This window comes from Hymenobacter glacialis, assembly GCF_001816165.1.
GTDB lineage: Bacteria > Bacteroidota > Bacteroidia > Cytophagales > Hymenobacteraceae > Hymenobacter > Hymenobacter glacialis.
This window is the reverse complement of the sequence record NZ_MDZC01000058.1, coordinates 1-42,653: the sequence shown is the minus strand read 5'-3', so window position 1 is coordinate 42,653 and position 42,653 is coordinate 1. Positions and strand designations below refer to the sequence as shown.

The 42,653-nt window shown below is 61.7% G+C and carries 34 protein-coding genes, 1 pseudogene and 1 riboswitch; of the genes and pseudogenes, 13 read left to right on the top strand and 22 right to left on the bottom strand.

Annotated features, from left to right (window positions below):
- Positions 1-154: 154 nt before the first annotated feature.
- The 13 genes from BEN48_RS09065 to BEN48_RS09010 all read right to left on the bottom strand — a co-directional run bounded on the left by BEN48_RS09065 (position 155) and on the right by BEN48_RS09010 (position 15,682).
- Positions 155-1,678 carry a M20/M25/M40 family metallo-hydrolase gene (locus BEN48_RS09065; protein WP_070734270.1) on the bottom strand — a complete coding sequence of 508 codons (1,524 nt, stop codon included), beginning with the start codon at positions 1,676-1,678 and terminating at the stop codon, positions 155-157.
- A 134-nt stretch (positions 1,679-1,812) separates the two neighbouring features.
- Complete coding sequence (locus tag BEN48_RS19300) at positions 1,813-1,959, bottom strand: MFS transporter small subunit (RefSeq protein WP_193408668.1); 147 nt, start codon at positions 1,957-1,959, stop codon at positions 1,813-1,815.
- A 34-nt stretch (positions 1,960-1,993) separates the two neighbouring features.
- Positions 1,994-3,403 carry an L-lactate MFS transporter gene (locus BEN48_RS09060; protein WP_070734269.1) on the bottom strand — a complete coding sequence of 470 codons (1,410 nt, stop codon included), beginning with the start codon at positions 3,401-3,403 and terminating at the stop codon, positions 1,994-1,996.
- Positions 3,404-3,629: 226 nt separating this feature from the next.
- Positions 3,630-4,487, bottom strand: a complete 858-nt coding sequence (locus BEN48_RS09055; protein ID WP_070734274.1) for an SDR family oxidoreductase — start codon at positions 4,485-4,487, stop codon at positions 3,630-3,632.
- A 187-nt stretch (positions 4,488-4,674) separates the two neighbouring features.
- A complete protein-coding gene (locus tag BEN48_RS09050; protein ID WP_083320915.1) occupies positions 4,675-5,853 on the bottom strand; it encodes a PA14 domain-containing protein in 1,179 nt (392 codons plus the stop codon).
- An 89-nt stretch (positions 5,854-5,942) separates the two neighbouring features.
- Positions 5,943-6,383, bottom strand: a complete 441-nt coding sequence (locus BEN48_RS09045; protein ID WP_070734267.1) for a putative signal transducing protein — start codon at positions 6,381-6,383, stop codon at positions 5,943-5,945.
- Between the two features lie 90 nt (positions 6,384-6,473).
- Entirely contained in the window at positions 6,474-7,037 is a 564-nt protein-coding gene (locus BEN48_RS09040; protein ID WP_070734266.1) for a hypothetical protein, read from the bottom strand.
- Between the two features lie 48 nt (positions 7,038-7,085).
- A complete protein-coding gene (locus tag BEN48_RS09035; protein ID WP_158010134.1) occupies positions 7,086-7,622 on the bottom strand; it encodes an energy transducer TonB in 537 nt (178 codons plus the stop codon).
- A 148-nt stretch (positions 7,623-7,770) separates the two neighbouring features.
- Complete coding sequence (locus tag BEN48_RS09030) at positions 7,771-7,980, bottom strand: hypothetical protein (RefSeq protein ID WP_070734264.1); 210 nt, start codon at positions 7,978-7,980, stop codon at positions 7,771-7,773.
- Positions 7,981-8,346: 366 nt separating this feature from the next.
- Positions 8,347-9,303 carry a methylenetetrahydrofolate reductase [NAD(P)H] gene (metF, locus tag BEN48_RS09025; protein WP_070734263.1) on the bottom strand — a complete coding sequence of 319 codons (957 nt, stop codon included), beginning with the start codon at positions 9,301-9,303 and terminating at the stop codon, positions 8,347-8,349.
- A 93-nt stretch (positions 9,304-9,396) separates the two neighbouring features.
- A complete protein-coding gene (metH, locus tag BEN48_RS09020) occupies positions 9,397-13,089 on the bottom strand; it encodes a methionine synthase (protein ID WP_070734262.1) in 3,693 nt (1,230 codons plus the stop codon).
- A 72-nt stretch (positions 13,090-13,161) separates the two neighbouring features.
- Positions 13,162-13,269, bottom strand: a riboswitch (SAM riboswitch).
- A gap of 83 nt (positions 13,270-13,352) precedes the next feature.
- Complete coding sequence (locus BEN48_RS09015; RefSeq protein WP_070734261.1) at positions 13,353-14,570, bottom strand: molybdopterin molybdotransferase MoeA; 1,218 nt, start codon at positions 14,568-14,570, stop codon at positions 13,353-13,355.
- Positions 14,571-14,614: 44 nt separating this feature from the next.
- Positions 14,615-15,682, bottom strand: coding sequence for an SDR family oxidoreductase (locus BEN48_RS09010; protein WP_070734260.1), 1,068 nt, complete (start codon positions 15,680-15,682; stop codon positions 14,615-14,617).
- Between the two features lie 245 nt (positions 15,683-15,927).
- On the opposite strand from BEN48_RS09010, the gene moaC reads away from it, so the two are divergent.
- The 3 genes from moaC (at position 15,928) to BEN48_RS08995 (ending at position 18,479) form a co-directional block, all read left to right on the top strand.
- Complete coding sequence (gene moaC, locus BEN48_RS09005; protein WP_070734259.1) at positions 15,928-16,419, top strand: cyclic pyranopterin monophosphate synthase MoaC; 492 nt, start codon at positions 15,928-15,930, stop codon at positions 16,417-16,419.
- Between the two features lie 8 nt (positions 16,420-16,427).
- Positions 16,428-17,627: an NTP transferase domain-containing protein gene (locus BEN48_RS19735; RefSeq protein ID WP_083320914.1), complete on the top strand. Its 1,200-nt coding sequence runs from the start codon at positions 16,428-16,430 to the stop codon at positions 17,625-17,627.
- 162 nt (positions 17,628-17,789) lie between these two features.
- Positions 17,790-18,479 (top strand): porin family protein, encoded by a 690-nt coding sequence (locus tag BEN48_RS08995; protein ID WP_070734258.1) that lies wholly within the window; start codon positions 17,790-17,792, stop codon positions 18,477-18,479.
- 168 nt (positions 18,480-18,647) lie between these two features.
- Here the strand turns inward: BEN48_RS08995 and BEN48_RS08990 are convergent, their stop codons facing one another.
- Together BEN48_RS08990 and BEN48_RS08985 are read right to left on the bottom strand one after the other, a co-directional pair.
- Positions 18,648-19,070, bottom strand: a complete 423-nt coding sequence (locus BEN48_RS08990; protein WP_070734257.1) for a molybdenum cofactor biosynthesis protein MoaE — start codon at positions 19,068-19,070, stop codon at positions 18,648-18,650.
- Positions 19,071-19,089: 19 nt separating this feature from the next.
- Positions 19,090-19,332 (bottom strand): MoaD/ThiS family protein, encoded by a 243-nt coding sequence (locus tag BEN48_RS08985; protein ID WP_070734256.1) that lies wholly within the window; start codon positions 19,330-19,332, stop codon positions 19,090-19,092.
- Between the two features lie 180 nt (positions 19,333-19,512).
- On the opposite strand from BEN48_RS08985, the gene moaA reads away from it, so the two are divergent.
- From moaA to BEN48_RS08955, 7 genes and pseudogenes are all read left to right on the top strand, one after another.
- A complete protein-coding gene (moaA, locus tag BEN48_RS08980) occupies positions 19,513-20,517 on the top strand; it encodes a GTP 3',8-cyclase MoaA (protein WP_070734255.1) in 1,005 nt (334 codons plus the stop codon).
- Positions 20,518-20,976: 459 nt separating this feature from the next.
- Positions 20,977-23,490 carry a response regulator gene (locus BEN48_RS08975; RefSeq protein WP_083320913.1) on the top strand — a complete coding sequence of 838 codons (2,514 nt, stop codon included), beginning with the start codon at positions 20,977-20,979 and terminating at the stop codon, positions 23,488-23,490.
- 246 nt (positions 23,491-23,736) lie between these two features.
- Positions 23,737-24,897 (top strand): MFS transporter, encoded by a 1,161-nt coding sequence (locus BEN48_RS08970; RefSeq protein ID WP_070734253.1) that lies wholly within the window; start codon positions 23,737-23,739, stop codon positions 24,895-24,897.
- 203 nt (positions 24,898-25,100) lie between these two features.
- Positions 25,101-25,478 carry a cupin domain-containing protein gene (locus BEN48_RS08965; RefSeq protein WP_070734252.1) on the top strand — a complete coding sequence of 126 codons (378 nt, stop codon included), beginning with the start codon at positions 25,101-25,103 and terminating at the stop codon, positions 25,476-25,478.
- A gap of 4 nt (positions 25,479-25,482) precedes the next feature.
- Positions 25,483-26,085 (top strand): annotated as a pseudogene (locus BEN48_RS08960) (SDR family NAD(P)-dependent oxidoreductase); the annotation flags it as partial.
- 62 nt (positions 26,086-26,147) lie between these two features.
- Entirely contained in the window at positions 26,148-26,273 is a 126-nt protein-coding gene (locus BEN48_RS20175; RefSeq protein WP_394330929.1) for an SDR family oxidoreductase, read from the top strand.
- Positions 26,274-26,405: 132 nt separating this feature from the next.
- Positions 26,406-27,986 (top strand): MDR family MFS transporter, encoded by a 1,581-nt coding sequence (locus BEN48_RS08955; protein ID WP_241502224.1) that lies wholly within the window; start codon positions 26,406-26,408, stop codon positions 27,984-27,986.
- Positions 27,987-28,006: 20 nt separating this feature from the next.
- Here BEN48_RS08955 and BEN48_RS08950 read toward each other — a convergent pair whose 3' ends face one another.
- The 7 genes from BEN48_RS08950 to BEN48_RS08920 form a co-directional block, all read right to left on the bottom strand.
- Positions 28,007-29,299: a MutS-related protein gene (locus BEN48_RS08950; protein WP_070734251.1), complete on the bottom strand. Its 1,293-nt coding sequence runs from the start codon at positions 29,297-29,299 to the stop codon at positions 28,007-28,009.
- A 95-nt stretch (positions 29,300-29,394) separates the two neighbouring features.
- Positions 29,395-30,579: a putative sulfate/molybdate transporter gene (locus BEN48_RS08945; protein ID WP_070734250.1), complete on the bottom strand. Its 1,185-nt coding sequence runs from the start codon at positions 30,577-30,579 to the stop codon at positions 29,395-29,397.
- 64 nt (positions 30,580-30,643) lie between these two features.
- A complete protein-coding gene (locus BEN48_RS08940; RefSeq protein ID WP_083320912.1) occupies positions 30,644-31,969 on the bottom strand; it encodes a cation:dicarboxylate symporter family transporter in 1,326 nt (441 codons plus the stop codon).
- A 55-nt stretch (positions 31,970-32,024) separates the two neighbouring features.
- On the bottom strand, positions 32,025-32,936 hold the full coding sequence (locus tag BEN48_RS08935) for an AEC family transporter (RefSeq protein WP_070734249.1): 912 nt from the start codon (positions 32,934-32,936) through the stop codon (positions 32,025-32,027).
- 145 nt (positions 32,937-33,081) lie between these two features.
- The gene (locus BEN48_RS08930) at positions 33,082-36,177 is read right to left on the bottom strand and encodes a TonB-dependent receptor (protein ID WP_158010133.1); all 3,096 of its coding nucleotides are present in this window, start codon (positions 36,175-36,177) and stop codon (positions 33,082-33,084) included.
- A gap of 52 nt (positions 36,178-36,229) precedes the next feature.
- Positions 36,230-37,261, bottom strand: coding sequence for a FecR family protein (locus tag BEN48_RS08925; RefSeq protein ID WP_070734247.1), 1,032 nt, complete (start codon positions 37,259-37,261; stop codon positions 36,230-36,232).
- A 214-nt stretch (positions 37,262-37,475) separates the two neighbouring features.
- Entirely contained in the window at positions 37,476-38,090 is a 615-nt protein-coding gene (locus BEN48_RS08920; RefSeq protein WP_083320910.1) for an RNA polymerase sigma factor, read from the bottom strand.
- Positions 38,091-38,374: 284 nt separating this feature from the next.
- Between BEN48_RS08920 and fdhD the strand changes: the two genes are divergently transcribed.
- From fdhD to BEN48_RS08905, 3 genes are all read left to right on the top strand, one after another.
- Positions 38,375-39,253, top strand: a complete 879-nt coding sequence (gene fdhD, locus BEN48_RS08915; protein WP_070734246.1) for a formate dehydrogenase accessory sulfurtransferase FdhD — start codon at positions 38,375-38,377, stop codon at positions 39,251-39,253.
- A gap of 98 nt (positions 39,254-39,351) precedes the next feature.
- Complete coding sequence (locus tag BEN48_RS08910; RefSeq protein WP_070734245.1) at positions 39,352-39,699, top strand: DUF7009 family protein; 348 nt, start codon at positions 39,352-39,354, stop codon at positions 39,697-39,699.
- Positions 39,700-39,822: 123 nt separating this feature from the next.
- Positions 39,823-42,378: an FdhF/YdeP family oxidoreductase gene (locus BEN48_RS08905; protein WP_070734244.1), complete on the top strand. Its 2,556-nt coding sequence runs from the start codon at positions 39,823-39,825 to the stop codon at positions 42,376-42,378.
- The last annotated feature ends 275 nt before the right edge of the window (positions 42,379-42,653 follow it).

The following is a 42,653-nucleotide window of genomic DNA, read 5'->3' as shown; positions in this document are numbered from 1 at the left end:
TTGCAGCTTACTTCAGCTGAAATCAATGCGGTGCGTTCGCCGTTTACTCTGATTTCAAATGAGTTGTCGTAAGTAACCTTATCAAGTACTTCAACCAACCGGAGGACGACCCAACTGAACAGTTCTAGGGTAAGCCAAATGCAAGGACAACCGCCTACTTCAGCAGCATAATAGCCGCCATGGTCTCAATCCCATCCCATAGATTACCAAGGCGAATATTCTCGTTTTCAGCGTGCTGGTTGTTGTCATAGTTGGCCACGGGCACCGTGATGGTCTGGGCTTGCAGCTGCTGCTCAAACACGTATAGCGGCAGGCTGCCGCCCATGGTGGGCAGCACCACCACGCGGTCGGGGGTAGTGGTTTGCACGGCGGCAATAATCTGGCGGGCAATGGGCAGGTCGAGGCGGGTGCGCTGGGCATTGTAGCCGGTTTCGGGCTGCACGCGGGCCAGCAGCGGGTACTGGGCGCGCTCGGCGTCGGTGGGTTCGGCGGTGGTTACGTGGTAGCCCTGCCGCTCAATGTGGCGGATTACCTTCTGCACCTGGCGCTGGGCGTCGTTGCCGGGCACCAGGCGCAGGTCCAGCACGGCCGAGGCCACCGTGGGAATGACGTTGGCCGCCTGCGCGCCCACGTTGGCGCTCTGCATGCCGTTGATGTTGAGCGAAGGCTGGTTGAGCAGCTCCACCAGCGACTGGCCGGTGCCGTACGGCCGGGCAAAGCCCAGCTCCTGCTGAATGGTCTTGTCCAGATTCGGCACCTGCGCCAGGGCTGTTTTCTCGGCCTGAGTAAGCGGCGTCACGTCATCATAGAAGCCCGCCACGCGCACCCGGCCGGTGCTGTCGGTCATGGAAGCCAGCAGGCGCGACAGGGCCAGGGCCGGGTTGGGCACCCAGTTGCCGTAGTGCCCGCTGTGCAGGGGGCGGCGCGGGCCGTACACTTTCAGGCTCATGTTTACGTCGCCGCGCGCGCCAAACACCACCTGCTTGCGGCCCGACTGGTGCACCGGCCCGTCGCAAATCACCCATACGTCCGACGCGAGCAGCGTTTTGTGGCGGGCCAGAATTTCGGCCAGGTGCGGCGAGCCCCGCTCTTCCTCGCCTTCAAAAAAGAACTTGATGTTGACCTTGGGCTTGAGCTTGCTGGCCATCAGCGCCTGGTAGCCAGTCAGGATGGTCATCACGCCGGCTTTGTCGTCGGAGGCGCTGCGGGCATACAGGCGCCAGTCGGGGCTGAAGGGCTGGCCGGGCGCGGGCCGGGCTGCCAGCTGACCGCCGCGGTCGAGCGGGCCCGTGGCCAGCGCAGGGGTGAAGGGGCTGAGGCCTTCGCGCCACTGGGCGGGGTTCACGGGCTGGCCGTCGTAGTGCGCGTAGAAAATGACGGTGCGGGTGGCGCCCGGCGTGCGTACTTCGCCGAAAACCACCGGCGGCACGCCCGCCGTGGGCGCCGCCAGCAGCTGCGTCTTAATGCCGCGGCGGCGCATCATGTCCTGTATAAACAGGGCCGTGCGGCGCAGGTTGGCCGTGTCGGCGGCTACGTTCGGGATGGCTACCAGTTGCTCAAACTCAGTCAGCAACTCGTGTTCGTGAGCCTGCCGGAACTGACGGATTTTTTGCAGTGGGTCGTTGGCCGATACCGACCCCAACAGGGCCAAAAGGGCCAGCGCGAATAGCTTTTTCATAACCGTAAAGTAAAGCCAATTTCGAGCGGTAAAAAGCTGCTCAGCTTTATACTGAAAATAGTACTAGCCAACCCAAAAAAAAGCAGCCGACACAAGGCCGGCTGCTTCTCAGTCTGCATTAACAAAAAGCAGGACTACTTGAACAGAGTCAGAGCTTTAATGAACGTTTGCGAAACGCCCCACATCAGGGGGACGCCCACAAACAGCCAGGCCAATGCCACCGACATGGTGGAGCTGGGCTCTTCGCTGTTGCTGGGGTGCGAATTCGGTTGCGGATTCATATCGGGAATGAATAAGGAAGTGAAAAACTGAAACCTAGTGGCCCGCCGAGGCAGAGGTCACGGTGCCTTTGAAAGCGTACCGCTCGTTCACGGCCGTCACCATCAGGTTGGCAATGAAACCCACCACCAGCAAGCCGGCCATGGTGTAAAACACGGTCTGGTAGGCGGCAGCGCCGGTCAGGCCCTTGGCCTTCTGGCTGTCGTGCAGGTAGTTTACCAGCAGCGGCCCCAGGATGCCGGCCGTAGACCAGGCCGTGAGCAGGCGGCCGTGAATGGCCCCCACTTGCATGGTGCCAAACAAGTCGCGCAGGTAAGCCGGGATGGTGGCAAAACCACCGCCGTACATGCTCAGAATCACGCAGCACACAATCACAAACATCGTGAGCGAGGCGCTTGCTGCCAGCGAGGGCACCAGGGCATACAGGGCAATGCCCAGGCCGAAGTAAATCATGTAGGTAGGCTTGCGTCCCATCTTGTCGGAGGCCGACGACCAGAAGAAGCGGCCCAGCAGGTTGAACAAGCTGAGCAGGCCCACGAAGCCCGCCGCAGCTGCCGCGGTCACGCCCCGGCCATCGCCCATGTTTTTGTCTGAGAACGTTTCCTGAATGAGGGGCGAAGCCGTTTCGAGCACGCCAATACCGGCCGTCACGTTGCAGAGCAGCACCACCCACAGCAACCAGAACTGGGGCGTCTTAATGGCATTGTCGGCATCCACGTTCGAAGACGTGATGAGGGCGTTGGTTTGGGTGCTGGGCACGTAGCCAGCAGGCTTCCAGCCGTCGGCCGGTACGCGAATGGTGAACACGCCGAACATCATGAAAGCCAGGTAAATGAGGCCCATTACAATGAACGTGGGGGCCACGCCCAGGGGCGCAACGCCTTTAAACTGCGCCATGAGCGCCACGGCCAGCGGCGAGCCAATCATGGCGCCGCCACCAAAGCCCATAATGGCCATGCCGGTAGCCACGCCCGGCCGGTCCGGAAACCACTTAATCAGGGTGCTCACCGGCGAAATGTAACCGATGCCCAGCCCAATGCCGCCCACGAAGCCGTAGCCGAAGTACACCACCCAGATGTTGTGCATGCTGATGCCCAGCGCAGCAATCAGAAAACCGCCGCCGAAGCACAGCGCCGAGGCCATCATGGCCTTGCGCGGGCCCACGCGCTCCAGCCATTTGCCAAACACGGCGGCCGAGAGGCCCAGCAGCACAATGGCAATGGAGAAGATAACGGCTAGCTGCCCGGCCGTCCAGTCGGTGGGTGCGGGAGCGTCCACGTTGCCACTGATGAGGGCACCCATGGGCTTCTTAAACACGCTAAAAGCGTAGGCTTGGCCAATGGCTAAGTGAATGGCCAACGCCGCCGGTGGAATCAGCCAGCGGTTGTAACCGGGACCCGCCACGGTGCGGCTGCGGTCAAGCAGAGATGCGGAATTTTCAGCCATATAAGGAATGGGAATGGGAGTGAAAGAAAGTGTGAATAGGTGGCAGCCACTATGCCATTGGCATGGCTGATAGGGCCGTTAGCGAAAGGTAACCGGCTTTTAAATAGATTGATTGTTTAACGCTTGAAAAGTTTGCTAAACAGCTATAGCTGGGTGGCTATAAAAAAGGAGGCGGCCGATATCATCTGATAATTCGGCCGCCTCCGGGGCCACGTTATTCGGGGCCTTATTCGTCGCTGCTGAGCTTGCCGCCCGTCACGTGCACCAGGCTGCCGGTCATAAACGAGCCGTCCTGGCTGGCCAGCAACACGTAGGCGGGCGCTATTTCCTCGGGCTGGCCGGGGCGCTTGAGCGCCACTTCGTGGCCGAACTTCTTGATTTCTTCCATGGGCATGGTGGCCGGGATATTGGGCGTCCAGACCGGGCCGGGCACCACGCAGTTTACGCGGATGCCGCGCTCGCCCAAGTACAGAGCCAGCGACTTGGTGAGGGCGTGGATGCCGGCCTTGCTGGCCGCGTAGTCCACCAAAATCGGAATGCCCGTGATGCCCACAATGCTGCCCGTGTTGATAATGCAGTCGTCTTTTTTGAGGTGTGGCAGGGCCGCCTGCGCCATCCAGATGTAGCCGAGAATGTTGGTGTCAAACGTGCGCCGGATTTGCTCCTCGCTGATGTCCTCAAATTTCTCCTGGCTCATCTGAAAAGCGGCGTTGTTCACCAGAATGTTGAGCCCGCCCAACTCGTCCAGGGTACGGCGCACGGCCTGCCGGCACTGCTCCGGGTCGCGCACGTCGAGCTGCAGCAACAGGCACTTGCGCTTTTCTTTCTCGACCATTTGCTTGGTCTTTTCGGCATCCTTTACGTTTTCATTGAAGAGGATGGCCACGTGGGCACCTTCTTTGGCAAAGGCAATGGCCACGGCCCGCCCAATGCCCGAATCGCCCCCGGTAATGAGGGCTACTTTGTTCTGGAGCTTGCCGGCGGCGCGGTAGTTGGCCAGGTCTGAATCGGGCTGCAGCTTCATATCGGCCTGGCTGGCGGGGTAGGGCAGCTTTTGGGCCGCCTCCTTAAAATCGGTGGCCATGGGGCGGCGTTCGGCTTTAGCAGGGGCAGCTTTGGGTGCGGCCTTGGCGGCCGTAGCGGGCTCCTTAGGGGTAGGTTTGGCGGCGGCAGTTTTTTTCGTAGTCATGCAAATGGGCGAAAATGTGGACCCTTGCTTACGCGAAAAAGGGCAGAATGGTCACATCAAGTCACGCCGGCCGGACTGGTTTTTACAGCCGCCGCAACACCACCCGACGGTTCAGCGGCCGTTGGGCGGGGTCTGTATTATCGGCCACCGGCTGGGTGCCGCCGTAGCCCACGGGGCGCAGCTGGGGCTTGGGCACGCCGTGCGCCGTGAGGTAGAGGCACACAGCGGCGGCCCGCTGCTGCGAGAGCTGCCGGTTCAGCTCGGCGTTGCCCACGTTGTCGGTGTGGCCCTGCACTTCGAAGCGCAGCTCGGGCCGGGCCCGTAGCGTAGCAGCCAACTCGTCGAGCGCGGTGCGCACGGCGGGCAACAGCTGGGCCTGGCCCTGGTCGAAATACAGCTCGGGCAAGGTCACCGTTTCGCCCACCGTCAAGCGTGACAGCTGCGCTGTGCGGCCCGAATCGGCTACTGGTCGCGCTGGCTCGGGCAGTGGGCCGGGCGCTATGACAACAGCTGGAACGACCTTCCGAACCCGCCTGGCCGTACCAACCGAGGGCTTTTGGGTGCGGCGCGGCCGTGCCGCCGCCTGCTGAGGCTGGGGCCGGACGGGCACCTTGGCCTGTACTGTCACCGGTTGCGGCTGCACAGCCAGCGGCGGCATTGGCCTGGGGTTGCGCGTGTATAGAAATTGGGTAGGGATAGGCTGCGGGGTTGGGGTCTCGGCGTTCAGGCCCCACAGGTTGCGCCACGTGGCCGGGGGCGGCGTGGTCAACGGCTGGTCGGGCCGCTCCCAGGTCACCACCGCCCGGGTGTCCATGCTGTACTGGCAATAGTCCACGCGCAAGCGGCAGGGTTCGTTGGCCCTCAGGTTGATGGCCGCGGTGTAGCTGCTCACGGCCTGGCCCCGCCATTCGTTGAGAATGAGCTTGTCGTTGACCCAGATGCGGATGCCGTCGTCTACGGTCACGTGAAAGACGTAGCGCCCGCTGGCCGGCGGCACCAGCCAACCCGTCCATCGCACCGAAAAAGTCTCAGCCGGCATGCCGTCCGCCGGCGGCTGGTGTCCCCAGTTGAAATTGATGCTGGCATCGCGGCGGCTCAGCACGAACTTTTCAAAGTCGGTGCCCTCGTAATAATCACCTTTGATGCCGTTGCCGGCCCCTTGTGCCTGGCCCCGAGCCGATAGCCCCAGCAGGCACACCCCCAGCAGCAGCCCCATAAGCAACACAGGGCCCCGTCGCCCCCGGTAAGTAACCCAAGCCATGCCGCAATAACGGTAATTTGGGAAAATACAGTATGGATTTTGAACCGGTTTTGGTCTACTACTTATTAACCCCCGAATCCCCGGAGCCGCTACTTAAATTCGTGGCCGCAGTGGAAGCAGTGGTGCCGCTTGCCGCGCAAGGGGTAGCGCAGCAGCACCGACAGCACCCCCGACCAGAAGCTGTAGGTATTGCGCGTGGCCGCCCCGTAAGCCACATCCGAAGAGCCGCAGTTGGGGCAGCGCGGGGCCACGGGGTCGGGCGCATCGGCCGCAAAAGAAGCTACATCGGGCGTGGTAGCCAGGGGCACCGGTACTTCGCTGAGCACGGCAATGGCCGCTTCGGCGTCGCGCTGGCGCACGTGCAGCCGTACCCCGCCCGTGATGGGGCTGTAGAGCGGCATGATGGACACCAGATTCTCGTTGCTCAGAAAGCACGGAATGCCCGCCGCTTCCAACCGCGTACGGGCCAGGTTGGCCGCAATGGGTTCGTAGTACGACTCAAGAAAAATGACGGAATCCGGACTGGCCATGCTCAAAAGTATTGAGTGCTGAATGTTAAGTTGTGAATCTATGAGCAAGTTCTTCGACCAATCCACAACGCAACATTCAACACTCAAAGCTTATTTTGCCTGCTGCCGGGTGGCATCCTTGATGTCTTCGGCCGTGCGGCTGGCCTGCAGGGCCACAAATTCGGCCTGCCGGGCCCGGATGCGCACTTCCTCGCGCGCCGGCAGGTCCATGCGAATCTGCTTCACCTGGTCGTTGAGGCGGCGGTACACGGCGCGGGCGTAGTCCCAGTCGCGGTCGGTCCAGGTGTCGCGCTGCTCGCGGGCCGCGCGAATGAGCTGGGCATAGGCATTGGGCAGGTCGGCGGGCGTGAGGTTGTCGAGCTGGCCGGAGTACGGGCCCATCAGCTTGGTTTCCATGGCAATTTCCTGGCGCGGGTCCAGGGGCTGGTTGCGGCGGGCGCGGTTGGCAGCGTCGTAGCTGGCGGTGGCTTTGCCCAGGCGGGCTACCTTTTGGGCAGCGGTACGGGCCAGGGTGTCCAGCTCGCGTACGCCTTCGCGGGCTACTTCCTGCCGCTCGCGGGGCGTGGAGTCGCAGCCGGTGAGCAGCAGGGCGGCCAGCAACGAGCCGCACGTGGCCCGCAGCGCAGTGCTTGTTTTTTCGAACCGTATTTCCATAGCAAAAGGGAGCCGCAAGTAGTGGTGAGATGGTTGCGATGGTGCCTTCTACGGCTGCGCCAGCCGAAAGGTCAACGTCAACTCATACTCGGCGGCCACGGCCGCGGGCCCTATCTGCGCCGGTATCCATTCGTCGGGAATGGTGCGGGCCACCCGCAGGGCCTCTTGGTCGCAGCCGCTTCCAATGCTGCGCAGCACCCGGTGGCTGGTGGCGTGGCCCAGCGTATCTACCACGAAGCCAATGGTGACCGGCCCCTGAATGCGGCGTTCCTGCGCCAGCTGCGGGTATTGCAGCTGGGTGGTGTACACCGCCAGGGCTGCATCGCCGCCAATAAACAGCGGGGGGCGGTCTACCACGCGGTGCGCCCATTGGCCGGGGCTGGTTTGGGTCCGGTAGCGCATCTCGCCGTTGGGCCGGAAGTAAACCAGTTGCTTGGTCGAGTGGTCGTAGCGTTGCACCACCACCTTTTCCTTAGAAGGCGTAATGCCGTAGTACTCCCACACACCTACTTTGGTGCGGTGGTCCAGCAAGCCACTTTCCCACTTGGTAGTCCGCACCTTCTGGGCGTCGGCAGTGCCGGCCATTCCCACAAGCAGCAATAGCCAGCAGTATGGCAAAATGGTATTTTTCACGGTATAACAGCGTGCGGATTTGCGAATTAGTAAATATTTCCTGTCCCCAAACGTTTGGGGACAGGAAAGGTACTATAAACTCCCAAGCTCCGCAATGGTGCTATTCCGATAAGCCGCCTCCCTCCAAGTCCTCCCGCAGGCTGAGCTGCTGTTCCTGCAGGCCGGGCAAGTGCGGGCAAATGGCGGCCAGCCGTGCCAGAATGCGCAGGGCGCGGCGGTACTCGCCCAGCTGGCGCAGCATGGTGGCCTGCCCCCACAACGCGCCGAAATGGCGCGGCTCCCGGCGCAGCGTTTCCCGGATGTCGGCCAACGACGCCCGGTACTCACCCCGCAGGTAGTAGGCCGTGGCCCGTTTGTTCCAGCCTCGGCAAATTCGGGTTTGGCTTCAATGATGCGGGTGAAGTGCGCAATGGCCAGGGCGTGCTCGCCCGCCTGCATGGCGCGCATGCCCGCCTCCAGCTCCTTGTCGAGGGCTACTTCGCCGGTGGCTAACCACACCTGCCAGATGCCGTTTTGCAGCACCTCAATCTCGGCCGGCGCCGCCGCCAGCCGCAAGCGGGCAAAAAGCTCGTCTAGCATAGACAGTTAGCAGTGAACAGTTGGCAGTGAACAATAACACAAGTTACTCCAGTAGAATAAACGACGCTGGAAGGAACCGAATGATTGCGCACTAATTTCAAAACAGCTCGGCCGCGATGCGCCGGATGCTCTCCGACTTGCCCATGGAATAGTAGTGCAGGCAGGGCACGCCGTGGGCCATCAGCTCGCGGCTCTGGTTGATGCACCACTCAATGCCGATGCGCCGTGCATCCTCGTTGTCGCGGCATTGGCTGATGGCTTCCACCAGCGGCTCGGGCAGGTTGAGGTAAAACGTGCGCGGCAGCATGGTGAGCTGCGACTTGGAGGTGAGCGGCTTGAGGCCCGGGATGATGGGCACCATAATGCCAGCCTCGCGGCACAGGCGCTCGAACCGGAAGAATTCTTCGTTGTCGAAAAACATCTGGGTCACCACGTAGTCGGCGCCGCGGTCCACTTTGTGGCGCAGGTAGCGGATGTCGGACTGGTAGTTAGGCGCTTCGAAGTGCTTTTCGGGGTAGCCGGCCGTGCCAATGCAGAAGCCGGTGGCCCAGCTGTCGTCCTGCTCCTGGTCGAGGTATTCGCCCTTGTTCAGGTCGGCCACCTGCCCGATGAGGTCGGCGGCGTAGGCGTGCCCGTCGGGCTCGGGCTTGAAGATGCCCTCGCTCTTGATGGGGTCGCCGCGCAGGGCCAGCACCGAGTCAATGCCCAGAAAATGGAGGTCAATCAGCGCATTTTCCGTTTCTTCCTTGCTGAAGCCGCCGCAGATGAGGTGGGGCACGGTGTCCACGTCGAAGCGGTTTTTGATGGCCGCGCAAATGCCCACGGTGCCCGGCCGGCGGCGCACGGTTTTCTTCTCCAGCAGCCCGTTGGGGTGGTGGCGGTACACGTACTCCTCGCGGTGATACGTCACGTCGATAAACGGTGGCTTGAACTCCATCAGCGGCTCAATATTCGAGAACAGCGTGTGGATGTTTTCGCCCTTTTTCGGCGGCAGCACTTCAAAGGAAAACAGCGTTTTGCCGTTGGCGCGGTCCAGGTGGTCGGTAACTTTCATCGGTTAGCTGTTGGCCTTTAGCTAAGAGCTTTTGGCAATAGTAATTTTATAGGAGGAGAGCTAATGGCTAGCAGCTAAAAGCTAACGGCTTAATTATTTGGGTTCGTAGTTCAGGTTCGGCATCAGCCAGCGTTCCAGCTCTGCCAACGGCATATTCTTGCGCTGCGCGATGTCGGCCACCTGGTCCCTGCCAATCCGGCCCAGGCCGAAGTAGCGCGAATCAGGGTGCGCGTAGTACATGCCGCTCACGGACGAGGCCGGGTACATGGCCAGGTTTTCGGTGAGGGTGATGCCAGTAGTGGCGCCCGCGTCCAGCAGCCGGAACAGGGTGATTTTCTCGGTGTGGTCGGGGCAGCCGGGGTAGCCGGGGGCCGGGCGCACGCCGCGGTATTTTTCCTGCACCAACTCTTCGCCGCTCAGGTGCTCGTCGGGGGCATAGGCCCAGAACTCGCGGCGCACCCGCTCGTGCAGGCGCTCGGCGAAAGCCTCGGCCAAGCGGTCGGCCAGGGCCTTCACCATGATGCTGGAATAGTCGTCGTGGTCGGCCGCAAACTGTTCCAGTAGCGCCTCAATGCCGATGCCGGCCGTGACGGCAAAGCCGCCCATGTAGTCGGCCCGGCCCGAGTCTTTGGGCGCCAGGTAGTCGGAAAAGGCCACGTTGCGAATGCCCGGGCCCTTCTCGCCCTGCTGCCGCAGCGTGAAAAACTCCGTGGCCACCGTGTCGCGCGAGTCGTCGGCGTAGATTTCGATGGTGTCGTGGCCCACGGTATTGGCCGGCCAGAAGCCCAGTACGGCGCGGGCCGTGAGCAGCTTTTCTTCAATAATCTTCCTGAGCAGCGCCTGCGCATCTTCAAAGAGCTTGGTGGCGGCTTCGCCCAATGTCTCATCGGTGAGGATGCGCGGGTAGCGACCTTTCAGCTCCCAGGTGTGGAAGAATGGTGTCCAGTCGATGTACTCGGCTAGCTCGGCCAGGTCATAGTCTTCCAGCACCTTCGTGCCCAGGAAAGTTGGTTTGGTGATGGGCGTAGTGGCCCAATCAGCTTTGAAGCCGTTTTCGCGGGCCGCAGCTATGGTCAGGTAGTTTTTGTCGCGTTGGCGGCTGGCGTAGTCGGCGCGCAGGGCGGCGTAGTCGTCGGCCACGGTTTGGGCATAGGCCGCCTCGCCCGAGCCCAGCAGGCCCGCCGCCACACCCACCGAGCGCGAAGCGTCGTTGACGTGCACCACCGCGCCGCTGTAGGCGGGCGCGATTTTTACGGCCGTGTGCAGGCGCGAAGTCGTAGCGCCGCCGATGAGCAGCGGCACCTTCATACCGCGCTTCTGCATGGCCTGGGCCACGTACACCATCTCATCGAGCGAGGGCGTGATAAGGCCGGACAGGCCAATGACGTCCACTTGCTGGCGCTGGGCCTCGTCGAGAATCTTCTCTAGCGGCACCATCACACCCAGGTCGATGATGTCGAAGTTGTTGCAGGCCAGCACCACGCCCACAATGTTTTTGCCGATGTCGTGCACATCGCCCTTCACGGTGGCCATCAGGATTTTGCCGGCCGTCTGGCGGTCCTGCCCGCGCTTATCGGCCAGCAGGTAGGGCTCCAGGTAGGCCACGGCCTTTTTCATCACGCGGGCCGATTTCACCACCTGCGGCAAAAACATTTTGCCGGCGCCAAACAGGTCGCCCACCACGTTCATGCCAGCCATCAGCGGGCCCTCAATCACGTCGAGCGGGCGGGGCAACTCCTGGCGGGCGGCCTCGGTGTCTTCGTCAATGAATTCGGTGATACCCTTCACCAGCGCGTGCGAGAGGCGCTCCTGCACCGGCAGGCTCCGCCAGGCATCGGCCACCACTTCCACTTTTCCTTTTTGCTTCACCGTGTCGGCAAATTCCAGCAGGCGCTCGGTGGCGTCGGCGCGGCGGTTGAGCAGCACGTCTTCCACCAGCTCCAGCAGGTCCTTGGGCACTTCGTCGTACACCGCCAGCTGGTTGGGGTTCACAATGCCCATGTCCAACCCCGCCTGAATGGCGTGGTAGAGGAAGGCCGCGTGCATGGCCTCGCGCACCACGTCGTTGCCGCGGAACGAGAACGAAATGTTCGACACGCCGCCGCTGGTGAGGGCACCCGGCAGGTTGGCTTTTATCCAGCGCACCGACTCAATGAAGTCGATGGCGTAGTTGCGGTGCTCCTCCATGCCGGTGCCAACGATGAGGATATTGGGGTCGAAAATGATGTCCGCGGCCGGAAAATTGATGCCCATCAGCAGGTCGTAGCTGCGCTGGCAGATTTCCTTGCGACGCTCCAAGGTGTCGGCCTGGCCATCCTCGTCAAAAGCCATCACCACCATGGCGGCGCCATACTGGCGCACGGTGTGGGCACGCTGCAAAAACACTTCGGGACCTTCTTTCAGCGAGATTGAATTCACGATGCTCTTGCCCTGCACGCACTTCAAGCCAGCTTCCAACACGCTCCATTTCGAGGAGTCTATCATCACAGGTACCCGCGAAATATCAGGCTCCGAGGCAATGAGGTGCAGGAAAGTGGTCATGGCTTGCTCCGAGTCAAGCATGCCTTCATCCATATTAATGTCGAGCACCTGGGCGCCCTCTTCCACCTGTACGCGGGCCACGGCCAGGGCCTCTTCATAAGCCCCCGTACGGATGAGGCGGGCGAAAGCCCGTGAGCCGGTCACGTTGCAGCGCTCGCCCACGTTCACAAACAGACTTTCGGACTTGATGGCGAACGGTTCCAGCCCGCTCAAGTGGGTGGCTGGGGGAATTTCAGTGGGCAATGCCCGGGGCTTGTACCGTTCCGCCAGCTTGCTCAGCTCGGCAATGTGCTGGGGCGTGGTGCCGCAGCAGCCGCCCACCACCGTCACGATTCCTTCCTTCAGATATTCTTCCACCAGCGCCGCAAATTCTTCGGCCGACTCATCGTAGCCGCCAAAAGCGTTGGGCAGGCCGGCGTTGGGGTAGGCCGAAATGTGCACGTCGGAAATGCGGCTCAGCTCCTGCACGTACTGGCGGAGCTGGTCGGCGCCGAGGGCGCAATTAAGGCCCACGCTCAGCAGCGGCAGGTGGCTGATGGAGTTCCAGAACGCGCCTACCGTCTGGCCGCTCAGCGTGCGGCCCGAGGCGTCGGTAATCGTGCCCGAAATCATGATGGGAACCACCCGGCCGCCTTCGTCAAAGAATTTCTGCACGGCGTAGAGGGCCGCTTTGGCATTCAGCGTGTCGAAAATGGTTTCGATGAGTAGGGTGTCCACGCCGCCGTCCACGAGGCCGCGTACCTGCTCCAGGTAGGCCGTGGCCAGCTCGTCAAAGGTCACGGCGCGGAAGCCGGGCCGGTTCACGTCGGGCGAGAGGGAAGCGGTGCGGTTGGTGGGTCCCACGGCACCGGCTACAAAGCGCGGCTTTTCGGGCGTGGAGTATTCATCGGCCGCCTCGCGGGCCAAGCGCGCCGACTCGTAGTTCAGCTCGTACACCACGTGCTCCAGGCCGTAGTCGGCCTGGGCAATGGTGGTGCCCGAAAACGTGTTGGTTTCCACCATATCAGCCCCCGCGGCGAAGTACTCGGCGTGGATGGTCTTGATGATGTCGGGCCGCGTGAGGCTCAGCAGGTCGTTGTTGCCGCGCAGGGGCCGGTCGTGGTCAGCAAATCGGGCGCCGCGGAAGTCCTCTTCCGTCAGCGGGTAGCGCTGAATCATGGTGCCCATCGCGCCGTCGAGAATCAGCAGGCGCTGGCGGAGCAGTTCGGGAAGGGGAGAGGCGGCGGCGAGGGTGGCGGTGGGCATTTCTTTCGGATTGAGTAACGGGCAAAAAGCGCGTATCCAGAAAGAAACCCAGGCGGTGAGGCTCGGTTCCGGCTGTCATCTTCTTCCACCAAAAACGCGGTGAAACGGGAGTTGGCACCTACTCGTGGTAGGTTGCCAAGACGTCATCGGGCCCGGTCCCTCGGTCTTTCTGGATAGCAGCGTAGTACAAAGATACAACTTGTGGCACATGCTTTCGCTTGGGCCTCCTCTACTGTCCCACTACGCACAAGCGAAAGCATGTGCTACAGCCCCCACGCCGGCCACACGCTGCCGGCCGCAAATACCACTGGCTCTGGCGGCAGTTCCAGAAAAGCGTTGGCTCCCACCAGCCCGGTGAGGTCGCCGGAGCCACCCACGCGCAGCGGTGTGGCCAGCCGCCGCCCTTCGGCGTCCACGGTCAGGCGCACGGGCACGAAATGCGCCAGCTGGGGCTTGAAATTTATTTCCACAGTCAGCATGGCGGGTGCGGGCACTTCATCTGCTGCTTCTGCTGTGCCAAGTGGCTGCTGCACGGCGCGCAGCCAGGGCCGCACGTACCGGCAGGCGGTGAGAAAGGTGGATACCGGGTTGCCGGGCAGCCCAAACACCACCGGGCCTTCGCTCTTAGCCCCAAACCACATGGGCTTGCCGGGGCGCTGGTTCACTTCGTGGAAAATCTCAACTACCTCCAACTCGCGCAACAGGCCCGGCAGGTGGTCGGCGCGGCCCTTGCTCACGGCCCCGCTCAGCACCACAGCATCGAAGCCGGCATTGATGATGTTGGTGAGCCCCAGGCGCAGCGCCGTGAGCTCGTCGGTGAGGTGAAAAAGCGACACCTCGGCGCCCGTTTGGATAAACAAACCCTGGAGGGCGTAGGCATTGGAACGCCTGATTTGGTGCGGCAGCGGCGTTTCGCTGATGCCCACCAGCTCGTCGCCGGTGCTCACCACGGCCACGCGCGGGCGGCGCGTCACGCGGATTTCGGCGGCGCCCACGGTGGCGGCCACGGCCAGCTCGGCCGGCCCCAGGCGGGTGCCGGGGGCTAGCAGCGCATCGCCCCGGCGGCGGTCGGCGGCTTGGCGGTGCACGTTGACGCCGGGTGCGGCGGGGGGAGCAATCTGAATGGTGGCGCGGTTATTTTCCAGCACCGTGTCCTCGTAGCGCACCACCACGTCTGTGCCGGGGGGCAGCACGGCGCCCGTCATCACTTCCACAGCGGCTAGCGGGTTTTGCAGCGGCTGGGGCGGCGCACCGGCATACTGCGTGTGCTCAATGGCGAACTCCGTCTGGCCCGCCGCCCAGGCGGCGTGCACCACCGCAATGCCGTCCATCGCCACTCGGTTGAAGGGCGGAAAGTCGCGGTCGGCCGTGAGCGTTTCGGCCAGCACGCGAGCCAGCGCCTCGGGTAGGGGCACGGTTTCGGCAGGCAGCGGGCGGGCAGTGGCTAATACACGAGTAAAGGCTTCGGAAACAGAGAGCATGGGGTAATGAAATAGTGTTCAGGGGTGAGCCGGCTGCCGCGAACCTACGGAATCAATCGGTCCTCGTGCAGTTGGGCAAACAAGTCGAAAAACGAGTCTTCGGTGCGCTGGTACACGGCGAAGCCGCGCTGGCGGCTGTTGGCCATGTCGGTCATCACCTCAATGGGACGGCCCAAATCCAGGTCGGTGTGCCAAGGCGAGGCGAGGCGGCTCAGGTCCGGCTCGGCCAGGCCGTGCCGCGTGGCGATGTCGCGCCAGAGGTCGGCATCGCCAGCCATTTCGACTTCCAGCGGATGCATGGTACCATCGAATCCCACCGGCTCCACGCCGAACCATTCGGCCAGGCGCCCCCACAGCCAGCTCCAACGGAAAATATCCCCGTTCACAATGTTGTAGGCTTCGTTGCGAGCCGCCTCTGTAGTCGCGGCCCACACCAGTTGCTTGGCGATAACGCGGGCATCGGTCACATCAGACAGGCCGTCCCACTGCGCCTGCGAGCCGGGCCAGCGAAACGGCCGGCCGGTTTCTTTGCAGATGCTGGCGTACACGGCCAGCGTGGTGCCCAGGTTCATCAGGTTGCCCACCGCCTTGCCGATGATGGTGTGCGGGCGGTGAATGCTCCACATGAAGCCGTCGCGGGCCGCCGCGGCATACACTTCGTCTTCCTGGGCGTAATAAAAATTGTCGAGCGCCAGCCGGGGCTGCGACTCACGCAGCGGCGTAGGGGGCGGCAGGCCGCCGTTTACGTACGCCTCAAACGGCCCCAGGTAATGCTTTAGGCCCGTGACCAGAGCGACATGCTGCACAGAACCTTTCTTTCCAAGCACGGCCAGCAGGTTGCGTACCATGGCGCCGTTCACGCGAATGTTCTCGGCCTCGGTGTCGTTACGCATCCAGCTGGTGATGAATACGTGCGTGGGCACCAAGTCGGCCAGGGCCGTTTCCAGGCTGGCCACGTCGAGCAAGTCGGCGGCCACGGGCTGCAGGCCGGCAACATCGGTGCTGGGCCGGCGGGCCAGGCCGTAGGTTATCCAGTTATTAGCCAGCAGCTCCCGGGCCAGGTTGCTGCCGATAATGCCGCTGGCACCCACTACTAAAGCGGTATTGGTCATGATGGGTATTTATGTCGAATAGAAAGCACGAGCAGGCCTAACGCGCCCGGCCTGTAGAACTGCCAACGTATTTTCGGCCAGTCGCGGCCAGGAAACAGGCATCGGTATTCCTATTGTGCGACTAAACAATCGGCCGCCATTTTTGGCTGTTAGCATTGCCAAAGTGGCCGCTTGCCTGGAGCTGCGCCCTCGCTTTTCTTTTTAACTACCAACGATTAGACGCAATTACGCGTCTATACTATCTTATGCTAACCAAGAATTTTACCCACGTCAACGCCGCCAACCAGCCCACTATGGTGGACGTGGGCGCCAAAATGCCCACCCGCCGCGTGGCCCGCGCTCACTGCCGCGTGGTGCTGGGCTCCGAGTTGCTGGGCCGCGTGCAGGCCGGCGAGATGCCCTTGCACAAGGGCCCCGTCATTCACACGGCCATTCTGGCGGGCATCATGGGGGCCAAGCGCACCGCTGAGCTCATTCCGCTCTGCCACCCGCTGGGGCTGGACGACTGCCAGGTCACCATCGTGCCCGACGGCCCCGCCGCCCTGCGCGTGGAGTGCACCGCCGTGGTCACGGGCCGCACCGGCGTAGAAATGGAGGCCCTGACCGGTGCCACCATCGCGGCCCTCACCATTTATGACATGTGCAAGGCCTTCTCGCACGACATCACCATCGACGCGGTGCAGTTGGTGGAAAAAACCGGCGGTAAAAGCGACTTTCATCGGTCCGAAAATTTGTAAATTTCTTCATGGACAGTTCTTCAACCCCCGCTGCAAAACGCTCGAAACACGCCGCCCTGGCCCGCCCCGATTTGGGGGAGTTTGGCCGGCACGAGCTGGCGATACTGGGCGCCCCCTGCGGCGACATTCAGGCGCTGGTGGCGCACCTGCTGCCGCACCTGGCCCCCGCGTTGCGCGTGGCCTACGTCGACGCCGACCACGCGGCCGGCGATGCGGCCTCCGAAGCCCAGGATTTGCTGGCCACAGAACCGCGCCCCGCCCCTCAGGTAGCCGAAAAGGGCCTCTCGGCCGAATTGGTTGATAAAATTACCCATCGCCAGCTCAACTTAGTGCGAGCACTGGACAAGTTCTCGCAGCCCGAATTGCTGGCTCACGAAAGCGTGGTGCTGGTGAACGGCAACCACTTCCGTGCCCGCCAGCAGGTGGTGATTGTGGACCCGCGCAAGCCGTTGGATAAGAAGCTCGACCGCCTCACCGATGTGCGCCTGATACTGCTGGCTGATGGCCAAACCGAACTGCCCGCCGTGCTGGCCCAGCACCTGAGCACCGCCCCGCTGCCACCCGTGCTGCGCCTTACCGACCCGGCCGGCATTGCCGCGTTCATCCGCCAGTGGTACCTGCTGGCGGCGCCCGTGTTGCGCGGCCTGGTGCTGGCGGGTGGCCGCAGCGAGCGAATGCAAACCGACAAAGGCGCGCTGCACTACCACACCCTCGACCAGCGCCAGCACACCGCTGCCCTGCTCGGCGAGTTTTGCCCCGACGTGCGCGTGTCCGTGCGGCCCGACCAGGCTGCCGCCCTGCCCGCCGGCCTGAAGCCCTTGCCCGATACCTTCCTCAACCTGGGCCCACTGGGCGGCTTGCTTTCCGCATTTCAAGCCGACCCCAACGCGGCGTGGCTGGTGCTGGCCTGCGACTTGCCATTCCTAACCCGCACCACGCTGGATTTTCTGGTGACAAACCGGCAAGCCAGTCGCGCCGCCACGGCCCTGCGCAGCCCGTGGAATGATTTCCCGGAGCCGCTGGTCACCATCTGGGAGCCGCGCAGCTACGGGCAGCTGCTGCGGTTTTTGAGCCTGGGGTATTCGTGTCCCCGCAAGGCGCTAATTAATTCTGATATTGAGCTGCTGGCACCACCCGTGCCCGAGGAGCTGCGCAACGTGAACACGCCCGAAGAGCGAGCCGCTGCAGAGCGCGAGCTGATAGGCTAATTGATTGGCAATTAATTGCTGTGGCTGCGGTGCGGGCTGGTAAGTCACTCCCTTGCCGGGGTGTTGTATACAAGAATTGTAAAAAAGTTCGTTTATGGTTCACAATTGGCACACTTTTCGAATGTAGCCAACCCGAGTAATCATTTACACTCTCCACTCACCATGAAAAAATCTGCATTTTTAATCGGAGCATTGTTCGCTACAGCGGCTGTTTCATCGGCTCAGGCCCAGGATGTGCGCTTTGGCCTGCGTGCCGGCGCTAACTACTCCAACCTGTCCGGCAACATCAAAAACGAAAACACCTACAACAACAAAATTGGCTTTTTGGGTGGTGTGATGGTCAACATACCCGTCGTGGAGAACTTCTTCTCCGTGCAGCCCGAGATTCTGTATTCGCAGAAAGGCTTCGATAATAAGCCCACCGAATTCACGACCGTGCTCGGTGCCAAGCAGAAGCGCGAAGGCAGCGTGAACTACAACTACCTCGACGTGCCCGTGCTGTTGAAAATCAACGCCGGTGGCTTCATTGTGGAGGCTGGTCCGCAGTACTCCTACCTGCTGGGTTCCAACAACGAAACCAAAACTACCACGACTCCGGCTCTGGGCGGCGCGCCCTCCACCACCCAAGCAAACGATAAAAACGACGTGAGCGGCCTCAACCGCAACGAGCTTGGCTACCTGGCCGGCGTGGGCTACCAGGCCAACAACGGCCTGAGCCTAAGCCTGCGCTACACCGGCGCCTTCAGCGACTTTGTGAAGAGCGACGACAACACCTACTTCAACGGCGACCTGAAAAATGCCCGCCACTCGGCCTTCCAGCTCTCGCTCGGCTACCTGATTGGCAGCAAGTAAGTCTGAAGCTACCTGTCATGCTGAACTTGCGAAGCATCTTGTCACCGCAGAACAGTTCATGCGAATGTGAAAAGACACTTCGCGAATTCAGCATAAAAGGGTAATTGAATAGCAATGAAAAGCCCGGTTCCTGCGCAGAACCGGGCTTTTTTGTGAAAATAATTTGCCCTACGGGTGCGCCGCCACCCACTCGGTTCCGTCCTCGTACTCCTCGCGTTTCCAGATGGTGACCACCTGCTTGAGCGTGTCGATGATGAACTGGCAGGCGGCGAAGCTTTCGGCGCGGTGCGGCGTGGCCACGGCCACCACCACGGCCACATCGCCTAGCTCCAGAGTGCCTTTGCGGTGCACCACTGCCACTTCCTGCAGCATGGGCCACTTTTCGTAGGCCTGCGCCACCACGTGGCCAAGCTGCGTGAGGGCCATGCTATCGTAGGACTCGTAGTGCAGCCGACGCACCGGGCGACCCCCCGACTGATTGCGTACTGTACCGATAAAGGCATTGACCGCGCCCGCAGCGTCGGTTTGCACGGCAGCCAGGGCACTAGCTACGTCTACAGGCTGGTCGGTGATGGAAAGATGAGGAGTCATTATTCAGTTAACTGGTTTTCTACCCGCCGGCTACGGGCGGAATTAGTGCAATTTCGTCTGTGGTGCGCAGGGGGTGGTCGTGGGTGGCGTACTCGTTGTTTACGGCCACGGCACAACTGCGCAGCTCGCCCAGGGCGGGGTATTGCTTACGCATTTCGGCCAGCAGCTCGCCCACCGTGGCGGGGGCGGGGGCGGGCAGCTCAATGACCGAAGTGCCCACGATGTCGCGGGTAATACCAAAGAGGGCGACTTTTAAAGACATATCTTTCGATGTTATTTTTGGACCTGAGCCAGCACCAGGCAAGGAATTGATGCCCTGCCGCGCGCAAGACCTGAACACCTTTTGGTGATTGAGGGTTTAGCGCAAGCGGGGTGTCTTACGTACAACCCGACAAATTTGGTGATAAACGTGCTACCGACTGCTTCCCCTACGGCCACTCCTATGGCTTCTACGCTCTACGACCAGCACGGCCGGCCGCTGGAATACCTGCGCTTGGCCGTGACCGACCGCTGCAACCTGCGCTGCTTCTACTGCATGCCCGAACAAGGCATCAAGTATATGCCCAAGCACGAGCTGCTGAGCTACGAGGAGATGCTGCGCCTCACCGGTTTGCTGGCCACTATGGGCGTGCGTAAAGTGCGCCTCACCGGCGGGGAGCCCTTTGTGCGGCGCGACCTAGTGCCCTTCATGGAGCACCTGGCCGAACTGCCCGGCATTGAAGACATCAGCTTGACTACCAATGGCGTACTTACCGCGCCCCACGTGCCGGCCCTGGCCCGTATAGGTGTGAAGGCCGTGAACCTCAGCCTCGACACACTGGACCGCGCCCGGTTTGCCAGCATCACGCGACGCGACGAACTGCCGCGTGTGATGGAGACGTTCTACGCGCTGCTCGAGGCGGGTATTAAGGTGAAAATTAATGCTGTGGTGATGGACGGGCAAAACATCGACGCCCTTGTTCCCCTAGCCGACCTCAGCCGCACGCTGCCCGTAGACGTGCGCTTTATTGAGGAGATGCCCTTCAACGGTGGCAGCCACGAGGCCGGGCCGGACTCCCTGCCCTGGAACCACGTACGCATTCGCCAGCACCTGGAGCAGCACTTTGGCGAGCTCATGCCAATAGCCATGGCAGCCGGGGCCACGGCCTCGGACTATGCCATTGCGGGCCATCAAGGCCATGTTGGCATCATTGCGGCGTATTCGCGCACGTTCTGCGGCACCTGCAATCGCCTGCGCATGACGGCCGAAGGCGGCATCAAAACCTGCCTCTACGACCAGGGCGTGCTCGACGTGCGGGCCCTGCTCCGCGGCGGCAAAGACGATGAGGAAATAGCCGCTGCGCTGGCCGCCGCGTTCCGCTTTCGGGCCGCTAACGGCTTTGAGGCCGAACGGCAGCGCCCCCTGCACCAACTCAGCTTCGAGAGCATGGCCACCATTGGCGGCTAGCCGTAGCCGGAAGGCACCGTGCTTATGTGTTTTTCTTATCATGCTGACCATCAGTATGGCCGGCCTGTTGCAATATGTCTCGGTGACCAGGAAAAGGTGCTTTAGTGTGGCTCGGCCTTGAGTTGCGGGCGCTGCCTAAGCCCGGCACAGGCTCAGCTGCTGTGGTAGTATCTCCGCTAAGCAGAGCCGCATAAACTAGTGCGAATGGAGGCGAAAATTTCAATCAAATAACCCTGCTTTACGGAGCGTGATGACATCGAAGCAAGCAGTGGACTACAAGAACATTACTTGAATAGTGCTTGTGCTTACTGCTAAGGGTTACATAAATTTAAAGACATTCATTATAAAACCTATTAGATAAATTAAATTTAATAAAGTTTAAAGACACGGTGGTAAGCGCTTTAGCTTTGGGTATTAATGTATATTTGCTAATTATCTACTAAGTCGCGCTTATATTATATGTCTGAATTATACCATTTAGGCGATTTGCCTTTGCCGTATGTTTCGAGTGCCGTTGCCACTTGCGGCGACGAGCAGGAGCCGGCTGCAAGCATTGCTGAACTTAAAAAAGCCCTTGCCAACGCGCAGGCAGCCTTGGGTGCGGCAAAGCAGGAGCTGGCTGAGCAGAAGGATTTTTATGTCACGGTTCTCGACAACCTGAAGGTGGAAGTAGCGGTGTTCGACACCGAAAACCGCTACCTGTTGGTGAACAGTAAGTCCATTAAAGACCCGGCGCTGCGGGAGTGGGTGGTAGGAAAAGACGATTTTGAGTACTGCTCGTACCGGCAGCGGCCGGTGGAAGTGGCCCAACGCCGCCGCCAGAAGTTCGCCGAATCTGTGGCCTCGGGACAGGAAGCGACGTGGGCCGAGGACTTTGAAGTAGCAGGACAATTCCGGCAGGTGTCCCGGCATCTCATTCCGGTGTACGCGGCCGATGGCTCGCTGCGCATGGTGGTGGGCACTGGCACCGACATGACGGCCCGGCAGGTAGCCGAGAAAAAGCTCGACGAGCAGCGCAAATTCTACGAGTACGCCCTCAACCACGTGCCCTGCGACCTGGCTATTTTTGATGCCGAACTGCGCTATTTGTTCGTGAACGCCAGCGCCATTAAAGACCCCACGGCCCGGGCGTGGATTATCGGCAAAACCAACGCCGAGTACTGCGCCCACTACAACCACTCGATGACCCTTGCCGAGGAGCGGCACAGGCGCCTGAACCAGGCCTTGGATGAGCGCCGGCTGGTCACGTTTGAGGAGGCCTCCCAGCGGCGCTCGGGCCCGAGCCACCAGTACCGCTGCCTGCAGCCCGTGTTCCACGCCGATGGCAGCCCGCACCTCATTGTGACTTATGGCCTCGACGTGACGGAACGCGTACAAACCGAACAGGCCCTGCGCCACGCCAAGCTGGCGGCCGAGTCGGCGGTGCGGGCCCGCGAGCTGTTTCTGGCCAACATGAGCCACGAAATCCGTACGCCTATGAACGCCATTCTGGGCATGAGCCAGCTGCTGGCCAAAACGGAGCTTGCGCCCGACCAAGAAAGCTACCGCCACGCAATCAGCACATCGGCCGAGCATTTGCTGGTGATTATCAACGACATTCTGGACCTCTCCAAGTTGGAGGCCGGCAAGATGACACTGGAGCAGGTGGGCTTTACACCGGTGCACATGCTTGCTGAAATCGAGCAGACCTTGCACTACAAAGCTGTGGAGAAAGGGCTGTGCCTGCGCGTACAGGTGGCGCCCACCGTGCCCCGCGTGCTGCTCGGCGACCCCTACCGCATCCGGCAGGTGCTTCTCAACTTGGCCGGCAACGCTATTAAGTTCACCGAAGCGGGCCATGTGGCCATCACCTGCGACTTTGTGGCCGATGCCGACAGCCGCAACGGCGAGGTAACGTTCCGGGTGGCCGATACCGGCGTGGGCATCGAGCCGGAGTTCGTGAAGAACATTTTCAGCGAATTCAGCCAGGAAGACTCTTCGGTGACGCGCAAGTTTGGGGGCACGGGCCTGGGGCTCAGCATTTGCCGCAATCTGCTAAAGCTGATGGGCAGCGATGTGCGTCTGGAAAGCGTGAAGAACCAGGGCACCGTGATGCAGTTTACGCTGCGCCTGCCGCAGGGCGTGGCCACCGACCTGGCTCCCAAGCGCGTGCTTCCCCTCGACAGCTCCACCCGCCAAAGCCTGCGCAACAAGCAGGTGCTGCTGGTGGAGGATAACCGCTTCAACCGGCAGATTGCCAAGACTTTTCTTGCCCACGCCCACGTGCAGGTGACCGAAGCCGAGCACGGCGCCAAAGCTGTGGAGTTGGCCCAGTACCGCCGCTTCGACCTGATTCTGATGGATATTCAGATGCCGGTGATGGACGGCTACGCGGCCACGGCCTTGCTGCGCCAGCAAATGGGCCTCACTACACCCATTGTGGCCCTCACGGCCAATGCCGTAAAAGGCGAACGGGAGAAATGCCTCGCCGCCGGCATGAACGGCTACCTCACCAAGCCCTTCAAAGAAGAGGAGCTGCTGAAAATAGTGGGCGAATGGACCCTGCTGCAGCCCGTGCCTGAAGCCAGCCTGACCGCCGATGCCGAAGAGCCCGGCTTCCTGCTGGCCCCGGCACCGCCGGCCGTGCCGCTGGCTCCCCAGCTCTACGGCGTAGAGGAATTGCTGCAGGTGGGCCAGGGCGACCCCACCTTCGTGACCTTTATGCTGGAGACTTTCGTGGAAAGCTGCGAAGAGGCCATGCAAGGCCTGAGCCAGGGCATGCTCACCAGCGACCTGGTCCTGCTGAAAACCACAGCGCACACGCTACTTCCCAGCCTGGTGCACCTGCAGGCCCTACACCTACTGGCCCCCGTGGAGGTGCTCGACCAATGGCAGGGCGGTTTCAAGGCCGCCACGCTCCAGCCGCTGGTGGACTCCATCATCCTGCTGCTGCGCGAAGTGGTAGCCCAAATCAGGCTGGATACCAAAAAATAACGCAGTACCATAATCCGCCGCTGCCACGGCCCGTGATACCTGAGGTCACGGACTGCGGCAGCGGCGGTTTTGCGTTTGGGTGGCTGCCGTATGGGGGCGTGTGGTAGCGCAAATGAAAGTGAAGCGTCACTGCTGCCAAACAGGCAACTACTGTGCGCTGGCTGGCGTTGGGTAGGCTTATAATTTGCCAGATACAATAGCGATAGAGGGCTCCCGTCCGGCGCTTGGGGCAAGAAGATTTACGTGATGATTTCATTGACTGCAACGGCCCCGCCCATTTCCCGCAAAGCCCACCGCCTGGCGGTGGGGGTTTTGTTTTTTCTGTTGGGGCTGTGCTTTGCCAGTTGGGCTTCGCGCATTCCGAGCGTGCAGCAGCGCATGGGCATTTCGGAGGCGGAGCTGGGCTTAGTGCTGCTGGCGCTGCCGTTGGGCCAGCTGCTGTCGTTGCCCGCCACGGGCTGGCTGGTGGCCAAAGAGGGCAGCCGCAAAGTGGTGCTGTGGGGCGTGGTGCTGTACGCCACCGCCCTGGTAGCCGCAGGCTGGGCCAGCAATCTTTACCAGTTGATACCCTGCCTGGTCCTGTTTGGCGTGGGCGGCAACCTGACCAATATTTCGGTGAATACCCAGGCCGTGGGGGTGGAGCGGCTTTATAAGCACAAGCCCATTATGGCCTCGTTCCATGGGCTCTGGAGCCTGGCCGGGTTTGTGGCAGCGGCCGTGGGCTCGTTTATGATTGGGCACGCCGTGCCGCCGGGCGTGCACTTCCTGCTCATTGCCTTGCTGATGGGGGCGGGGCTGGCAGTGAGCGCCGGCTACACCGTGCGCCAGGACGCGGGCGTGGACCCCGACCAGCCCATTTTCGTGAAGCCCGACAAGGAATTGCTGGGCCTGGGCGCCATTGCTTTTTGTGCCCTCATCTGCGAGGGGGCGATGTTTGACTGGAGCGGGGTGTATTTCAAGAAGGTAATTCAGGCCGATAAAGACTGGGTGGGCGCGGGCTACGTTGCCTTCATGAGCACCATGGCCCTGGGTCGTTTCGGGGCCGATAAGCTGGCCGAACGGCTGGGCGCCCGGCGCGTGATTCAGCTCAGCGGCCTGCTCACGGCCACCGGCCTGCTCATTGCGGTGCTCCTGCCGATGCTGGGCACGGCGCTGTTCGGCTTTTTCCTGGTGGGGTTCGGCACATCGGCGGTGGTGCCGCTGGTGTACAGCGCGGCGGGCCGCTCGACGCACATGTCGGCCGGCATGGCCCTGACTTCGGTTTCAACGATTGGCTTTCTGGGGTTTTTGCTAGGCCCGCCTATTATCGGATTAGTGGCCGGGGCTACCAACTTACGGGTGTCGTTTGCGCTTATTGCGGTAATGGGCCTGTGCGTATCGGCGGTAGCCAGCCGGGTGCGGGTGTAGCGGGTGGGGCGGATTGAGAGGAGAAAACGGTCATGCTGAGCGGAGCGGAGCGCAACTGAAGCATCTCTACCGCATCGGTAATTCTAACAAATGGGTTAGTATTGAGGTAGAGATGCTTCAGTTGCGCTGCGCTCCGCTCAGCAAGACGGCCTTTTTTATTATCCACAACGTCAACAACCCACTAAACCTCATCCCAACCCCCCATGGAAGAAAACCAATCCGTTACCAAGTACACCTGGGAAGACATGCCCAAGGAGCAGTTGTCGGACCAGCTGTCGCGGCGCCTCATCACCGGCAACGACATGATGCTGGCCCATGTGTACCTCAAGAAAGGCTGCGTGGTACCCCTGCACCACCACATCAACGAGCAGATTACATACATTCTGGAAGGGGCTCTGCGCTTCCACATTGGGGCCGAAGACGGCGAGGAAATCATTGTGCGGGCCGGCGAGGTGCTGCACATTCCGTCCAACGTGCCGCACACGGCCGAAGCCCTGGAAGACACCCTGGACGTGGATATTTTCAGCCCGCCCCGCCAGGACTGGTTGGACAAATCCGACGATTACCTGCGTAAGAAATAGCCCTATGGACCTTGGACTTAAAGGAAGAGTAGCCCTGGTGGCGGCAGCCAGCAAGGGCCTGGGCCGCGCCGTGGCCGAAGAGCTGGCGGCTGAAGGTGCCTCGCTGGTGCTCTGCGCGCGCGGCGAGGAAGCACTGCAGGAAACGTGCGCGGCCATTGCGGCGGCCACCGGTGTGCCCGTGCTCGGCGTGGCGGCCGACGTATCGAATCCCGCCGACGTGGCCCGCGTGGTGCAGGCTGCCATGGACCGGTTTGGCCGCGTGGATGTGCTGGTGACTAATGCCGGCGGCCCGCCCGCCGGCACCTTCGACACGCTGAGCCGCGAAATGTGGGAAGCAGCCACGCACCTGCTGCTCACGAGCGTGGTGGAGCTCACGCGCGCCGTGCTGCCCGGCATGAAGGAGCGGGGCTGGGGCCGGATTCTGAACGTGACGTCCATTGCGGCCAAGCAGCCGGTGGAAAACCTGCTGCTCTCCAACAGCCTGCGGGCGGCCGTGACCGGCATGGCCCGCACGCTGGCCAACGAAGTCGCGCCGTTCGGTGTCACCGTCAACAACATTCTGCCCGGCTACACCCGCACCGAGCGGGTGGAAAACCTGGCCGATGTCCTGGCCGCGCGCGACGGCATTACCGCCGCCGCCGCACCGCCCGGTGGGAAGCCGAAATCCCCATGCGCCGCCTGGGCGAGCCCCGGGAATTTGCGGCGCTCGCGGCTTTTTTGTGTTCGGAGCGCGCCAGCTACATCACCGGCACCTCCGTTGCCGTAGACGGGGGCTGGATTCGCTCGCTGCTGTAGGCAGCGGACTACATGTTTTAGAAACGTCATGCTGAGCTTGTCGAAGCATCTCTACCGCAACAGTAATCCAATCGGCTCAACGAAGCGGTAGAGATACTTCGACAAGCTCAGCACGACGTTCTGGTTTTCCCCATGCCTACCCCCGCCACGCCCGCCAACACCCTCGCCCACCGCCAGAAGATGCTCACGTTTGCCGGTGTGCTGCTGGCCATGTTCCTCGGCGCGCTCGACCAGACCATAGTGTCCACGGCGCTGCCGCGCATCGTGGCCGATTTGGATGGGCTGGAGCGGTTTACGTGGGTGGCCACGGCGTACCTGGTAGCCAGCACGGCGCTGGTGCCCATTTATGGCAAGCTGGCCGACATGTACTCGCGGCGCAAAATTGAGGTCACGGCCGTCGTCATCTTCCTCATTGGCTCAATGCTGTGCGGGCTGGCCGGTGAGTTTGGCCCGCTGCCGCTGCTGGGCGACGGCATGAATCAACTGGTGATTTTCCGGGCCGTGCAGGGCCTAGGCGGCGCGGGGCTGTTTGCCATGGCCTTCATCATCATTGCCGACCTTTTTCCACCCGCCGAGCGGGGGCGCTACCAGGGCTTCACGGGCGCGGTTTTCGGCACGTCGTCGGTGCTGGGGCCGTTTTTGGGCGGCTTTCTCACCGATAACGGCGGTGGCCTGATCCCCGGTGTGGCGGGCTGGCGCCTGGTATTCTACGTGAACCTGCCGCTGGGCTTGCTGGCGCTCTGGTTTATTCTGACCCAGATGCCGGCCCTGCGCCCGCGCGGCCAGCCCAAGCCCTTTGATTACCTCTCGGCCGTACTGCTGATGCTGGGCCTGGTGCCGCTGGTGATGGCCCTGCAGCTCAACAAGGCTGTGTATGGCTGGACCGACCCATTCACGCTGGGCCTGCTGGCTGTGTCGGTCACGTCCATCGTGGCGTTCGTGTTTCGCAGCCTGCGCCACGAGAATCCCATTCTGGACTTTGGCCTGTTCCGAAACCCGGTGTTCCGCACCGCCAACGCGGCGCTGTTTCTGCTGGGCGGGGCGTTTCTGGGCATCATCATCTTCCAGCCGCTGTTCATGGTGAATGTGCTGGGCGTGTCGGCCACCAAAGCCGGGGTCAGCCTCATTCCGCTTTCCATGGGTGTGGTAGCGGGTTCGTTGCTGGCGGGGCAAATGGTGTCGCGCTACGGCCACTACAAGCGCTGGATGCTATCGGGGCTGGTGGTGTTGCTGGGGGGACTGTCGCTGCTGGCCACCATGTCCGCCGATGTGGGCTACTATCGGATACTGGGCTACCTTTTCTTGTGCGGCATCGGCCTGGGGCCCACCATGCCGCTCTACACGCTGGCCATTCAAAACGCCATTGAGCCGCGCCTGCTGGGCCAGGCCACCTCAGCTAGCCAGTTTTTCCGGCAGATTGGCGGCGCCATCACCGCCTCCGTGCTCGGTACGGTGCTTACGCTCACCCTCACGCAAAGCATGCCCGCTACTACCGCGCCGCCCGCAGCGCAAGCCGTGGTTGCAGAAGGGCCCGCATTGCCAGTGGCTGCCGGCGCTACCTCCCCACAGATGCGTGCGGCCTTCTCCAAGGGTATCTCGCGGGTTTACTTCATCAATATTCTGCTGGTGGTCGGTGGGTTGGTGATGACGCTATTTGTGCCTGAGCTGCCGCTGCGAAAGACGAATAGTGCAGCGCCGCCGCTAGCCGAATAGGATACGGTGGTTCATTCTGCCTACTGCGCTAGTAAACCAGGTAATCCCGCTTCATCAAATAGAATCCGACCAATCTTCAGTCGAGACCAGCCGCGCTTGAGCTGATAGGAAAAAACAGGTTTGCCATCAGTGAGCACGCAGTCGATGTGGTAACTGCCCACGGCTGCCTGGGCGTCGTTAGCAGCGTAGGGCTCCAACTGGCTAAGGTGAGTTGAAATAAAGAAAATTGAATGTGGAAAGCGCGCCAAGCCGGTGATGGTGGCGCGGGTGATGTCGAGTGCATCATCGGGGTTGGTGCCCCGGAAAAGCTCGTCGAAAACAGCAAAGCATTTTTGGTCACCGGAGGCCTGCTCAAGTACCGTTTTCAGGTGCAGCAGTTCGGTCATGAAGTGACTGTAACCGCTGCGTAGGTCGTCGTTGAGGTTGATGGAGACGGCAATGGTATCAAAACACGGAAGGACGCAGGTAGTGGCCGGCACGTCGAAGCCCAAATGGGCCAGGTAGACGCACAAGCCCAACGCTTTAAGCAGTGTTGACTTCCCGGCCATATTAGGTCCAGTAAGTAGAAACACGTTTTCATCTGGGGGCCGTTGGAAGTCGTTCGGCACCGCATTGACCACTGCCGGATGATAGAGCCCCTTCACCTCAAAGGTTGACACGTGGAATGTCGGTGTACAAAAAGCGTGTTTCAGCCCCGCTTTCGTGAGCGACCAGTAGGCCTCAAATAGAAACAGAAACTCCCAAAAAGCCGTAATTTTTACGGACGATATGCTCTCCAGCGTGCGGGTTAGTTGCACGGTTTGCGTTATCGAAAATGTTTTTTCCCTAATAGATACCGCATACGAACTCAAATCAAAGCTCTCTAAAAACTGCTTGGCCGAATCCAGTTGCGCCGCGAAGGACTCCGGAAAATCAGCAGGCTTGAGGCGTCGGAAGTAACGCTCGTGAAAGCGGTCGAGCAACAGTACCATCTGAATCAACGAGGCCTGCGTGCGATGCCTATGTTCATCCGACCAGAGGTAGCCCAATCTTGCTATGATAGGGGACGATTTTAGTGATGTCCGGCCGCTTTTTAGGTTATTGAGAAAGGTCTGTGTTTCGCGCTGATAAATGGGCGAGTAAGAGAACTCGCTCAGTACTTCCCAGTTTTGGCGGAACCCCTTTAGGATTTCTTGGCGCTCCAAAATAGCCATCACTGACCCGGGAGCCTGTCGAAACAGGTGCAACAGGGCAGTTTCAGCCTGCCCAGTATGCGTGAAATTGAAAATTGGCAGAACATCGGTTACAATGTTCAAGTCTTGAACAAGCAGCATAGTTGATTTGAAAAGGGCCAGTGTCGAGGCGTGGGTGCCAACGATGACGAACGCTGAAAAGTACAGGCTGCAGGCCGTTTCAATTGGCTGCGCGCTTACTTTCCCAGTGCCACCCAGCCGCGCTGAATGGCATAGTACACGCCCGTGCCCACCACCAGGCCCACCAGGTAGCCATAGGGCAGCCCGGCGCACAGCAATCCTACCAGCAGCGCCACCACCAAATCGGTGCGGCGGCTGCTGATGTCGCGCAGTAGCGCGGCCAGCGTCAGGGCTTCAAAGAGCAGGAGCACGCCCAAAATCGGGAGTGGAAAAATCTGCACCACCTGCTGAAAGCCCTGGCTGAAAAACAGGCCCAGCGTGAGAAACAGCGCCCCATACAGCACCACCGAACCGCCCGTGCGCGCCCCAAACGCGTAGTGTCCCACCATGCCGCCCGAGCCGTGGCACACCGGAAAGCCGCCCAGAAACGGGCTCACCAGGTTCATCAGCGAGTAGGTGAAGCTGATTTTGCGCACCGTCAGGTTGCGTTCCGGGAAGTAGTCGGCGGCAATCTGGCGGGTGGCCAGCACCGAGTTGCCCAACGACAACGGAATCTGGGGTAGCGCCAGCAGCACGGCCCCGGTCAGAATATCGGCCGGCTGTGGCACGTGCCAAGAGGGCAGATGCAGACCGATGGCCCGCTGCGCCGTGCCCAAATCCAGCTTGAAAACCAGCGCATACGCCACGCCCAACGCAATGACGGCCAGCGCCGCCGGCCAGCGCCGGTTGCCCAGCAGCACCACCGTGATGATGAAGGCCGCCGCCGCCAGCGCGTAGCCCGGCAGGCCATCGGCGGGCACGTACTGCTTCAGGGCCAGCGTGGCCAGCTGCAGGGCCAGCCCAAACTGGATGCCGCGCACCACGGGCTTGGGCACGAGCCGCGCCAGGGCGTCAATCAGCCCCGTGACGGACAGCAGAAACATGCTGACCCCAATGGCCAGCCCGCCGCCAAAAATGACCCGCCCGGGAATTTTCTGGGCAATGACCAGCGCGGCGAAGGCCTTGAGGGGCTGCACGGGCATGGGCATGCGGTACCACAGTCCCGAAAACACCTGCATCAGCCCAAATAGAATGAGCACGCCGGCGCTGTCGACCCCCGAGGCCGCGATGACGCCGATGAGCAGCGGCAGGTCGGTGCCCAGGTCGCCAAAGGCCCCGGCCAGTTCGTTGCGGTCGAAGCGGATGGGCGGGCGGGTAGGAGCGAGGCGGGGTTCTGTTTGGGTCAGGGTTGAGGGTTCCACAGGGGCAAAGGTCGGCTAGAAGCGCTGACTCTGCGAGCCCGCGACTGGCCCGAGCGCATAGAATCTACAACGGCCCCTCCTGTTTGTTTTTCAGCAGGCGCGCAGCCTCGCTGGCCTGCTCGGCCACCTCGCCCAGGTACTCGCCGCTGGTGTAATCCTTGCGCCAGCGGAACGGCTTCATGCGCTTGCCCAGCGCCTCCTCGGCCATGTCGTGGTCGAGCGCACCCTCGTTGTGGGCCAGGAAAATGGTGGCCACGCCGTTGCCAATAAAGTTGGTGATGGAGCGAGCCTCCGACATAAACCGGTCGACGCCCAGCAGCAGGGCCAGGCCCTCTACCGGAATGACTTTGAGCGCCGTGAGTGTGCTGGCCAGCACCACAAAGCCACTACCCGCCACGCCAGCAGCGCCCTTGCTCGTCACCATGAGAATGCCCATCATGGTCAGAATCTGCGCGCCCGATAACTCGATGTGGAACACCTGGGCCAGAAAAAGCGTGGCCAGCGAAAGGTAGATGGTGGTGCCGTCGAGGTTGAAGGAGTAGCCCGTGGGCACCACCAGGCCCACCACCGGCTGGGCGCAGCCCATGCGCTCCAGCTTTTCCATCAGGCCCGGCAGGCCCGCTTCCGACGACGACGTGCCCAGCACAATCAGCAGCTCGGCCTTGATGTACTTCAAAAACGAAAGCATGCCGATGCGGCAATACCGCAGAATGCCTCCCAGGATGATGAAAATGAACAACGCCATGGTCACGTACACCGTCACCATGAGCTTGCCCAGCGGCAGCAGTGTGGCAATGCCGTATTTGCCAATGGTGTAGGCCATGCCGCCAAATGCCCCGATGGGCGCCAGCAACATCACGTAGTGCAGCCCCCGGAACACATACCCGGAGGCTTTTTTGAGCAATTGAATGATGGATTTGCGGCCGGCGTACTTGCTGAGCACCACGCCCATCACAATGGACAGCAGCAGCACCTGCAGCGTGAGGTTGTCGGCCAGAAAGTGGCCCCACGAAAAATCGCCGGCCCGCTTCGTGAACTCGCCCACCTTTTCAGTACTCAGCTTGCCCACGGACACGCCGTCGCCGGGCCGCACCACTGCCGCCACTGCCACGCCAATAACCAGGGCCAGCGTGGTCACAATTTCGAAGTACAGCAGGGCTTTGCCCCCAATGCGCCCCACCTTCTTCAGGTCGCCCATGGTGCTGATGCCGAGCGTGATGGTGAGAAAAATAATGGGATTAATAAACAGCTTCACCACGTCGATGAAGCGCTTGCCCAGGAATTCCATCTCCACGGCCGTGGCCGGGGCGAAATGCCCCAGCAGGGCTCCGGTCACAATGGCCAGTAGCACCCAAAAGGTGAGGTTGCGGCTGAGTGTTTTAACGGTCATGGCAGCAAAGCGTGAGGTAGCGTAAAGGGGCCGGGCCCCAAAGATGACAAAGGTTTCAGTGCGCCGTGAGCCACCAGCCCAGCGCGGCCAGCAGCGGCAGGGAGAGCGGAATGCCCAGGCCCACCATTTGGGCAGCCAGTGGAGGGTCCAGGCCGTAGCGGTCGGCCACAACTGCAGCGGTGTTCATGGGACCAATGGCCGCGCCCAGCACGCACAAATCCACCGTGCTGCCGTGGTGGTTGGTGAGGCCCCGGTACACGGCCCACACCAGCAGGGGGGCCAGCACCAGCTTGTAGCCCAGGCCCAGGCTGAGCATTTTTAGCTGCGCCCGCGGCACCACCAGCCGCATCTGCAGGCCCACCGAGAGCAGGGCAATCACCGGAAAGGGCGAGCTGAGCCGCTCCAGTACCCCGCGCACCAGGCTTGGGTGGCGGTAGCCCAGCACGTTGGCTCCCAGCGCCAGCACAAACGCCAGAAAGGGTGGGAACCGCACCACATTGCCCACTATGGCCTTCCAGGAGGGCTTGGCTGCGCCATACAGCGAACCCACCACCACGCCCAGCGTCACGCAAATGAGAATGGAGCCGGCCACGCTCATCACAATGCCCATTTCGAGGCCGGCCCGCCCATAGAGCAGCTCGAAAATGGGAAACCCCACAAACGAGACGCTGCTGATGCCGCCCGTGAGAATGAGGGCGCCCACCGTGCCGCGAGGCAGCGCCAGGCGCCGCCCCACCGCCGCAAAAAACAACCACGCCACCCCAAAAATCAGCCACGGCATGAGCATGGGCAGCAAAAACCGCTGGTCGAGCCGCGCCTCGGCCAGGTGCAGAAACGTGAGCGCCGGCAGCAGCACCGCAATGAGCAGCTGGTTGAGCACGCCGTGTGCACCCGGCGGCACCAGCTGCCAGCGCCGCAGCGCCGCACCCAGGCCCAGGCACACCAGTAGCAGAGCCAGGTTGGTCATGGGGAGTAGTGAATGGGTTGATTACAAAAAAAACGTCCTGCTGAGCTTGCCGAAGCATCTCAACCGCTTCGTTACAACGGTTTAGGCGAAGCGCTAGAGATGCTTCGGCAAGCTCAGCAGGACGTTCTTTTGCCTTGGGTGACCGCTAAAACGTGAGCGTGACGTTGGTGTAGTAATAAGCGCCGTTGAAGCCGAACTGCGCCACGTTGCGCGAATAGGGGATTTCGCCGTTGGAGTAGCTCGCAAACCGGGACGAATCCACTTTGTCGGGGTACACGTTGGTGATGTTGTTGGCGCCCAGCGTCACCGACACCACGCGCGCCGGATTATACACCAGGGCCAGGTCGAACAAGGTTTTGCCGTCAAATTTCTGGCTGATGTGGCGCGGGTTCGGGCGGGCAGTAGAGGCGGTAGGTTTCTCAAAGGCCGTAACCGAGCCGAAGTACGAGGCGCGGGGCGTGATGCTGAACTTGCCCATCTGGTACGTGGCCGAAAGCAGCACCTTCTGGCGCGGCTGCGCCCGCTCAATCAGCCCAATGCTCACCGTGTCAATCAGCAAAATGCGGTTGGGGGTACCGGCTTGCAGGGCCGCCGGCGTGTCGCGCGTGCCCACAATGTTGGTGGCGTTGAAGGTCAGGGCCAGGCTGGTGCTCAGGCGGCTGCGCTCGCTGAACTCAGTCTTGTAGGTCGTTACCAGGTCGATGCCGCGGGTGCGGGTATCAATGGCGTTGGTGAAGAAGCGAATTTCGCTAACGCCGTCAAATGCCGGCGTTTGCAGGGCCCGGATGCCCGTGTTAGCAGCCGCGCTGCCCTTAATCAGCCGTTCGCTGTTGATGATGCGGTCGGAAATGTCAATTTGATACGCATCCAGGGTGAAAAGCAGGCTTTCGGTGAGCCGGGCGGCCACGCCCACGCTGTAGTTCCAGGAGGTTTCGGCTTTGGGGGCGGCCACGCCCAGCGGCACCAGGCGCGGGTCGTCGTTGCGCAGCTGCTTGGTTTGTACAATCACCCCCGACTGTACCGTAGAAGTGGTCACGCTGTTGAAAATTTGCTGCAGCGAAGGCGCCCGGAAGCCGCGGTTGATGGAGCCGCGCAGCGACACGCCTTCGGTCACTTTGAAGCGGGAAGCAAATTTGCCGGAAATGTTGCTGCCGAAGTCCGAGTAGTTTTCGTAGCGCAGGGCCGTGGTCAGGAGCAGGCGCTCGGTCACGTCGCTTTCCACGTCCACGTACACGCCCACGTTGGAGCGGGTGGCGTTGGTTTCGTCGTCGGGCGCAATGCCCGGCCGGCCGCTCGAGCCGGGGGCCTTGGCCGTGCGGGCCGGCGAAGTGGGCGTAGCCGGTGCAGCCAAGGCAAACGGCCCCACAAAGTAGGACTCCGGGCTGCCCCGCTCCAGCTGGAACCGGTCGACCCGGAACTGGCTGCCCAGGGCGAGGTTAAACGACTTGGTGCCAAACAGGCCCGCGTAGTTGCGCGACACGTTGACCTCGCTCGTGCTTTGCCCAAAGGAGCTGCGGCCCACAAAAAAATCGGTCGGCGAATCGGCTCCCATCGATGGGTTGGCCGAATTTTTCACAAACAGGTCCAGAAAGTTGTAGCCGTAGCCGGTGCTGAAGTCCAGGTTCCAGCCGCCGGCCAGCTTGCGGCTCAGGCCCACCACGGCCGAGTAGTCGTCGCTGCGGCCGGGCAGTTCGGGCAGGTAGCCATTAGGCTGCACCGGGCTATAGTTCACGTTGTTGGGCTGGGCGTTGCGGAAAAATCCATAAGCCAGAATGTCCTTGCGCGACGCGCCGCCAAAGCTGTATACGGACCACCCGGCGCTGCCCACGGGTATGCCCAGGTTGTAGAACCCCTGGTAGATGTTGGCTTGGTTGCTGCCGTACACGCCTACCTTCAGCGGCTGCCCCACCTGCGGGTAAATATTGCCCCGCTCCGTGCGCAGGCGGTTTTCGTTATCAATCTGGGCCGCCGTGGGTTGGGCCGGCAGCGCCGGAAAAGCCGTGTAGATGCCGCCCACATAGTCATCGCTGCGGTTGGTTTGCTCCTGGCGCTGGTATTGCAGGGTCATGTTGAGGTAGCCGGGGTTGGTTTTGCCCAGCTTCACGCCGTAGTTGGCGCCGGCCAGGTACTGGGCGCCGTCGCCCTCCTGCGTGATGCCGAACTGGGTGCGCACCGTGGCCACGCCCGTGCTCTTGTTCAGGCCCAGGTTAATCACGCCCGCAATGGCGTCGGAGCCGTACTGGGCCGCCGCGCCGTCGCGCAGCACCTCAATGCGCTCAATGGCCAGCGAGGGCACCGCGTTCAGGTCCGTCACCACCGTGCCCGAGCCTACGGTCACGTTCAGGTTTAGAGCCGAAAACTGGTGGCGGCGCTTGCCGTCCACCAGCACCAGCACCTGGTCGGGCGAGAGGCCGCGCAGCGAGGCGGGGTCGGCGTAGTTGGCCACGCCGTTCACGCCGGTTTTGGCCGAGTTGAACGAAGGGGAGTTGAACTGCACCTGCTGGCCCAAATCGACCTGCCCGGTGGCTTGCAGCTCCTTGGCATTGAGCACGTCCACGGGCGAGGGCCGCTCCACGTCGGTGCGGGGCAGGCCGCGCGAGCCCACTACCACCACGTCGGTCAGGTCGGTGGCGCTCACGGCCAGCCGCACCTCAATGGTGGCGCGGCCATTCACCGGAATCTGCTGCGTTTTGAAACCAATGGCCGACACCACCAGCGTGGCGCCTTCCTGCACGCGCAGCGAGAACCGCCCTTCGCCGTCGGTGCCGGTGCCGTTGGTGGTGCCTTGTTCCAGCACCGTGGCCCCCGCCATGGGTTGCCCTGCGGCGTCCAGCACCCGGCCCGTCACGGGCACGTCGGCCGCCAGCAGCGGGGCCGCGGCGGGCCGGGGAGCCAGCAAAATGCCACTGGTCACCACTTCATAGTTGATGCGCAACGGGTCCAGCAGCGTTTGCAGCACGCCGCTCAGGGGCTGGTCCACGGCCTGCACGCTCACCCGGCGCTCGGCGCCGATGAGCTGCTGGCTGTAGAGAAAGCGAATGCCAAGTTGGCTTTCGATGGTGGTGAGCACCGTTTTCACGGGCTGCGCTTCCAGCTGCAGGGTCACGTGGCGCGCCAGCACATTGTCGGCAACGGGGCGGGCCGCTGCCGCCGCTCCGGCTGTCAGCAACACCACCAGCAGGGCCAGCAGCGAGCAGGAGCGCCGACCAAAACGAAGAGAGGTTTGTAAGAGACGACTCATGGGAAAAAGGGTTGGTGGGTTTTTGAAGATGAGTGAGAGCAAGGGCACGGAGCTATTCGCTTTGGCAGCCGCGGCTGCGGAAAATAATTTTTTCACTGGCCCGCTCATACGTGGCGCCCAGGGTTTTGCAGAGCAAGGTGAGCTTGCCATCCAGCGACTCTTCCTGCCCAAAGGCCAGGCTCACGGTGCAGCTAGCCAGCGCCGCACCGTTGTAGAGAATGGGCACCCCGTAGGCAGTTTGCAGCGAGGCCAGTACCTCCGTCACGGGCCGCTCTGTGAAGGCGAGGGCCTGCGGCTGAAGCACGGCGGGCTGGGCCACCAGCTCGCGTCGCAGCTCCCGCACCGCGGCCGAATACACCGCCTGCTGGTTGGGTAGCAGCAGAACGCCGGCGGGGGGCCGGCTGGGCTGTTGCGTGTCAGCCACTGCGTTGGGCACCACGTGCACGCGGCCGGTGCGCACCATCACCGCCGCCTCCGCCTGGCCCGGAAAAGCCCGCACCGTGAAGCTGGTGCCCAGCACCATGGTTTCCAGTTGTTTCGTGAGTACCCGGAAAGGGTGGGTTGCGTCGTGCGCTACCTCAAAAAAGGCTTCGCCGCTCAGCTCCACTCGCCGCTCGGGCTCCGCAAACCGCCGCGGGTAGCGCAGGCAGCTACCAGACTGCAGGACCACGGTGCTGCCATCGGCCAGCAGCACCTGGGCCGGGCGGCCCGTTGCGTTGGTGCACGTAACCCAGCCCTGGGCGGTGCTAACCTGCACCGCCGCCTCGCGGCCGCTTGCCGGACGGGTACCGGCGGTGGGCTGCCACGTTCCCAGCCCTGCCACGCCCAGTCCCAGCGCCACCACGGCCGCCGCTGCCCACCGCAAAGCGGGCGTGTGCCACCGCGTGGGCCGCGGCTGGGTACGGTACTGCACCTGCTGCCACATTTTTGCCTTGGCAACGGCCTCTTCTGCCGGGGTGGGCCGGTCGGCGGGCCGGGGCATGTCGCGGGCTTCATACCATTGGTCCACCGTCCAGGCTTCGCCCTCGGTGCAGTCGTCGTGCAGGTAGCGCTTCAGTAGCTCAGAAAAGTAAGATTGCTTCATTCAGAACGAGCCCGATAGGAGGCCCGGTATCTGCATAGTCGGGCCATATCGGGTTTGCCCTAGTCAGGTCTCAAACTTTTTTTTGAACCAGGCCCAATCTGCCACCTTGGGCTGCCCTCGCGCTTGCTGGTGCCCACAGCTGCCGTGGCTTTCAGAAGGAGATTTATTGAGAGCCGCCAACCATTGCCTCGGGATAGCACCAGCACAACAGCTTCTAGCTGGCCAGCTGCACAGCCACAGCTACCGCCACCAGAAAGTCCTTGAGGTAGCGGCGCAGCAGGCGCAGGGAGCGGGAGAGGTGGTACTCCACTGTTTTGGGCGAAACCTGGAGGCGGGCGGCTATTTCGGGCACCGACTGGTATTCGACCCTGCTAAGCCGAAATACCTCTTGGGTGTGGCCCGGCAGACTGCGCAAACTGGCGTCGAGGGCCAGCGAGAGGTCGGCGGCGGCCAGGGTTTCTTCGGTGCAATGGGTGGGCGCTTTGTGGCGGAGCGGGGCTGTGGCTGCGTAGGCCTTGCGCACCAATTGGGCCCGGATGCAGTCGATAATTTTGTATTTAAGGCCCGAAAACAAGTATGCATCAAGCTGCTGGATGCGGGCCGTGCCACGGTTGTTCCACAGCGTCACAAACAGGTCTTGCACCACCTCTTCGGCGTCTTCGGCCCGGCCCAACTTGCGCACAGCCTGCTGGTGCAAGGGCTGCCAGTACCGCTCATAAATCTCGGCAAAGGCTTTTTCATTGTCCTGGGCCAGTGCCTGCACCAAGTCTGCGTCGCACGGGGGCACAACGCACACGGCAGGAACAGGAGTATTGGAGAGCACGCGCATAGCCAACAATAAGTATTCTTAACCGAATAAGGAAAAGGCGCTGGGCCACATCAACTGAAAATACCAGGAAAGCTGGGCCCAAGTCCGGATTAATAACGTTGCACCCCTACTTGCGCGAAACAGCCTACTGCAATGTACTGTTTTAACCTCATTAAAACTGCCCGATGTCACCGGAATCGTTTGCGATGTCAAATATTCGGTCGTTTAGCGCATTATTTTCGTAATCACCTGTTAATGAGCAGATGATTAATTTGTTTTGTATCTGACTCCTTTCTTTCTCCCTCATGGACCCTGCCATCCTTCTCCCCGCTGCCAGCTACGAATTTGCCACCATCCAGAAAGTGAGCGGTGCGGGGCCGCCCGTGTCGGCATCCGACCAGCTGGCTGCCGAAGAGCCGCTGGAAATCCGCGTGGGCTATGAGCTGGATGGCCAGCGCCAGCACCGCACCCTGTCGGTTACCATGCGCACGCCCGGCCACGACGAAGAGCTGGCCGCCGGCTTTCTGCTCACCGAAGGCATCATTCAGCACAAAGCCGATGTGCTGGGCATCATTCCCTGCCCCGATGTGCAGAAGGCCGAGGAAGCCGGCAACGTGACCCGGGCCGAGCTCGCCGCCCATGTCAAAGTTGATTTTGCAGCCATGGAGCGGCATTTCTACACCAGCTCCAGTTGCGGCGTGTGCGGCAAAACCAGCATCGACGCCGTGCGCACCACCTCCTGCCCCGTGCTGCCCGCCACCGGGCCGTACCTGAGCTACGAAACGGTGCACCAGCTGCCCGAGCGCCTGCGCGCCGCCCAGGCCGGATTCGAGCAGACCGGTGGCCAGCACGCCGCCGCGCTCTTCACGCCGGCCGGCAACTTGCTCTTGCTGCGCGAAGACGTGGGCCGCCACAACGCCCTTGACAAGGTGATTGGGGCCGCGCTGTTGGCCGATTGGCTGCCCCTGCACCAGCACGTGCTGCTGGTGAGCGGCCGCGTGAGCTTTGAATTGGTACAGAAAGCCGCTGCAGCGGGCATTGGGATTATTGCGGCCGTGGGTGCCCCCAGCAGCTTGGCCGTGCAAGCCGCCGAAAGTTTTGGCATGACCGTGCTGGGTTTTGTACGCCAGGGGCGCTACAACGTATACAGCCACGGCTGGCGCCTGACCGAAACTGGAAACTGACGCGGCCAGGAATTTTGCTCAATTGTTATAGCTGCCTGCAACGACCGCACAGGCTTTACGTTACATTTGGGGTTAAGCCCCTTCCGGCTCTTCCATCCATGAAACTTCGCATCGAAGACGACACGCTGCGGCTGCGCCTTTCCGGCTCCGAAATACAGGAATTCGCGACCACTGGCCGCGTGGCGTCCACGGTGCATTTTGGAACCACAGCCGAGCAGCAGCTTACTTACGCCTTGCAGCGTGGTTCCGAAGCCCCGGAAACCGCGGCTATTACCGAGCCCGTGCAGGTGCACTACGAGCCGGGCAGCATCACGGTACTCGTGCCTTTTGACCTGGCCAAACTATGGGTTGAAACCGACCAGAACGGTTTTACGCACGACTTGCCGCTGCCCGAAAACCAGCGCCTCCGTATTTTGGTTGAGAAAGACCTGGACTGCCACCACTAAGTGAGTTATGAGTTAAAAGTTAGGAGTTATGAATTGCCGTTATTTTGGCGATAAGCCGCTGCCTGACTTGTTTATCCACCGTTTCAACTCATAATTCTTAACTTTTAACTAATAACTACACACATGGAAGACTCACCCAAAACCGACCCCAGCAAGGCTGGCAAGACTCACCAGCAACTGGCTGAGGACAACGCCCCCAAAAGCGGTGAGCGGCCCGACCAAGGAAAAGCCCCCGCCCCCGACAACTACAGTTCTGAACCCAACCGTACGCACGTGCACGCTCACATTCCTGCCCCCGAAGTAGCTGGTGCCAAGTTCCTGAACCCCGTGCTGGCCCAGCCACCCGAAGCCCTGACCGGCCTCAAGCTGGAAGCCCAGCAGCGGGTGGCGGCCGGCGTTACGGCCGTCATCAAATCCATGCAGTTCAGCTGGGCAGAAGGCGGTGTGGGCCGGGGCTCCAAGGCCCTGCTGGGCCTCAACCAGAAGAACGGGTTCGACTGCTCGAGCTGTGCCTGGCCCGACCCGGACGAGCACCGCTCGGTAGCCGAATTCTGCGAGAACGGAGCCAAAGCCACCGCCTCCGACGCCGACGACAAGGCCGCTGGGCCCGAGTTCTTTGCCAAGCACAGCCTGGCCGAGCTTTCGCGCATGACCGACCGCGACCAGAACAACGCCGGCCGTCTCACGCACCCCATGGTGAAGCGTCCCAACGACAATCACTACTCGCCCATTTCCTGGCCCGATGCGTTCAGCCTCATTGCCAAGGAGCTGAATGCCTGCGACAACCCCGACGAAGCGGTGTTCTACACTTCGGGCAAAGTGCCCAACGAGCCGGCTTTCCTGTTCCAGCTGTTTGTGCGCCAGTTCGGCACCAATAACCTGCCCGACTGCTCCAACATGTGCCACGAGAGCAGCGGCTCGGCCCTGAGCCCCACCCTGGGCCTGGGCAAAGGTTCCGTCACGCTCAACGACCTGGAAGAAGCCGAGGTTATCCTCGTAATAGGCCAGAATCCGGGCACCAACCACCCCCGCATGCTCTCGGCCCTGCAAAAGGCCAAGCGCAACGGCGCCAAAATCATCAGCGTAAACCCGCTGGTGGAAGCCGGCTTGGTGGCGTTCAAAAACCCCCAGGACTTTATGAACCCGCTGCGGGCCCTGGGCGCGCTGCTCGGCGACGGCACCCAGCTCACCGACGTGTACCTGCAGGTGCGCGTGGACGGCGACATGGCCCTGCTGCGCGGCATCATGAAGCACCTCTTCGAAGCCGAGGACCTGAACCCCGGCCAGGTGGTCGACCACGCCTTCGTGGCCGAATTCACCACGGGCTTCGCCTCGTTTGAGCAAAACATCCGCAACACCAGCTGGGAAGACATTGAAAGCGAAAGCGGCGTGACGCGCGCCGAACTGCTGGAAGCGGCCAACCTGCTGGCTCACAAGCAGAAAATTGTGACCTGCTGGGCCATGGGCGTCACGCAGCAGCGCAAGGGCGTGGAAACCATTCAGGAGATTGTGAACCTGCAGCTCATGAAGGGCGCCATTGGCAAGCCCGGCGCGGGCACCTGCCCGGTGCGCGGGCACTCCAACGTGCAGGGCGACCGCACCATGGGCATCTGGGAGCGGGTGTCGCCTACCTTCCGCGACGCTTTGGCCAAGGAATTCAAATTCTCGCCGCCCACCGAAGACGGCTACGATGTGGTGGAAGCCATCAAGGCCATGCGCCTGGGCAAAACCAAGGTGTACTTTGGCCTGGGCGGTAACCTGCTCGCCGCTGGCCCCGACACCGAGGTGATAGCCGAGGCCATGCGTCGGCAGAAACTCACGGTGTACGTGGGCACCAAGCTCAACCGCGGCCACCTCGTGACCGGCGAAACCAGCCTGCTGCTGCCCTGCTTCACGCACGTCGACATCGACATGCAGAAGGCCGGCCACCAGATGACCAGCTGCGAAAATTCGATGGGGGTTGTGAGCCAGAACAAGGGCATTCTGGTGCCGCTGGCCGGCGAGATGATGAGCGAAGTGGCCATCATCAGCGGCATGGCCATTGCCACGCTGGGCGACAAAACCGACATTGCCGACTGGGTGGCCATGACGGAGAACTACGACGTTATCCGTGACCACATTTCGCGCGTGATTCCCGGTTTCGAGGACTTCAACAAAAAACTGCGCGAGCCCGGCGGATTTTACCTGCCCAACGGCCCCCGCGAGCGGAAATTCACCACCGAAAACGGCAAAGCCAATTTCACCACGACTTCGCTTGACAAGCACACGCTGGAAGAAGGCCAGCTGGTGCTGATGACCGTGCGCAGCCACGACCAGTTCAATACCACCATTTACGAGTACAACGACCGGTACCGTGGCATCAAGGGCGAGCGCCGGGTGCTGTTTATGAACGAGCAGGACATGGCCGACCGCGGCCTCAAAGCCAAGGACCTCATCGACATCACCAGCCACTTCAAAGGCGAAGAGCGCCGGGTGGAGAGATTTGTGGCCGTGCCCTACGACATTCCCACGGGCAACGTCTGCGCCTACTTCCCCGAGGCCAACCCGTTGATTCCCATCGGCAGCGTGGCCAAAATCAGCAACACGCCCACTTCCAAGTACGTGGTGGTGACGGTGGTACCCACGGCTGTGAACAACGAAGTGCGCATCAAAGCCCGCGAGGCAATGATGGCCGAGTAGCCGGCAATTGTCACCCTGTAAGTCATGCTGAGCTTGCCGAAGCATCTCTATCGCAATAGTAATCAATTTTAGTATTGTGGTAGAGATGCCTCGGCAAGCTCAGCATGACACATGAAATTAAAAAAGCCCCGACTCCAGCTGGAGTCGAGGCTTTTTTGATGTTTGAGGCAAGGAGCTAGAGTCTGTTCTGTACTTGGAGTTAAATTTGGGGATGTCACAAGCAGCGCATTACCCGAGCGACATTTCTGACGATGAATGGGCCTTTGTATGCCCCT

Excerpts from the sequence above, each read along its gene's own strand:
- BEN48_RS08990 (WP_070734257.1), bottom strand. The coding sequence starts at position 19,070 with ATGACTCCTCATCTTTCCATCACCGACCAGCCTGTAGACGTAGCTAGT.
- BEN48_RS09045 (WP_070734267.1), bottom strand. The coding sequence starts at position 6,383 with ATGGCCAGTCCGGATTCCGTCATTTTTCTTGAGTCGTACTACGAACCC.
- BEN48_RS09055 (WP_070734274.1), bottom strand. The coding sequence starts at position 4,487 with ATGGCCACCGATTTTAAGGAGGCGGCCCAAAAGCTGCCCTACCCCGCC.
- BEN48_RS08905 (WP_070734244.1), top strand. The coding sequence starts at position 39,823 with ATGGAAGACTCACCCAAAACCGACCCCAGCAAGGCTGGCAAGACTCAC.
- BEN48_RS08970 (WP_070734253.1), top strand. The coding sequence starts at position 23,737 with ATGATTTCATTGACTGCAACGGCCCCGCCCATTTCCCGCAAAGCCCAC.
- BEN48_RS09015 (WP_070734261.1), bottom strand. The coding sequence starts at position 14,570 with ATGCTCTCTGTTTCCGAAGCCTTTACTCGTGTATTAGCCACTGCCCGC.
- BEN48_RS09065 (WP_070734270.1), bottom strand. The coding sequence starts at position 1,678 with ATGAAAAAGCTATTCGCGCTGGCCCTTTTGGCCCTGTTGGGGTCGGTA.
- BEN48_RS08920 (WP_083320910.1), bottom strand. The coding sequence starts at position 38,090 with ATGCGCGTGCTCTCCAATACTCCTGTTCCTGCCGTGTGCGTTGTGCCC.
- BEN48_RS09060 (WP_070734269.1), bottom strand. The coding sequence starts at position 3,403 with ATGGCTGAAAATTCCGCATCTCTGCTTGACCGCAGCCGCACCGTGGCG.
- metH (WP_070734262.1), bottom strand. The coding sequence starts at position 13,089 with ATGCCCACCGCCACCCTCGCCGCCGCCTCTCCCCTTCCCGAACTGCTC.
- BEN48_RS19735 (WP_083320914.1), top strand. The coding sequence starts at position 16,428 with ATGGACAGTTCTTCAACCCCCGCTGCAAAACGCTCGAAACACGCCGCC.
- BEN48_RS08935 (WP_070734249.1), bottom strand. The coding sequence starts at position 32,936 with ATGACCAACCTGGCTCTGCTACTGGTGTGCCTGGGCCTGGGTGCGGCG.
- BEN48_RS09035 (WP_158010134.1), bottom strand. The coding sequence starts at position 7,622 with ATGGCCGGCACTGCCGACGCCCAGAAGGTGCGGACTACCAAGTGGGAA.
- BEN48_RS20175 (WP_394330929.1), top strand. The coding sequence starts at position 26,148 with ATGCGCCGCCTGGGCGAGCCCCGGGAATTTGCGGCGCTCGCGGCTTTT.
- BEN48_RS09050 (WP_083320915.1), bottom strand. The coding sequence starts at position 5,853 with ATGGCTTGGGTTACTTACCGGGGGCGACGGGGCCCTGTGTTGCTTATG.
- moaC (WP_070734259.1), top strand. The coding sequence starts at position 15,928 with ATGCTAACCAAGAATTTTACCCACGTCAACGCCGCCAACCAGCCCACT.
- BEN48_RS08985 (WP_070734256.1), bottom strand. The coding sequence starts at position 19,332 with ATGTCTTTAAAAGTCGCCCTCTTTGGTATTACCCGCGACATCGTGGGC.
- BEN48_RS08995 (WP_070734258.1), top strand. The coding sequence starts at position 17,790 with ATGAAAAAATCTGCATTTTTAATCGGAGCATTGTTCGCTACAGCGGCT.
- metF (WP_070734263.1), bottom strand. The coding sequence starts at position 9,303 with ATGAAAGTTACCGACCACCTGGACCGCGCCAACGGCAAAACGCTGTTT.
- BEN48_RS09040 (WP_070734266.1), bottom strand. The coding sequence starts at position 7,037 with ATGGAAATACGGTTCGAAAAAACAAGCACTGCGCTGCGGGCCACGTGC.
- BEN48_RS08965 (WP_070734252.1), top strand. The coding sequence starts at position 25,101 with ATGGAAGAAAACCAATCCGTTACCAAGTACACCTGGGAAGACATGCCC.
- BEN48_RS08955 (WP_241502224.1), top strand. The coding sequence starts at position 26,406 with ATGCCTACCCCCGCCACGCCCGCCAACACCCTCGCCCACCGCCAGAAG.
- BEN48_RS08975 (WP_083320913.1), top strand. The coding sequence starts at position 20,977 with ATGTCTGAATTATACCATTTAGGCGATTTGCCTTTGCCGTATGTTTCG.
- fdhD (WP_070734246.1), top strand. The coding sequence starts at position 38,375 with ATGGACCCTGCCATCCTTCTCCCCGCTGCCAGCTACGAATTTGCCACC.
- BEN48_RS08910 (WP_070734245.1), top strand. The coding sequence starts at position 39,352 with ATGAAACTTCGCATCGAAGACGACACGCTGCGGCTGCGCCTTTCCGGC.
- BEN48_RS08940 (WP_083320912.1), bottom strand. The coding sequence starts at position 31,969 with ATGACCGTTAAAACACTCAGCCGCAACCTCACCTTTTGGGTGCTACTG.
- BEN48_RS08950 (WP_070734251.1), bottom strand. The coding sequence starts at position 29,299 with ATGCTGCTTGTTCAAGACTTGAACATTGTAACCGATGTTCTGCCAATT.
- moaA (WP_070734255.1), top strand. The coding sequence starts at position 19,513 with ATGGCTTCTACGCTCTACGACCAGCACGGCCGGCCGCTGGAATACCTG.
- BEN48_RS08925 (WP_070734247.1), bottom strand. The coding sequence starts at position 37,261 with ATGAAGCAATCTTACTTTTCTGAGCTACTGAAGCGCTACCTGCACGAC.
- BEN48_RS09010 (WP_070734260.1), bottom strand. The coding sequence starts at position 15,682 with ATGACCAATACCGCTTTAGTAGTGGGTGCCAGCGGCATTATCGGCAGC.
- BEN48_RS08930 (WP_158010133.1), bottom strand. The coding sequence starts at position 36,177 with ATGAGTCGTCTCTTACAAACCTCTCTTCGTTTTGGTCGGCGCTCCTGC.
- BEN48_RS19300 (WP_193408668.1), bottom strand. The coding sequence starts at position 1,959 with ATGAATCCGCAACCGAATTCGCACCCCAGCAACAGCGAAGAGCCCAGC.